This window comes from Streptomyces sp. NBC_00341 (assembly GCF_041435055.1).
Taxonomy (GTDB): Bacteria; Actinomycetota; Actinomycetes; order Streptomycetales; family Streptomycetaceae; genus Streptomyces.
Genome location: NZ_CP108002.1, coordinates 5246373 through 5304043 on the forward strand (window position 1 = coordinate 5246373; position 57671 = coordinate 5304043).

Genomic DNA, 57671 nt, shown 5'->3' on the forward strand with positions numbered 1-57671 from the left:
GCGGGAGCCCGCGCCCTGGAGGTCGACGTACAGCTGGCCGTCCGGGAAGTGCGGGCGGGCCTGGTGGGCGACGTGCACGGCCAGGGTCGTCTTGCCGACGCCGCCGATGCCCGCGAGGGCGGAGACGGCCATCACGGAGCCCTCCGCGGTGGCGAGCCGGTCGCCCAGTTCGCGGACGAAGGAGGCGCGGCCGGTGAAGTCCGGCACGGTGGCCGGGAGCTGGGCCGGGCGGACCGGGGCGGCGGCCTGGACCGGCTCGTCGGCCGGGCGGGCCAGCTCCTCGTCGGCCTGGAGGATGCGCTGCTGGAGCTGGGCCAGCTCGGGGCGCGGGTCCACGCCCAGTTCCTCGGCGAGCAGCCGGCGGGTGTCCGCGTACACCGCGAGGGCCTCGGCCTGCCGCCCGCTGCGGTACAGGGCCACCATCAGCAGCTCGCGCAGCCGTTCGCGCAGTGGGTGCGCGGCGGTGAGCGCGGTCAGTTCGGAGACCGCCTCCGCGTGGCAGCCGACCTCCAGGTCCAGATCCAGCCGGGTCTCGGTCAGCTGGAGGCGCCACTCCTCCAGCCTGGTGCGCTGGTTCTCCGCGTACGGTCCGGGCACCGAGGCCAGCGCCTCGCCGTCCCACAGGGCGAGCGCCTTGTTCAGCAGCACCCTGGCCCGGGGACGGTCACCCGCGGCGCGGGCCTTGTCCGCTCCGGCGGCCAGTTCCTCGGCCACGGTCACATCGAGCGCGTCGGGCCCGGTGCGCATCGCGTACCCGCCGGAGTCGCTCGCCAGGGTCTGCGGACCCAGGACCTTGCGGAGCCGGGAGGCGTACGTGCGTACGGCGGCCAGCGCCTGGGAGGGCGGCTCGTCGCCCCAGATGGCGTCGATGAGTTCACCGGCCGTCGCGGTGTGGCCGCCCCGCAGCAGCAGGGCCGACAGCAGGGCGCGCTGTTGCGGCGAACCGGACGGCAGCGTCTCGTCACCCCGCCGGGCCCGTACCGGTCCGAGCACGGAGAAGCGCAGCTCTGTACCGTCCGTCGGCTGCCGCTCCGGAGCTCGTTGTTCCGGAACACGCACCCGTGACCCGTCGTCACGGCCCATTGCCGCCTCCTGTCCTGCTCTCTGCGCACTGCCCAGTGCCGCACCGAACATGTCGGGACACCGCCGAGGAGATCCGGATTGCTCCATACCGTTCGTATCGCCGTCAACAGTCTGCCTTGTGAAGGGCGGACACGTCAGCAGTGGGTGACTGTCTGCACGAGCCCTCGACAACGATTGTGGAACGGAGCCTCGCACAGATTGCTGACGGTTCGTCAGATCAGCGCTACCGTGGAACGCATGGAGACCTTCCCGAAGATCATCTCGGTGGACGACCACACGGTGGAGCCCCCTCATGTCTGGCGGGACCGGCTCCCGTCCAAGTACGCGGACTCCGGTCCGCGCATCGTCCGGGCGCCGCTCAAGGAAATGACGTTCATGGGCGGAAAGTTCGCGCCCGTGATGGGTGCGAAGGGCGACGACGGCCCGATCGGTGACTGGTGGGTGTACGAGGACCTGCACCGCCCGCTCACCCGCCTCGACACCTCCGTCGGCTACGACAGGGACGAGATAAAGCTCGAAGTAATCACGTACGAGCAGATGCGCCCCGGTTCGTTCTCGGTGCCGGAGCGGCTCGCCGACATGGACGTCAACCACGTGCAGTCCGCCCTCTGCTTCCCGACCTTCCCCCGCTTCTGCGGCCAGACCTTCACCGAAGCGAAGGACCGCGAACTCGGCCTGCTCGGTGTGCGCGCGTACAACGACTGGATGGTCGACGAGTGGTGCGGCCCGGACGCGCACGGCCGGCTCATCCCGCTCACCCTGGTCCCGCTCTGGGACGCGCAGTTGGCCGCGGAGGAGGTCAGGCGCAACGCGGCGCGCGGGGTGCGTGCGGTGGCGTTCTCCGAAATACCTCCACATCTCGGACTGCCGTCCATTCATACGGACGAGTGGGATCCGTTCCTGCGGGCCTGCGACGAGACGGGGACGGTGATCGCCATGCACATCGGCTCGTCCTCGAAGATGCCGTCCACCTCGGCCGACGCCCCGCCCGCCGTCGGTTCCACCATCACCTTCGCCAACTGCTGCTTCTCGATGGTCGACTGGCTGATGAGCGGCAAGTTCGAGCGCTTCCCGAACCTGCGGATCATGTACGCGGAGGGGCAGATCGGCTGGATTCCGTACATCCTGGAACGCGCCGACGTGGTCTGGGAGGAGAACCGGGGCTGGGGCGGGGTCGCGGACAAGGTCCACCGGCCGCCGTCGGAGCTGTTCACCGAGCACGTCTACGGCTGCTTCTTCGACGACGCCTTCGGGCTGAAGAACCTGGACGCGATCGGCGTCGCCAACGTGCTGTACGAGACGGACTACCCGCACTCCGACTCGACCTGGCCCAAGTCCCGCGAGGTCGGGGAGGAGCAGATGGGGCACCTGGACGCGGACGTGGTGGACCGCATCGTGCGCCGCAACGCGATCGATCTGCTCGGGCTCACTGCCGACGGGCTGTGGGCGGGACCCGGGGCGTAGGGGCGGCGGGACCCGGCGCGCAGGAGGGGTGGGGCCGCCCGTATGAAGGGCGGCCCCACCCTCAGGGCGTCAGGCTCCCCCGACGACCGGCTCCTGGAGCTCCGTCACCCACTGCGACTCGTCCTGCGGGCACTCCAGGGTGACCTCGCGGGCGTACCCCGCCGACCGGTAGCCGGAGCCGTCGATCCAGCGGGCCAGGGTCTGGGACGTCGGCAGCACGCCGTCCATCGCGCCCCGGTGGATGACGGTCGCCGCCTCGAACGGGGGCAGCTCGACCACCGTGATCCCGGTGTCACCCAGCGGCCCCGGCGGCGCGGAGACCGTCACCCCGGCATGGACGACGACCGCGCCGCCGCCCTCCGGGGCGTCCTCGTAGCGCGCGATGCCGGGGCCCGCCGGGGAGACCCCGGCCCGCTCCAGCAGCGGGAACAGCTGCTCGTACAGGGGGCGGATCACCGGAGTGATGTCCTGCGGTCCGTAGCCCGCGGCCACCCCGGTCAGCTCCGCGACCCGTACCGCCGCGATGTTCCTGACCACCACATCGTCCACTGGCATGTGTCCCTCGCTCTCGATCGACCGGAGCCTCGCCTCGACCTGGGCCAGCCGTGCCGCCGCCGCGGCCACCGCCTCCGACAGTTCCGAGCGCCGCAGCCGGAGCATCCCGCGCAGCTCCTTTGGACCCACCTCCTCGTCGAGGACGGCCCGCACCTGCTGGAGCGTGAAGCCGAGATCCTTGAGGGCGATGATCCGGTTGAGCCGGGCGAGCTGGCCGCCGCCGTAGTAGCGGTAGCCGGTGTCGGGGTCGGTACTGTCGGGGGGCAGCAGCCCGATCGCGTCGTAATGACGCAGCATCCGGGCCGACACCCGCCCGTGGCGGGCGAAGTCTCCGATGGTGAACATGATGTCTCCCAGTGCACGGCCTCACACGGTGTCAAGGTCAAGCATCGCGTGGCCCCGGCACGGGTGTGACGCAGGCCACCGGAACCTGCCGCCCGCCGGGGGCAGGACATGACGTGGAGCATTCCCTGAGAGCCCGGATACGGGCAGGCGACCCGGACGCGTTCGGCGGCCTCTTCGACGACCACGCGCAGACGGTGTTCCGGTACGCGGTCCGCTCGACCGGCGACCGGGCCGGCGCAGAGGACATCGTGTCGCTCACCTTCCTGGAGGACGGCGAGCTGGGCAAGAAGGGCACCGTCACCGAGATGCAGGCCGTGCTCGACCGAGGAGTCGTGGACAGCCGCGACGAGACGCCCAAGAAGTAGACCTCAAGGAGCAGGGCACACAGGCAGGAGCCCCGTTCCTCCGCCGAGGCGGGGGAGCGGGGCTCCTTGGGTACTGCGTTACCGGCCGCGATCGGCCGACCCGGGCAACTAGGCCGGGGTGACGTTCTCAGCCTGCGGACCCTTGGGTCCCTGAGTGACGTCGAAGTTCACGACCTGGTTCTCCTCGAGGGAGCGGAACCCGGACGCGTTGATCGCGGAGTAATGGACGAAGACATCCGGGCCGCCGCCGTCCTGGGCGATGAAGCCGAAGCCCTTTTCAGCGTTGAACCACTTGACGGTTCCGGTAGCCATAAGCCCTCCTTGGGCCAAAGGGTTGCCCTGCTCCAGAACCTGCAAAGAAGTCTGAAAACTACAAAAGCCTGCGGGTTACATGCTCCGCAGGCTCTGTACTGCAAGGGAAACCAAACTGCAACTTGGCGTTGAGCCTAGCACGCAGGATGTGCGGAAGGGTAGAGGGAAAGATCACGTGACTCGAATGTTTGATTGCCGTGCGCACGAGCGGTCCGGGACCCTCTTCGAGCAGGGCCGGGAGCCCTTGGGAGAGCACTCTTCGGAGCCCTCTCCGACGCCCTCTCCGACTGGGTCGAAGGACGGGTTCGACACCATTCCGGCACCCCCCGGGAGAGGGATCGCGCGGCGCCGCGCGCCCCCGGTGGGGCTGTCGGGGACCGACAGGTCTAGCCTCGCGATGTGGACAATTCAACCGTCTCAACCGTCGCAGGCGACGACCGTCGCAACCGGCCGCGCGTCGGCCACATCCAGTTCCTCAACTGCCTTCCCCTCTACTGGGGGCTGGCACGGACCGGGACCCTGCTCGACCTGGAGCTCTCGAAGGACACCCCGGAGAAGCTCAGCGAGCAGCTGATCAGGGGCGATCTGGACATCGGCCCCATCACCCTCGTGGAGTTCCTCCGCAACGCCGACGACCTGGTCGCCTTCCCCGACATCGCGGTCGGCTGCGACGGGCCCGTCATGTCGTGCGTGATCGTGTCGCAGCGCCCCCTGGAGGACCTCGACCGGGCCCGGGTGGCGCTCGGCTCGACCTCCCGCACCTCCGTACGGCTGGCGCAGCTGCTGCTCGCCGAGCGGTACGGGGTGACCCCGGACTACTACACCTGCCCGCCCGACCTCGGCGTGATGATGCAGGAGGCGGACGCCGCCGTCCTCATCGGTGACGCCGCGCTGCGTGCCAACCTGCACGACGCCCCCCGCCTCGGCCTCCAGGTCCACGACCTGGGCGCGATGTGGAAGGAGTGGACGGGGCTGCCGTTCGTCTTCGCCGTATGGGCCGCCCGCAAGGACTACCTGGCGGCCGAGCCCACCGCGGTGCGGAAGGTCCACGAGGCGTTCCTGGCCTCGCGGGACGTCTCCCTGGAGGAGGTCACCAAGGTCGCGGAGCAGGCCGCACGCTGGGAGGCCTTCGACGCGGAGGTCCTGGAGCGCTACTTCACGACCCTCGACTTCCGCTTCGGCTCCGCGCAGCTGGCCGGCGTCCAGGAGTTCGCCCGCCGGACCGGCCCGACGACCGGCTTCGCCGCGGACGTGAACGTGGAGCTGCTCGGCGGCTGAGCGCACGCGAGGGCGGTACGCGACTACTGCACGCGACGGGTAGGTGGAATGCATCATTCCACCTACCCGTCGTCCTTTCCGTGTTCCCGCCTTCCCGCCTCCTGCCTTCCCGCCCTTCCTGCGGGATGTTCCCGAGGGATATCGATTCGAGTGAATACGCGTTGAATGGCCGATTAGTGGGAAGCGTCGGGAGTGCGCCCCGGTGGCTTCCGTCAATCGGTCCCTCACCCGGGAACGACACATTCGCTCTCTTTTCTTGTGATGAATGGCGCCGTTCGTTCCCTCGGGGGCGATATCGGCGGATGGTTTGCCTGGGACCGCATGACCTTCGGCTCTAGGCTTCGGTCGGAGGTCCGGGCCGGTGTCCACAGGGGGAGTCCGCATATGCAGCCGCTGGAAGCCGGCGAACCGCTGAGCATCGGTGCCTACCGGCTGATCGGCAGACTCGGTGCCGGCGGCATGGGGCGCGTCTACCTGGGACGCAGCGCCGGCGGCCGCACCGTCGCGGTCAAGGTGGTCCATCCGCACTTCGCGCTCGACGAGCAGTTCCGCGCCCGGTTCCGGCGCGAGGTGGACGCGGCGCGGCGGATCGGCGCCCAGTGGACCGCGCCCGTCCTGGACGCCGATCCCGACGCCCCCGTCCCGTGGGTGGCGACCGGTTACGTGGCCGGGCCCCCGCTCTCCGCCGCGGTCACCGAGCACGGCCCGCTGCCCGAACAGGCGGTACGCACCCTGGGCGCGGGGCTGGCCGAGGCGCTCGGCGCGGTCCATGAACAGGGCCTGATTCACCGGGACGTGAAGCCCTCCAACGTGCTGCTCGCCCTCGACGGTCCCCGGCTGATCGACTTCGGCATCGCCAGGGCCATCGACGCCACCGCCTCGCTCACCTCCACCGGGGTCTCGGTCGGCTCGCCCGGCTACATGGCGCCGGAGCAGATCAGGGGCCAGGAGATCTCGGGCGCCGCCGACGTCTTCTCACTGGGTGCGGTGCTCGCGTACGCGGCCACCGGTGCCGCGCCCTTCCTCGGCGACTCGTCCGCCGTACTGCTCTACAAGGTGGTGCACGAGGAGCCGGAGCTGGGCGATCTGGAGGGCGAGCTGCGCGAGGTCGTCGCCTCCTGCCTGGCGAAGGACCCGGCGCACCGGCCCAGCCCGGCCCGGCTCGCGGACCGGCTGGCCCCCGGCGGCGCGGCGGCCCGGGTGGCGGCGGGCTGGCTGCCCGGCCCCCTGGTGCGCGAGGTCAGCCGCTCCGCGGTCGCGCTGCTGGACCTGGAACCGCAGGACGCCCCGGTGCAGTCGGGGCCGGTGCCGTTCACCAACGCCTCGCACGGGTTCGACGGGGGCCCCGCCCTCGGGGTGTTCGGCCCGCCCGTCGAACCGGCGGCCCACCTGACCGGACCGGGTACGAGCCCTCCGCCGTACCCGCCCGCCCCGGGGACGGACGGGGTGCCGGGGCAGCGCGCGCCCGACCCCCGGTTCACCGTCAGCGTGAGCGCCGATTCCCGGCCGGACGAGCAGCGCCGGGGGCGCAGGCTGAGCTGCACCGTCGCGCTCGCGGTGGCCGGTGCGCTCGCCGCGGTGACCGTGGGCAGCGCCTACGTCTTCGACCTGATGCCGGGCGGTGGCGGCCGCGACACCGCGGAGCACGGAGGCACCGGCCGCACCCCGGGCGCCACCGCCTCGCCCGGACCGACCCGCCCCGGGGACAGTGCGGCGACCCCGGGCGGCCAGGTCGGTGAGGTGCCGAAGAGCTTCATCGGCACCTGGGAGGGACCGCTCACCGAGAAGACGACCGGTCAGCCGCACGGCAGGCTCAGTGTGGTGATCAGGAAGGGGAAGAAGGGCGCCGACGTGGTCCGCACGAGCACGACGCTCTCCGCCCTCGGCGTCCAGGTCAGCTGTCACAGCATCGCGTCCTTCACCTCCGGCACCGACAAGGAGCTGACGTTCCGGGAGCGAGCCGATCCGGCACGCCCCGGCACGGCGGGCCTGTGCACGACCACGACCACGGACATCCACTTCACCCGTGTCGGCGACGACACCCTCCGCTTCCGGTCCGACGAGCGGGGCGCCGGGCTCCCCTACGGCACGCTCAACCGGTCCGGCGGCTGACCTGCGCCGGGGCTGGCGTACGCTGAACCGGTCCGTAGATCCGTTGAAAAACCGCCGAAAGGTGACAGCCCGGTGACCGAGAAGGCCGACCTCCAGCCCATCCTCGACCGAGCCGCCGAAGGCGGGCGGATCACTCCGGCGGAGGCACTCGACCTCTACCGCTCCGCCCCGCTGCACGCGCTGGGCGCGGCCGCCGACGCCGTACGCCGACGCCGTTACGCCGGTACGGAGCACATCGCGACGTACATCATCGAGCGCAACATCAACTACACGAACGTGTGCGTGACGGCGTGCAAGTTCTGCGCGTTCTACGCCGCGCCCAAGGACACCGCCAAGGGCTGGTCCCGCGACCTCGACGACATCCTGCGCCGGTGCGCGGAGACCGTGGAGCTGGGCGGCACCCAGATCATGTTCCAGGGCGGGCACCACCCGGACTACGGCGTGGAGTACTACGAGGAGCACTTCTCCGCGATCAAGAAGGCGTTCCCGCAGCTGGTCATCCACTCGCTCGGCGCCTCCGAGATCGAGCACATGGCCCGGATCTCGAAGGTCTCCGCGGAAGAGGCCATCAGCCGCATCCACGCAGCCGGTCTCGACTCCTTCGCGGGCGCGGGCGCCGAGCTGCTGCCGGCCCGTCCGCGTACCGCGATCGCCCCGCTCAAGGAGTCCGGCGAGCGCTGGCTGGAGATCATGGAGATCGCCCACGGCCTCGGGGTCGAGTCGACCTCCACCATGCTGATGGGCACGGGCGAGACCAACGCCGAGCGCATCGAGCACCTGAGCATGATCCGCGACGTACAGGACCGCACCGGCGGCTTCCGCGCCTTCATCCCGTACACGTACCAGCCGGAGAACAACAAGCTGAAGGGCCAGACGCAGGCCACGCTCTTCGAGTACCTGCGGATCATCGCCATCGCCCGGCTCTTCCTGGACAACGTCGCGCACATCCAGGGCTCCTGGCTGACCACCGGCAAGGAGGTCGGCCAGCTGTCGCTGCACTACGGCGCGGACGACCTCGGCTCGATCATGCTGGAGGAGAACGTCGTCTCCTCCGCCGGAGCCAAGCACCGCTCCAACCGGCTGGAGATCATCGACCTGATCCGCAAGGCGGACCGGGTCCCGGCCCAGCGCGCCACCACGTACGAGCACCTCGTCGTCCACGACGACCCGGCGAACGACCCGGTCGACGAGCGCGTCGTCTCGCACATCTCGTCCACCGCGATCGAGGGCGGCACCGCCCACCCGGAGCTCAAGCTCCTGAACGCCAACTGACGCCGTCGTGCTGACCGTCCACGCCGCGCCGCTGGTCCTCCCGGTCGGCGCGGGCCCCGTCGAGCGGGGCGCGGTGGCGGTGGACGGGGACCGGATCGTCGCCCTCGGTCCGTACGAGGCGGTGGCCGCCGCTCATCCGGCGGCGCGCGTCCGGCAGTGGCCGGGCGTCATCGCCCCGGGCCTTCGGCAGCGGCACGCGGAGTGGCTGCTGACCCGCTGCTACCACCCCGACCCGCGCGAGGCGGACGAACTCGGCGTCGAACCGCTGTCGGGCGAGGCGTTCGCACGGCTGGCGCGGGAGCTGGACGCGACCCGGTGGGCGGGCAGCGTACGCCGGGGTCTCCAGCAGATGCTGCGGTACGGGACGACGCACCTCACCGGCCCGTTCCGCGACCCGGCCGTGCGGACCGCCGTGTCCCGTTCCGGTCTGGTGGAGGTCCTGGGGGGCGTCTCTCCGGTCGGGGTTCCGGGGGGCGTTTCTGAGAACGTTCCTCAGAGCGTTTCGGGGAGCGTTTCGGGGAGTGTTTCCATGGGCGGGGCGGCGGATCTCGATCCGCTCGCCGGGGGGCGTGACCTGCCGGGCGCCGTGCACGCCCCGCTCGTCACCGGCGCCCGCGCCGACTTCGCGGTGTTCGACGTACCGGACGAGGCCACGCTCCTCGCGGCGGGGGCGGGGTCCTGCGTGGTCACCGTTCTGGGCGGGCGGCTGGTGTACCGGCGGCGCTGAGCGCGTCGAGTGTGCGGCAGGAGTCTCACGCCACGGAGGGGCCACCCAGGTACTGGCCCTTGGCGTCATAGGGCCAGGCGTTGGCGACGCACCCCTTGAGTCCGTAGATCTGCTGCATCATGGCGGGGGCGGGGCGGCCCTTGCCGGGGCAGGTTTCGTGGCCGTGGCCGAGCCAGTGGCCGACTTCGTGGTTGATGATGAGGGCGCGGTACTCGGCCAGGGGCCCGTTGAACTCGGGTGAACCGGTCTGCCAGCGCTTGAGGTTGACCATGACGTCCACGCCGACGCGGCAGTTGACCTCGCCGTGCGTGTCCAGACCGCTCTTCCCGCAGATCCGGTCCGTGGTCCGGGGCGAGGCGATCCGTATGACCAGCCCCGCAGGGCCCTCGGCGACCTGGCGGAAGGTGTTCTCGCCGTGGTGCGACCAGCCCCGGGGCGCGGCCAGGATGCGGGCGACCACTGCGGCAGCCTTGTCCGGGTCCAGACCGGAGCCGTCCTCCACCTCGACCCGGTAGGCGTGGCCCCTGCCGGTGGTCGACGCGGCCGCGCGGGCGACGGTGAAGGAGGCGGCGGAGCCCGAGTCGCCGGGACCGCCCGCGCGCTCGTTCTTCCACCGGAGCCCCGCCACGGCGGCCGCCACCAGCAGGACCGGGACGACGCCCATGACGAGCAGCCGTTTCCGGCCACGCCCCCGCTGACCCTGCCGACGCACGTCCGATCCGGACATCCGCGCCCCTCCCCAGTGTTCCGGTGCTCGTACTCCCCTCTGTAATGACCGCTGATGGCGCGAATTGGTTCAGTCCACTCGCTTACGAAGCGGACAGGGCGGGTGGGTTGGGTGCCTCAGGAGTCACAGGCGCCACGCGTCACGCGTCACAGAAGACTCACGGCACGGAGGGTCCGCCCAGGTACTGGCCGTTGGTGTCGTAGGGCCAGGGGTTGGCGACACAGCCTTTGAGTCCGTAGATCTGCTGCATCATGGCGGGGGCGGGTCGGCCTTTGCCGGGGCAGGTTTCGTGGCCGTGGCCGAGCCAGTGGCCGACTTCGTGGTTGATGATGAGGGCGCGGTATTCGGCCAGGGGTCCGTTGAATTCGGGTGAACCGGTCTGCCAGCGCTTGAGGTTGACCATGACATCGACACCGACGCGGCAGTTGACCTCACCATGGGTGTTGAGCCCGCTGTTCCCGCAGATCCTGTCGACGGTCGCCGCCGTGGCGATCCGGACGACCAGCCCCGCAGGGCCCTTCGTGACCTGGTGGAACGTATGCTCTCCGCCGTGCGCCCAGCCACGTGGCGCGGCGAGGAACCCGGCGATCTGGGTGGCGGCCGCGTCCGGGTCGACGCCGGTGCCGTCCTCCACCTCGACCCGGTAGGCGTTGCCACCGCCCGAGGTCGCGCCCGCCCGCGCGACCGTGAAGGTGCCGGGGCCGTGGGAGGGGATGGCGGGATGGTCACCGCCCTTGGTGCCGGATTTGGATGTGGAGTCGGTGTCGGAGCTCGGCTTTGTCTTCGGGCTCACCTTCGGCTTGGCACGCGCCTTCGGTCTGGTGCTCGCCCCGCCCTTCGAACCGGAACCGGTCGGGGCGTCATCGGCATACGACTTATCGCCGGAACCGGAACCGGAACCGGAATTGGCTGATGCGGACGCGGCTGCGGCAGCCGACGGATCGTCCCCGCCGGACCACAGCGGCGAGGCGGCCACCGCGATGCAGATCACGGCCGTCGGCACGAGGACCGCGACCAGCAGCCGTATCCGGCTGCGGCGGCGACGGTCCTGCCGTGAGCGCCGCCGGGCCCCCCGGCCGCCCCGTCGCTGTCCCTGCTGTCTCCGTACCTCAGCCGACACGATCCGCGTACTCCTTCGATTCCATGGGGTGTGCCGCCGCGTACTTCACGAGCTCCAGGAACCGGGAGTCCCCCGCGACGGCGAGCAGTTGATCGGCGGTGACGGGTGACGGCCCCCCTGTGCCGTCGTCACCGCCGACCGAGAGGACGACCGCGCTGTCGCCGTACGTGAAGCGGACGAGGGTGCTCGCGGCGGCCGGTGACCCGTCCGGGCCGGCGGCCGACGTCACGGCCTGGGCCTCGATCCCGCCGGGAAGCATCGCCCGCTTGCAGCGCAGCAGGCCGCCCGGGTACTGGCGGCAGGGCGCTTCCTGCGGAGCGACACTCCGGTCGCTCCCGGGGCGCACCGAGAGGACGACCGGGTAGATCTCGCTGCCGACCCCGGCCTGGTACTGGCTGACGGCGAGGTCCACCGGGTGGACCGGGCCCACCTTCCGCGGCAGCAACTCCCCGAGCACCAGAGCGGCAAGCCGCTGGAACCTCTGCTGCCGTTTCCGTTCCGCGGCCGGCAGATCGGCCATGGACGACTGGCCGGGGGAAGGCTGGATGTGGACGGTGGACGGTTCCGGCGCAACCGTGGACACGGGCGGCGCCGGGGCCGACGCCGCCCCTGAGGGCGCGTCCGACGACACGGGCGACGGCACGTCCGTCGGGGCGTTCGTCGGGACGTTCTCCGGGGCCGGCGTCGGCGCGATGCCCGTGGGCCGCGAGGCGGCGGACCACGTCCGGGCGGGTTCCGTACCGCCGCTGCCGTTCCCGTTCCACAGGGGCAGGACGGCGCCGAGTGCGCCGAGCGCCACCACACCCGTCACCACCGCCCCGATGGTCGCGCGGGCCCGGGTGCGGCGCCGGTGGCCCTGGACCAGGGCGGCGGGCACCAGGTCCGGCAGGGTCGGCGCACCGTCGGTCGCCTGCTCCATGGCCGCCCTGATCAACAGGGTCTCGGCCACCTCTGCCTCCGGGGCGGCCTCGGCCCCCTCCTCCGCGGCCCGGCCGGGAAAGCGGTCAGAAGACATGTCCACGACGGTTCTCCTCAGCTTCGGGTGGTGTAGAGGTGTGCGTCGCCCAGCCGCGTACGCAGGGTGGCGAGCGCGCGCGAGCACTGGCTCTTCACGGTGGACGGGCTGCACCGCAGCAGTTCGGCCACGGTCTCCACGCTCAGGTCCTCCCAGTAGCGCAGCACGACCATCGCCCGTGCGCGGGGCGGCAGTTCGGACAGCGCGGCCAGCAGCGTGACCGTCAGTTCGGGACCGACCGCCGGTGCGTGCGCGGCGATCGGCGTATGGGCACGGAAGTCGCGCAGCCGCCGGCGGCGCTCGGCGATGTAGGTGCGGGTCAGCACGGTCCTGGCGTAGGCGTCCGGGTGGTGGGCGGCGCTCACCCGGTGCCAGTGCTGGAACAGCTTGGCCAGCGTCGTCTGAGTCAGATCACGGGCCGCCTCCGCGTCGCCGCACAGCAGGTACGCGGTGCGGTACAGCCGGCGCTGGCTCGCCCGCGCGAACTCCTCGAAGCTGTTGTCGGCGTCCCGGCCGGTCCCCGCGCTCATCCGGCCCCCTTCACGGTCCGTCGGTGGTCTCTCCTCCTGTTACTGAGAGCGCACGGGCCGGAAAGGTTGAAGCCAAATTCAAACCCGCGTCCGAATCCGGGGCAGGACGGGGCGAAGCGGGGCGAGGCCTCAGCAGGCCGGTTACGGGACGCCCGCCGTGCTGGACACCGCGTCGCCGCCCCCGCGCCCCGGCCCCGACGGCGGGCCCGCCCCCTCGCTCCCCGGGCGGACTGCTTGAATGGGAGGCGTGACCCGAGCCTCCCTGGACAAGCAGCCGCACGAAGTCGCCTCGATGTTCGACGACGTGGCGGCGAACTACGACCTGACCAATGACGTGCTCTCGCTCGGCCAGGCCCGGCTGTGGCGCAAGGAGGTCGCCAAGGCGGTCCACGCCCGCCCCGCGGAGAAGGTCCTCGACCTGGCCGCCGGGACCGCGACGTCCTCGCTGCCGTTCGCCGCGACCGGGGCGTACGTCGTGCCGTGCGACTTCTCCATCGGCATGCTCCAGGAAGGCAAGAAGCGCAACTCCTGGCTGCCGTTCACGGCGGGCGACGCGACGCGGCTGCCGTTCCGGGACGAGACGTTCGACGCGGTCACCATCTCCTTCGGGCTGCGCAACGTCCAGGACACGGACGCGGCGCTGAGCGAGCTGTACCGGGTGACCAAGCCGGGCGGCCGGGTCGTCATCTGCGAGTTCTCCCAGCCGGTCTGGACACCGTTCCGGACCGTCTACACCGAGTACCTGATGCGGGCGCTGCCACCGGTCGCGCGCGCGGTGTCGTCCAACCCCGACGCGTACGTCTACCTCGCCGAGTCGATCCGCGCCTGGCCCGACCAGGCAGGGCTCGCGGCGAAGCTCCAGCGGGCCGGCTGGTCGGACGTCGCCTGGCGCAACCTCACCGGCGGCGTGGTCGCGCTGCACCGGGGCGTCCGCGCCTGAGCGCCGCACCGGGCGCGGCCGACATGGGGGAGCCCTTCGGGAGGTTGATCAGCGGGCCCCCATAGACTGCACGGGCCATGTGCCGCGCGGCACGCGATTTCGAGTCTTCGGGAGATCCGACCGTGACCGAGCCCCTGTCCGAACACAGCGCGGATGTGATCGTCGTCGGGGCAGGCCCAGCCGGCTCCACGACCGCGTACTACCTCGCCAAGGCGGGCCTGGACGTCCTCCTCCTGGAGAAGACCGCCTTCCCCCGCGAGAAGGTCTGCGGCGACGGCCTCACCCCGCGCGCCACCAAGCAGCTCGTCTCCATGGGCATCGACATCTCCGAAGAGGCCGGCTGGCTCCGGAACAAGGGCCTGCGCATCATCGGCGGCGGCGTCCGGCTCCAGCTGGACTGGCCGGATCTCGCCTCCTACCCGGACTACGGGCTGGTCCGCAAGCGCGACGACTTCGACGAGCAGCTGGCCCGCCAGGCGCAGAAGGGCGGCGCCCGGCTGTACGAGCGCTGCAACGTCGGCGCCCCGATCACCGACCCCCGCACCGGCCGGATCACCGGCGTGCACGCGAAGCTCGGCGAGGAGAAGACCCCGGTCACCTTCCACGCCCCGCTCGTCGTCGCCGCCGACGGCAACTCCACCCGGCTCTCACTCGCGATGGGCCTGCACCGCCGCGAGGACCGCCCGATGGGCGTCGCGGTCCGTACGTACTTCACCTCGCCCCGTCACGACGACGACTACCTGGAGTCCTGGCTGGAACTCTGGGACCGCCGGGGCACGGAGGACCGCCTGCTGCCCGGCTACGGCTGGATCTTCGGCATGGGCGACGGCACCTCCAACGTCGGCCTCGGCATCCTCAACTCCTCGGCCGCCTTCAAGGAGCTGGACTGGCGCGAGGTCCTCAAGGCGTGGTGCGCGTCGATGCCGGAGGACTGGGGCTACACCCCGGACAACATGACGATGCCGATCCGCGGCGCCGCCCTCCCGATGGCGTTCAACCGCCAGCCGCACTACACCAAGGGCCTGCTGCTCGTCGGTGACGCGGGCGGCATGGTCAACCCGTTCAACGGCGAAGGCATCGCGTACGCCATGGAGTCGGGCCAGATCGCGGCGGACGTCATCGTGCAGGCCCATGCCCGCGCGACCCCGGCCCAGCGCGAACTGGCCCTGAACAACTACCCGAAGGTGCTCAAGGAGACCTACGGCGGCTACTACACGATGGGCCGCGCCTTCGTGAAGCTGATCGGCAACCCGAAGGTCATGAAGGTCGCCACCCAGCGCGGCCTGACGCACCCGCTGCTGATGAAGTTCACCCTCAAGATGCTCGCCAACCTCACCGACCCGACGGGCGGCGACGCGATGGACCGCATCATCAACGGCCTGACGAAGGTGGCGCCGCGTTCGTGACCGGGGGCTTCACGGATCCCGCGGCGTCGTCAGGAAGCTGCCTCCGCTTCCTCCACGGGTTCCTCCTCGGACCGGGCGGCGCCCTTGCGGACGGTGCAGTGGAGCGAGTTGTCCCGCACATCGGCGACGATCGTGTCGCCGGGGTCGCTCTCGCCGCTCAGCAGCAGTGAGGCGATGCGGTTGTCGAGCTCCGTCTGGATGGTGCGGCGCAGCGGGCGGGCACCGAACTCCGGCTGGTAGCCATGGGAGACCAGCAACTTCTTCGCCGCTTCGGTCACCTCCAGCGTCATGCCCTGCGCGTGGACGCGGTGCTTGCTCCGGTCCAGGAGGTGTTCGACGATCTCCGAGAGGTCTTCCTCGGTGAGGCTGTGGAAGATGATGATGTCGTCGATCCGGTTGAGGAACTCGGGCAGGAACCGTCCCCGCAGGTCGTCCATCAGCTCGTCCTTGAGTTCGGCGGCATCGCCCTTGTGGGCGAGGATGCGATGGGCGCCGATGTTGGACGTCATGATGACCACGCAGTGGCGGAAGTCGACCGTGCGCCCCTGGGCGTCCGTCAGTCGGCCGTCGTCCAGGATCTGCAGCAGCGTGTTGAACACGTCGGGGTGTGCCTTCTCCACCTCGTCGAACAGCACCACGCTGTACGGCTTGCGGCGAACCTTCTCGGTGAGCTGACCTGCCTCGTCGTAGCCGACGTACCCGGGAGGCGCGCCGACGAGCCGGGCAACGGTGTGCTTCTCCTGGAACTCGCTCATGTCGAACCGGATCATCCGGTCCGCGTCGCCGAAGAGCAGTTCGGCGAGCGTCTTGGCGAGTTCGGTCTTGCCCACGCCGGTGGGGCCCAGGAAGAGGAACGAGCCCACGGGCCGGTTCGGGTCGCCCATGCCCGCGCGATTGCGGCGCACGGCTTCGGAGACCGCGGTGACCGCCTCGTTCTGGCCGACGATCCTCTCGTGCATCTCCTCCTCCAGCCCGAGGAGCTTCTCCTTCTCGCTGGCGGTGAGCTGGGAGACCGGAATCCCCGTGCGGCGGGAGACGATATCCGCGATGTCGGAGGCGGTGACGGAGACGACGCCTTCGCGGCGCTCCTCGACGCCCGCGAGCTCGCCCTCCACCTCGGCGATCTGCCGCTTCAGGTCAGAGGCCCTGTCGAACTCCTCGCCGGCGACGGCCTGGTCCTTCTCGCGTCGCAGCTTCGCGAGGCGGTCCTCCCGGCTGACGACCTCGGTGGAACGGCCTGCGCTGCGCAGCCGTACCCGGGCACCCGCCTGGTCCATCAGGTCGATCGCCTTGTCCGGCAGGAACCGGTCGCTGATGTAGCGGTCGGACAGTTCCGCTGCCGCGGTCAGGGCTCCGTCGGCGAAGCGGACCTGGTGGTGCGCCTCGTACGCGTCGCGCAGCCCTTCGAGGATCTGCACCGTCTCCTCGACACTCGGTTCGGGGATGAGGACGGGCTGGAAGCGGCGTTCGAGAGCGGCGTCCTTCTCGATGTGCTTGCGGTACTCGTCGATCGTCGTCGCTCCCACCACGTGGAGCTCGCCGCGTGCGAGCGCGGGCTTGAGCATGTTGCCCGCGTCCATCGCCCCCTCGCCCGTCGCGCCCGCGCCGACGACCGTGTGCAGTTCGTCGATGAAGAGGATGATGTCGCCGCCGGCCTCCTGGACGTCCTCGATGACCTTCTTCAGCCGCTCCTCGAACTGGCCCCGGTACTGCGCACCGGCCACCATGCCGGACATGTCGAGGGAGACGACCCTCTTGCCCTTCAGGGACTCGGGCACTTCGCCGGCCACGATGCTCTGGGCCAGCCCCTCCACGATGGCGGTCTTCCCGACTCCGGGCTCACCGATGAGCACCGGGTTGTTCTTGGAGCGCCGCGAGAGGATCTCGATGGTCTGCTCGATCTCCTCGGCCCGGCCGACGACAGGGTCGAGCCGCCCCGCCTTCGCCTCCTCCGTGAGGTCCCGGCCGAATTCGTCCAGGGTCGTCGCGGGCTGCTTCCCGGCAGCGGGGGAACCGTCCGCCCGGTCCGCGTGACCCCGCAGCTTCTGGGTGTCCAGGTCCTGTGCGCGCAGGAACCGGTTGGCACCCGAGTCCGGGTCCTCCAGGAGTGCGGCGAGGATGTGCTCGGGGCCGATGTAGGACACGTCCGCCGCCTGCGAGCCGGCGTAGGCGGCCGCGAGCGTACGCTTCGCCGCCGGTGTGAGCCCGGGGGTCGCGGACGGTTCGCCCGCCTCCCGGGGCAACACCTCGGCGATCCGGGCCGCGAGCGCGTCGACGTCGACACCGGCCTGGGCGAGGAGGCTCCGCGCGGGGTCGACCTGAGTGGCCGCCCACAGGAGGTGTTCCGTGTCGAGGTCGGACGTCCCGTTCTCGGCCGCCTTCTGCGTGGCCAGGCCGAGAAGTTCGTGCGACGACTCCGTGAGGAGGCGGCCGATGGGCACCCGCTGCACAGCCGGTGGCGACGAGGCCGGTGACGTGCCGAAGAAGCGGTCGAGCATCTCACTGAAAGGGTCGGACGACCCGAAAGGTGAACCGAACGCCATCGACATGGCAACTCCTCGCGCGGTGAGAGCCCCTCCCACTCAAACCCGGTGCCCCGCCCTCCGCAACCTGAGGAAACGCCCGACTGAGGGAGCACAGCCAGGGACTGCCTCCTGGGTCTCCGTGAGATCGTCGCCGGCGGGCGGCGTCACGGCGGTCGGCGTCACGGCGGTCGGCGTGCGGGATGACGTGACCCGGGTGAGGCTGGGGGTCTGTGCCGCCCGCGGACCGTAGGAGCGCCCCGATGCCCGACCTCGGCCACGACCTCCTCTTCGGCTGTTTCGCGCCGCCCGAGGCGGCCCGCCGTAGTGCCTTCGTACGACTGGCCCAAGAGGCGGACCAGGCCGGACTCGACCTCCTCGGGGTGCAGGACCATCCGTACCAGCCGGCCTTCCTGGACACCTGGACGCTGCTGTCGCACCTGTCGTCGGTGACCCGCCGCATCAAGCTGGTCCCCGCGGTTGCGAATCTTCCGCTACGGCCCCCGGCCATGCTGGCCAGGAGCGTGGCGACACTGGACCTCCTCAGCGGCGGCCGGGTGGAACTGGGCCTGGGAGCAGGCGCGTTCTGGGACGCCATCGAGGCGATGGGTGGCACGCGCCGTACGCCCGGGGAGTCCGTGGCAGCGTTGGAGGAAGCCATCGGCGTGCTGCGCGCCTTGTGGACGGACGGCCCCGGCGTACGCCTGGAGGGCACCCACTACCGGCTCGCGGGCGCTCAACCCGGACCGCTGCCCGCCCACCCGGTCGGCATCTGGCTCGGCGTCTACGGTCCGCGCATGCTGCGGCTGACCGGGCGGCTCGCGGACGGCTGGCTCGGCAGCGCCTCCTACGCCCCGCCCGAGAAGCTCGCCGGTCTGATGCGCACCGTGGACGAGGGTGCGCGGGCGGCGGGACGGGAGCCGTCCGCCGTGCGCCGCGTCTACGTCGTCGACCCCTCGTTCACCACAGAGCAGCTGACGGAACTCGCTCTCACCCACGGCCTCAGCGGCTTCCTCCTGAACGTGAACGCGGACGGCACCGGCCCCCTGATGCGCTTCGCCGCGGAGGTGGCCCCAGCCGTACGCGAAGCGGTCGCCCAGGAACGCGGCACGACCGCCCCCGCCGCACTCCCGGACGACGCCCGGATCGAGCACCGACGGCTCGACCCCTCAGCACGCCCCGTCGCACCACCGCCGCACCCGGACCGCCCCGCCGCCGGCGCCGCCGGTGAGCGCGCCGCCCAGACCCTGGTACTGGTCCACGACAGCCTCCGCGAAGAACTGGCCCAGCTCCAGCACGCGGTCGGCGAGGTCCTGGCCGGGCGCGACAGCCCGGCCGCCGCCCGCTCGTTCCTCAACGCCATGACCATGCGCCAGAACTACTGGTCGCTGGGCGCCTTCTGCGCCTCGTACTGCCGGATCGTCACCCAGCACCACCTGCTGGAGGACGAGGTGATGTTCGGCAAGCTGCGCGATGCCCAGGAAGACCTCACGCCGGTGCTGACCCGCCTGGAAGAGGAACACGAGCTGATCGCCTCGTTGATCGCGCGCCTGGACGAGGTGCTGGTCGCGATGGTCCAGGACGCGTCCCGCCTGGAAGAGGTCCGCACCGTCCTCGACAGGCTCGCCGACTGCCTCCTCTCCCACCTCGCCTACGAGGAGGAACAGCTCCTGGACCCGATCGCCCGCCACAACGTCGTCGTTTGAACTCCCGCACGCGATGGCGATCCGGCGGCGCGCGTCGGGGCCGCTGCGCCCGCCTCTTTGCCTGGCACGAACCAGACAGGGCTGCGGGCCGCACCGGGATGGCGCGGCCCGCAGCCCGTCACGAGGCTGGTTCCGGCTCAGACCGGATCAGCTCAGTGCTGGTTCAGCTCAGTGCTTGGAAGTTGAGCCAGCCAGTGGTGCCGACCACGGTGGGTGTGCCGATGCCGGTGGAAGTGATGGAGGGGTAGAAGTAGAGGCCCTTGTCGGTGTCGTGGCTGGTGGTGAAGAGGTCGGGTTTGCCGTCCCCGTTGCTGTCACCCTCTGAAGTGATCAACGGGTGCGTCTTGGTGTCCCAGCCGCTGGCCTTGAGGTCGACGGTCGTGTGGCCGAGTCCCTCTCCGGCCGGCCCGGTGCCGGTGTAGAGGCGGAGCCGGCCGTCTGATTTCTGTCTGGCGACCATGTCGACCTTGCCGTCGCCGTTGACGTCGCCGGGAGCGACCATCTCGTAGTTGGCCCAGGCGCCGTCACCGATGAGGACGGGTTCGGTGACGTCATCGAGATAGAAACTGTCCGAGCCGTAGTAGAGCCACAGGTGGTCGCCTTCCTTGACCAGGATGTCGGTGTGGCCGGGCACGTCGGGCGTGCCGTCGGCGTCGACGTCGAGCGGACCGTCGACATCACCGATGGCCAGGATCTGGTCAGCGTTCTTCCAGTGGTTGTTCTCAGGGCTGTATACGTCGAGGGGCACCCGGTCGAAGCTGCATTCCCGGGAAGCGCCGTCGGCCTCCTCACCTCGTGCGGTGCACGCGTAGCCGAGGCCGTTGTTGGGGTAGACGTACAGGTTTTTCGTGCCGTCCGCACCGGGCTGGGCGGCGATGAGGTCTTCGTAGCCGTCGTCGGTCCAGTCCCCGCGATGGGTGATGGAGGCGCCGTTGAAGCTCGTGTCACTGGCCTCGGTGTAGGGGGCGTACTGGCCGTTGCCCTGGCCCGGGTAGAACCACAGAGTCCCGTCGGCGCGGATGCCGTACATGTCGGTGTTGCCGTCCCCGTTGAGGTCACCGGGTTTGTCGGTGATGCCGGGGCTGTTGGCATAGAAGATGTACGCGCTTCGGTCGGAGACGTTGCCGGCTCTGTCGATGCTGTTCACGTAGAGCGTGTGGTTGCCGGCCGCGAGTGGGCGGAGCTTGACGTTGACGGACCCGCCCTGCACCGAGGGGCTGACGGTGACCTTCTTGCTGTTCCAGTCGGTCCAGTACTCGTACTTGGTGACGTCGGCGACCCCGCCGCTGCTGAGGGTAAACGTGCCCTCGACGCGGGCATTTCCGGTGACGGCGGGCCAGCCGTCCGAGCCGTCGGGGAACTGCACGGATTTCACGCCGGGTGGGGTGGATGGCCGGGTGGGGTCGAAGACGAAGCGGCAGCCGGGTTTGCCGGTGGCCGGCACCCAGGCGGAGGACAGTGAGGCGTCCTCGGTCTGCGCCTTCCAGGAAAAGTTTCCGTTGGCCTTGGACAGATAGGGCGTGAGCTGGGCCTTCGTGACCTTGAGTTTGGCGACGGTTCCGGAGGTGGTGGAGACCGTCTTGTTCACGATGAGCACCCCCTTCGGGTCATCGACGGGGTGGTGGCCGGTGGCCCACAGATTGAACCGGACTTTGACCGTCCCGCCGTTCGGGTCCGACCCCTTGGCCGTGAGGTACAGGTCGGTGTTGCCGATCAGCCCGTAGGGGGCGCTGTTGCCGCAGCCGGCGCTGTTCTTGGTGGACGGAATGGTGTCCAAGCCGCTGGGAACGTTCGGGCGGGTGTTGTACGTGGTCGAGAGCAGAGCCGACTTGGCGTCGAACTTCTTCCAACCGAAGACGTCTGTCTCGCTACCTGCCTTGAGAGCAAGAGTGATGGTGTTCCAGTGCCCCTTGGCGGCGTCCTTGGCGGCGGGGGTGGTGTCGAAAGCGAGCTTGCCAGCAGGGCAGTCGGACCCCCAGCCCTTCGAGTCCGTGACCGTGTCCAGGGTGCGGATCTTCGTGGGCTGGTGGTTCCATGTGGTGGCCGAGCTCATGTACTCGGTGTGCCACAGCTCGATCGGCTTCTTGGTGCACGACCAGGACCAGGTGTTCTTGATGGTGAACTTGGAGCTGGAGATCACCTTGTCGGTGGACCACAGGTTGCCTGTATTCATGCGGAAGTAAGAGCGGGCCAGGCCGTTTGTCTTGTTTTCGTAGCCGGCCCGGGCAGTCGTAGTGCCGCCGCCGAAGTTCGCTCCGTTGTAGTAGGAACTCGTGGGGTTCGTCTTGTAGGCGATGGTCCAGGCATACCGGGAACCGGAGACCGAAGGGTCCAGCAGGACGGGGTACTGAGTGTCCTCACCCGTCAGCAAATCCTGATTCGGCGTGAGGGTCAGCTTTCCATCTGCCACTGCCGCTTCCATGGAGGCTTGCTGGGCCCCATGGCCCGGCTCGAACTCGTCCGTCGGCGGCGGGGGGCCCACGTCCTCACTGGTAGCTGCCGTTCGTGCCTGGGGCGCGTCGGAGGTTCCGCTGTCCCACATCAGCGGGCTGGGTGCGGTGAAGACCTCTTGACCGGCCGGGTTCACAGCGGTGAGGTTGCCGTACTCATCCGTGCTCGCTTCCACCCCGTCAGTGTCCAGGCCGAAGTGGATCTGTTTCAGTGCCGGATCAGCCGCAGCCTGGGGCGTCTTGACGACGAGCAGGCTGGTGAATCCGGCGGGCCCGGCGCGGAGCTTGAGGTCCACATCCGTCAGAACGTTTGCGAAGGTCACGGTGTCCCCGTCGACCTGTGCACTGGGCAACGGCTGGGGCCAGCTCCACGACATGCTGCGGCCGTCGCGCACGATTGTCGCCAGAGGGCCGTCCCCACCGCTGGAGAACCGTACGGCTGTCTCGGTGGCCTTGGGGGACAGCGTCCCGTCAGGGTTGGCCTCCAAGTGCGTGTCGATCGGTACGAGCTTGTTGTCCTGCCTGGCGAACTGGGGCAATACGTAAGCGTCCTGAGTAAATGACCCATCCGGGTTGGCGAACACCTGCGACGTCTCGGTGCGTCGCGAAAGCACCTCGGCGGGCTGGCCGGTATCGACTGCCGCAGCCAGGGCGCTGTCGTCGGCCCCCAGTTGCCGTGCCGACTGTCCGGCGGATCGGCTGTCGTTTGCTGTTGCAGCGGCCGACGCTGTCTGTTGCGGCAGGAACACCGCGATCGCCGCTACCGCTGCTGTAGCGGCGATCGCACCTCTTGACGCCATTCGTTTGGGCTTTTGTCCGCAAAGTTCCATTAAAGAAGTCCCCTCCCAGGTCTGATCGATTCGCACACTAGAGCGTGATCGGCTGGTGAAGGGTGTGGTTTTTTGATGAGCTATGGCGGAGAGTCACGGCAGTGCCAAATTTGGCTTAATCAAGGCTTATGAAATCGGGCAATTAGTTCTATGTTGCATCGAAATGAGCTCCACGGACTCTCAAGATCGGCTTGAATCAACCAGAGATGTGCAGACATTGAGTGAGTTACGTGTGTGCGGACTGCTACCTTCCGTGCCCAACTGTGTTTCTTACATCGAACAGTTGGGGGAGTTCAGCGCATGTACTTGGGTGGGGGCGTCGACACGAGACGCATGGGGCGGCGGGTGCGGCTGATAGCCGTCGCGCTGATCGCGTTCCTCTTTGCGAGTTTGCTGGCCGGACCTGTTGTGGCCGCCGCCGAGCTGCAGCTGCTGAAGTTGCCGAAGTCCGACCCCGTACCCACGTCCGAAGTGAAGAAACAGCCGGATCCGAAGCCCGACCGGGCGCTCCAGCATCCTTGGAAGCAGCCTCGGGTCACGTGGCCGAAGGCGGGCACCGCCACTGCAGAGCTTCGCCGGACCGGTCCCCTCAAGGCAGGTTCCCTGCCCGTACGTGTGGGCCCAGCTGCAGGCGCTGCCGGTAAGGCCAACGCGACGACGAAGCCGACGGGACCCGAGCGGGTCCAGGTGCAGGTACTCGACCGCGCCGCCACCCAGAAGCTGGGCGTCGACGGGGTCGTGCTCGCGCTGAGGCCCACGGATGGGGCCCAGGGCGTGGTGGACGTCCAGGTCGACTATTCCGGTTTCCGCAATGCCTACGGTGGCGACTGGGCCTCCCGCCTGACCCTGCGGAAGCTGCCTGACTGCGCTGCGAAGACCCCGGGCCAGAAGGGCTGTGCTGTTGGCCGGACGCTGCCCACGAGCAACGACACCAAGGCCGGCTCCCTGACGACGCGGCTGACTCTCCCCACGGCCGCACCCATGCTCGCCGCTGCGGACAATGCATCGATTCCGGCGCCCGTCACCACGCACGGCCAGGAACTCTCGCTGGCCGAGGGGACGGTTCTCCTCGCTGCGACGGCGGCCGAGTCGGGACCGTCCGGCAGCTTCAAGGCGACGTCCCTCGCCCCGTCCGCCTCGTGGGCTGCCGGGGGTTCGAACGGCGCGTTCTCGTGGAACTACCCGATCGGTGTCCCTGATGTGCCTGGCGAGACGGCGCCGGACCTGAAGCTGAGCTACTCCTCGCAGTCGGTTGACGGGCGCACCGCGTCGACGAACAACCAGGCCAACAGCATCGGCGACGGCTGGTCGATGGAGCCGGGCTACATCGAGCGTCAGTACATCTCGTGCGCGGACGACACCAAGAACAGCAACACCACCGCCAAGGTCGGTGACCTGTGCTGGAAGAAGGACAACGCCGTCATCAACCTCGGCGGCCAGTCCAACAGCCTCATCAAGGACACGGTTTCGGGCGAGTGGCACCTGGAGAGCGACGACGGCACCAAGGCCGTCAAGCTGACCGACACGGCCCTAGCCAACGGGGACAACGACGGCGAGCACTGGCGCGTCACCACCCCTGACGGAACCATCTACTACTTCGGCTACAACCGGCCCGAGGGCTGGGCCACGGGGAAGGCCGAGACCAACTCGACCTGGACCGTTCCGGTCTACGGCAACCAGACTGGAGAGCCGTGCCACGCCACGGCGTTCAAGGACTCCTGGTGCCAGCAGGCGTGGCGCTGGAACCTGGACGCGGTTGTCGACCCGCACGGCGATGCCATGACGTATTACTGGGACAAGGAAACCAACTACTACGGTCGCAACGTCAACCCGTCCACCGGTGACTCCACTGCCACCGTCTACGACCGCGGTGGTTCCCTCAAGCGCATCGAGTACGGCCTGCGCTCCACCAATTTCTACGAGAAGCCGGCGGCCAAGGTCGACTTCACGACCTCCGAGCGTTGCCTGAGCGACTGCGGAACCTTCGACAAGGCTCACGCGAAGAACTGGCCGGACGTTCCCTTCGACCGCTACTGCGCCTCGGGCACCCAGTGCAAGGACCGGTACTCCCCGTCCTTCTGGAGCCGTAAGCGCATCACCAAGATCGATACCTCGGTGCGGGTCGGCAGCGCGTACAAGCCGGTCGACACCTGGGCCCTGACTCAGGAGTTCCCGAGCACCGGCGATGGCAGTGACCCCGCCCTGTGGCTTGCGTCCCTCACGCGTACCGGGCACACCGGCACCGGCGACGTCACCCTGCCGGCCGTCGGCTTCAAGGGCCTGACGCTCCCCAACCGCGTCGAGGGCGCGACCACCGGCGGTGATCCGGACCCTGTCCCGGCGATGTGGCGGTACCGCGTCTACGGCATCACCACGGAGACCGGGGGAACCCTCGGCATCACGTATTCACCGGCCGACTGCAAGGCCGGCGACGTGCCGTCCCCGACGTCCAACACGCGACGCTGCTACCCCGTGAAGTGGTCGCCGCCCGACGCGCCCGCCGCGAACTACGAGCCGTATCTGGACTGGTTCCACTCCTATGTCGTCACCCAGATCCTGGAGACGGACAACACCGGTGGCGCTCCGGCCAAGCAGACGGACTACAGCTACCTGGACGGTATGGGCTGGGCCAAGTCCAAGGACGACGAGTTCACCACCGCCAAGCATCTGACCTACAGCGACCGCAAGGGCTACGGGCGGGTTCAGGTACGCACCGGCGCGGCCCCCGACCAGCGGACACTGAAGGAATACCGCTACTTCAGGGGCATCGACGGCGCAGCCGTCAAGGACCACGAGGGCGTCGCTGTCACCGACAAGGAGGCCTTCGCGGGGATGACCCGCGAAGAGGCCACCTACAACGGTGACGGTGGCAAGCTGGAGACGGCAACGAGCTTCGAGCCATGGCTGTCCGCCGCCACGGCCACGGAGACCCGGGCCGAGGGCCTCCCCGCGCTCAAGGCGTATGCCACCGGTGGGGGAAGCGAGCAGACGCGCACGGCTGTAGGGGCCGGATGGCGCACCACTCAGGTCCAGCGGACCTTCGACGCCGTGGGCCAGATCCTCACGGAGTCGGAACTCGGGGACACCGCGAAGACGGGCGACGAGCAATGCACCACCACGACCTACGCCCGCAACGCAACGGCCAACATCCTCACGCTCGTCTCCGAAGCCAAGACCGTGGCCCGCGCGTGCGGTACCACCCCCACCCTGCCCAATGACCTGATCTCGGCACAGCGGAACTACTACGACGGTGCGACCAGCCTCACCACCGCACCCGTCAAGGGCGATGTGACCCGCCTGGACGAACAGGACGCCAAGGGCACCGGCTATCTCACCACTGCCACGCACACCTACGACCAGCACGGCCGCGAGAAGACCGCGACCGACGCGCTGAAGAACACCACCACCACCGCATACACCCCGGCCACCACCGAAGCCCCCACTTCGATCAAGGTGACCAACGCGTTGAAGCACGAATCCACCACGACCTACGAGCCGGCCCGCGGCGTCGCCACCGCGGAGGTGGATGCCAACGGGAAGCGCACCGAGGCGGTCCATGACGGCCTCGGCCGCGTGCTGAAGGTGTGGGAGCCGGGATGGGCCAAGGCCGATCACGCCGACAAGCCCTCCGCCCAGTACAGCTACACGATCTCCAAGACCGCTGCCAACGCCGTCGCCACCAGCACGTTGAAGCAGAACGGCGACTACCGCACCACCTACGCGCTGTTCGACGGGCTGCTGCGCGAACGCCAGACGCAGGCACCGGCCAGCGGTACCCAGGACCGCATCATGACCGAGACGATGTACGACACCCGTGGCTGGGCCTGGCAGTCGTACGCCGCCTATTACACGACCGGGCTTCCCTCGGCGAAGCTTGCGTCCACCACGGTGAACAAGGTCCCGGCCGCGACACAGAACCTGTTCGATGGCACAGGACGGATCACCGACTCGCTGTCGGTCAAGTACGGAGACGAGCAGTGGCGCACCAAGACGGCCTTCGGCGGTGACCGGACCACGGTGATCCCGCCGAAGGGCGGAACCGCTTCAACCACGGTGACCGACGCCCGTGGCCGCACGACCGAACTCCTCCAGTACACCGACGCAGCACGGACGTCCTCACAGAAGACCACGTACACGTACGGGAAGTACGACGAACCGAAGTCGGTCAGCGACCCCGACGGCAATGTCTGGAGCTACACCTTCGACAGCCGTGGCCAGAAGACCGTGGTCGACGACCCGGACCAGGGCGAGGTCCACAACACGTACGACGCCGCCGGTCGCGTCACGGCTGTGTCCAACGACCGTCACATCACTCTGACCACGGAGTACGACAAGCTCGGACGCAAGACCGGCGTCAAGCAGGGCGACACCGCACTGTCGAAGTGGACGTACGACACGCTGGCCAAGGGGCAGCTCACCAGTAGCACGCGCTACGTGGACGGCGCGGCGTACACCACCGCGATCGGAGCCTTCGACGACCGCTACCAGCCCACGTCCACCACCACCACGGTTCCCTCCGCGGCCGGGGGACTGGCGGGCACGTACACCTGGACCTACGGCTACAAGCCCGAGACCGGCGCTTTGCTCTGGACGTTGAACCCCGCTGTCGGGAACATTCCCGCCGACCGCGTCACCACCAACTACAACAGCGACGACCTGCCCTTCCGGGTCAGTGGCGGACTTGGCGTCCTGGTCTCCAACACGACCTACGACGCGTTCTCCCGCTCCCAGCGACTTGAGTACGGAGCCACGCTGGGCAAGAAGGTCTACAAGTCCCAGATCTACGACGAGCACACCGGCCGCGTGACGCGGCAGATCACCGACCGGGACATCGCACCACAGCGCGTGGACGACACCTCGTACTCCTACGACCCCGCCGGTAACGTCACAGGAGTGACATCGGTCAGCGGTCAGGACGCGCAGAAGTCCACCGATACCCAGTGCTTCAAGAACGATCCCCTGGGCCGGCTGACCGAGGCATGGACCGCGAAGACGGACTGCACCACCACCCCCTCGAAGTCCACGGTCGGAGGCCCGGACGCCTACTGGCAGAGCTACGGCTACGACGCGCTGGGCAACCGCACCGAGCAGACCGAACACGCCGCCACGACCACCGGCACGGACGCGACCACCACCTACACCCACCCCGCGCCCGGTACGGGCCTGCCCCACGGTGTGCAGCAGGCCACGGTCAACGGCGGCCCGGACAACGGCCGCACCAGCACCTTCGAGTACGACGAGACGGGCAACACCACCAAGCGCACCGTCGGCACCACCACCCAGAACCTGACCTGGGACCCGGAGGGCCACCTCGCCACGCTCACCGAGGCCGGCAAGACCAGCAGTTACCTCTACGACGCCGACGGCAACCGGCTCATCACCAAGAACGCCGACGGCTCCAGCACCCTCACCCTGCCCGACGGCGACCAGCTCGACCTGGCCGCGAACGGCACCAAAACCGGTACCCGCTACTACACGCACAACGGAGAAACAGTCGCGGTCCGCACCGGCGGAACCATCTCCTACCTCATCAGCGACCACCAAGGCACGGCGATGAGCGCCATCGCTGTCGGCACCCTCGCCATCACCCGAAGAAAACAACTCCCCTTCGGTCAGCTCAGATCCGCACAGTCAACGGCCTTCGGAACCCGCGGCTTCGTCGGCGGAACCAACGACCCCACCGGCCTCACCCACCTCGGCGCCCGCGAATACGACCCCACCCTCGGCCGCTTCCTCAGCGTCGACCCCATCATCGACACCGCTGACCCGGCCCAGATGAACGCGTACAGCTACGCCCACAACAGCCCCCTCACAAAGTCCGACCCGGACGGCCTCCGCCCGGACGGCCCGGCCGGCGGCGCTTCATACAACGACGACCGCTGGGCGGCCGACCGCGGAATGAACGCGGGGTACACCTACAAGAGCGGAAAGTGGGTCTGGCACCAGACACCCAAGTCCTGGTTCGATCCCCGCTACCAGGCGTACGTAGCAAACCCGAGCAGCTACAAGGTCTACCACTACAACGCGGCCGCAGTGGTTGCTGCCAGAGCCGCACAAGCGGCAGCGTCGGCTGTCGCCAGAGCCAAGGCACAAGCAGCAGCGCAGGCCAGAGCCGAGGCCGAACGTCGCAAGAGGGATGGTGTCCTTGTGAGCGTCCTCAAGGGAAACTACGGAACGGCGTGGAGCAAGTCCAAGCCAGCCGTGCATGGCGCCATAGGGAAGATCAACAACCTGCAGAGTCATCTGGCTGGTGCCACCTACGAGACTCTGGCACGCGTGTCTGGGGCCAAATGTTTTGAGAAGCAGGGCCTGACGGTGTGCCAGACAGCGCAACCCTTGTACGGACGTGGAGGGACGAACGTCGGAGGCACTTACGTCACAGGATTTGAAAAAGCGTACGTCGAAGATGATCGGCTGGATCACGAAAGCGTGCACACGAAGCAGTGGGAAAAATCGGGATTCCTCTTCATGCCGAAATACTTCATGGCTGGAACTGACCCCTGCCACAACAGGTATGAGATCGATGCCGGTCTAGGGAAGGGCGGGTACCTCCCATGCTGAGAAGGTCAGGAAGAGCGTCAATCGCGACACTGCTTCTCCTCGCCGCTGGCCTAGCCTCTTGCAAGGGGCCCTCTCCAAGCTCCCTGAGGTTCGGGTACCGATGGGACGATCACGGGAACGTCGTGATCGCCTACCCCATCTGCCCAGTGAGCAAGGTGTCCAGGGCCAAGGCCTACGTCCATGTGGAGCATGGGGAAAAGGTCAGCTCGAGGACGTTGTGGAGCGCCGAAGGGGCAAATTCCAAAAAGGTGGAACAAGGTCTTTTTACCGTAGGATCACCAGATGGCTTCCGTCGCGAAGAGAGACCGCTCATGAATAAGCTCCCCGGAGGGTTCTATGTAAATGTGAAGGAAGTCAAGCGGGACGGGTATCGTGAATCCTCCAGAGGAGACTGGATAGATCAGTCAGTCCGTCCTTCGTCCCCGTTGAAGCCTGGCGAATACGTGACCTCGGGCGGCAAGATCGTCAGCCGAAAATGGGTGAACGATCAGATGAGGTGCGACGAGGCGTCCTGAGTCCGGCGCAAAGGACTCCCACGGTGCCGGGCAGGATATAACGCCAGCCCGGCGCCGCAGTCGTGCTTCCCGTAACGGTCGCTGTCGACCCCTGTACCACCAGCCGACTGGAACACTTAGTGTCCTGAGTCGGTAGTTCGCTTGAGTTTATAGGGTGGGGCGATGTCTGGCGGACCGGCCACGCTCGGGGCGCAGCGGAGGATCGCGGACGAATAGGTCGAAGCCCTGGTCGCCAGGACGCTTGGCCAAACACTACCGACCGGTGATTCGCACTGGTCGATGCGTTCGATGGCCGAGGCGGAGAGCATGTCACAGTCGGCCGTCTCACGGATCTGGCGGGCGTTCGGCCTCAAGCCCCACATCGTGGAGACCTGAGCCAGCTGTGGTGCCTGGTCGAGGATGCTGCCCACTTTCCAAAATCGGTACCCGCTACTACACGCACAACGCGGAACAACTCCCTTTCGGACGGCTCAGATCCCTGCAGTCAACAGCCTTCGCGCAGGAGTGGGAAAATGGATCTGACACCGGACAAGCCAGTCCTGGTTCGATCGCCGTTGCCAGGCGTGCAGCGCAAACCCGAGCAGCTATAAGGTGCACCACTACAACGCCGTTCAAGTTGCCGCTGACAGGGATCAAGCACCGATCAGGGGCCGTCGCGGGAGGGGCCGTCATGAGGGAGTTGCGAGGCAGCTACAGGGTGCACTTCGGGCTGGCGTTGGTGCTCTGCGGGATCGACCTGCTTTGTATGGCCTCGACTTGGCTACCCGGTGAATACATTGTGCCCAAGTGGCTCGTAGTGGGCTTGTTCCTTTCGTCTTTCCCGGTCTTCGCCGTTGCCCTCGCCCGTACCTTCACCAGCGGAGCCTCGTCCCAGTTGATGGGGCGACGAAATGCCGACCGGTTGATTAGCTATGTTCTGCTGCTGCCGCCCACCCTCAAGCTCGCGTACGCGTTCATCATCTGCCTGGCCGTGCTTGGCTTTGCAACCGGTGCCGGAACGGCTGAGGACGTACACGCAGACGCGTCAGGCTATTACTACACCTACTGGGACAAGACCGATAATCCACAGCACAGTGCCAGGGCCGAGCTCACCGAGTCCGAGTACTACGAGGCGCTGAAGAGCCAACTCCGGATTTTCTGCGCCGGCCCGGCTATTTTCCAGGCGTTTGGCAGCTTCTTCGTCCTCGCCTCCGCGTCAGCGGCCGCCGGTCGCACCCTGACGGCTCCGGAGCGTTCGGACGGTCCTGCGGAGGGATCCCGGTGGCCTTGACGGCCGGAGGCGCTCTCGTGGGTGAGGTGAATGCGTTGACGGTGGCTGTCGGGGCACACCCGCTGGCCGATTCGGGGCCGCCACCCCGCACTCTTCGCACGCCACGGGCGACCGTGCCGGATGGCCCCACCGCCCGCCGACCACGTTCCGTACAGCTCTGCCCGATGCCCTCAACCCGCTTGCCGCATCGCTGAGATGGACCCCAGGGCCTGACGCCCCCCGCCCCGGACCGAGGTCTATCGTGGGCGCTGTGCCCGCCTCTGAACTGAATCTGATCCGCATCGTTTCCCGCGATTCGCCCATGGCCCTCGCCCAGGTGGAGCGCGTCCGCGCGCTGCTGGCCGCCCGCTACCCGGACACCGTCACCGAGGTCGTCCCGGTCAGGACGACCGGCGACAAGTGGATGGGCGACCTCGCGGCGGTCGAGGGGAAGGGTGCGTTCACGAAGGAGGTCGACCAGGCGCTCCTCGCGGGCGAGGCGGATCTCGCGGTGCACTGCGTGAAGGACATCCCCGCCGACCGGCCGCTGCCCGCCGGTACCACCTTCGCCGCGTTCCTCGCCCGCGACGACATCCGGGACGCGCTCATCCACCCGGAGGGCCTCCGCCTCGACGAGCTCCCGGCCGGCGCCCGCGTCGGCACCTCGTCGGTCCGGCGCGTCGCCCAGCTGGCCGCCTCGCATCCCCACCTGGACTGCGTGCCGATGCGGGGCAACGCCAACCGCCGCCTGGAGAAGCTCGCCGCCGGGGAGGCCGATGCGCTGCTGCTGGCTCTCTCCGGGCTCGAACGCATCGGCCGTACCGACGTGATCACCGAGGTGCTGTCGCCCGAGCTGATGTGCCCGCCGATCGGCGCGGGAGTCCTCGCTCTGCAGTGCCGCGAGGACGACACCGCGTTGATCGACGTGATCAGCGAGCTGGGTGATGCGGTCACCCACCGCGAGACGACCGCCGAGCGGATGCTTCTGCACGTCCTGCAAGGCCACTGCAACAGCCCGATCGCCGGATACGCCCAGGTCGAAGGCAGCGGCGAACTCTCGCTCCGAGCGAAGGTGTTCACCCCTGACGGCAAGACCGTCCTCAACGCCCACGAGTGGGCGGGGCCCCTCGACCCGGCCACCCTCGGCACGTCCGTCGCCGTCAGCCTGCTGCGTCAGGGTGCGCGTGAGCTGATCGACGGCATCGCGCACTGAGTGGTGGCGCCGAGGGCGTGAGCGTCAGGTGGAACAGGGGGCTTACGTGCCACTCGATTTGGCGCCCCCTGCGGGGCAGCAGCGTGAACCCCCGCAGGGCTCGTCCCCGTACGTGGCTCGCGTCGGTCTTCCTCGGCGCCGTCGCGTCGGCCGGATGGCAGTGGCCACGCATCACCAGGACAGCTGGGCGGTGCCGACGCCGTCCTCCTCGGTGTGGCGTCGGTTCAGGCGGGCGTAGATGGTTTTGCCCTGACCAGGGCCGGGGGCAGTGGTCACGGAGTCGGTGAGACGGCGGATCATGTGCCAGCCGAAGCCGCCCGTGCCATCGCTCAGGTCCGGGTCGCGTTCACACGGTGGTGAGGCGCTGGGGTCGCTGACCGCCACGTGCACCGACTCGGCGGTGGCGTCGAGTCGGAGGGTGTAGCTGCCGCCCCCGTGGCGCAACGCGTTGGTGGCGAGTTCGGACACCACCAGGATGAGAGTCTCCGCCGCTTCGGCTTCCAGCGCCGGGTCAAGACCGCGCGCGAAGGTGCGGGTGGCGTCGCGGGCGCGAGCCACGCCGGACAGGCTGTCGTCCTCGATGACCAGGGCTGCGGGCACTGCCGCGCCGGTCGTCGCTGTGCCGTTCATACGCGATCACCCCACTGCGTCGGTTTTACCGCTAAGAGGTGCCCGTGCCCGGCCCATCGGACTTCACACTCACAGTGGAGCAATTTCCCTCACATGGGCACAGCAAGAAGATGCAGACTGCGCAACGAAGAAAAACTGTCATGGCGGGAGTAGACATCTGGGTTGTGCCGTGAGTAGTGTTTTCCTCGTAACCAGGACGGCAAAGACGGCACGGCAGACACGAACTGCCGTGTGCAGGACCGCAACAGGGTGCGGAACGGCGGTGGAGTGGCGGAGCCGGAAGCGGTGGGCTCCCTCGCTGGCAGCCGGGCCGAGCGGCCCCAGGGGTCGCGAGCAGCACCCGCAGTATCCGCAGGAACGACCGATGTTCGTACGAGGTAAGGAGCCGACGCCATCAGGATCGCCCGGGTGAGAAGAAGCGCCGCTCGGGTACCGCAGACCCCGGAACGGAAGGTGGTCCCCGGTCACGCATATGCGATCTCCGCACCTCTGCCCTCCCAGGCGGACAAGCGGAACAAGAAAGCCGGCGCAGTCAGCCGGTAGATGGTGTTGAAAGCTCGGGGCCCGGGTGCCGCAAGGCGTTCGGGCCCCTCGACCATGTCCCCGAAAGATGAGGTGCTATGCCCCCTCGCAGTCCCCGTCCCACCGACATCCTCGACGATGACGACTACCCCGCCTACACCATGGGCCGAGCCGCAGAGATGCTCGGCGCCACCCCCGCCTTCCTCCGTAGCCTCGGCGAGAACCGGCTGATCATCCCCCTGCGGTCGGACGGCGGCCACCGCCGGTACTCCCGCTACCAGCTGCGCATCGCCGCCCGGGCCCGTGAACTCGTCGACCAGGGCACGAAGATCGAAGACGCCTGCCGCATCGTGATCCTCGAAGACCAGCTCGAAGAAGCCCGGCGCATCAACGCCGAATACCGCCGCGCGACCGAACAGGGAAATCCGCAGGCAACGGAAGCTTCCCGCTGACGCGTGCCGCGGAAGGGCTTTGAAGTGGGGAGCTCTCCCGCGAGCCTGGCTGACCCCGAATCAGTGGGCCCTCGGCGGAGGCGTCGGGGGCGTGAGCGTCAGGTGGAGCAGGGGGCGTACGTGCCACTCGATGTGGCGCCCCTCGCGGAGCAGCAGCGTGAACCCGCACGGCTCGCCGCGGTGCAGCGCCCCGAGCGCTTGTACCCAGCCGCCCTGGTCCGCCCAGTAGAGCGCCCGCGCCGCCTCGCGCGGGTTCAGCCCCAGTACGTGGCTCGCGCGGAGCTGGACGCGGATGACACGGATCGCCTCGCGGGGGCCGGGCAGGACGCGCAGGTCGACCGGTTCCGGGACGAAGTTGGTGGCGGGGGAGTACCGGAGCACCTCGAACCGGAAGCCGCGCTCGACGCGGGCCTCTGCGGGGGCGGCTTGGGGTGACGTACGCATGGTCGACCGTCCGATCACAGCGTGTGGGTGTGCGTGGCCATCAACGGGTCCGAATGCAGGGGGAGTTGCGGCGTCACCGGGTGCGGTTGAGTGGCACGCCCAGCCGGGGTGGCGACGTACGGTGACCGTAGCGTCACCGATACGCGGGGCGCAACAGTGGGACGTCCCAAAGTTGTGCCGGGCCACGTGAAGCGCCCTCCGCCTGTCGTTCAGGCGGAGGGCGCTCGGCCGAGTTGGTCAGATCAGGTGGTCGAACTCGCCGGCCTTGACGCCCAGGACGAAGGCGCGGAGCTTGGCGACGCTCGTCGTGACGACCAGGTCGGGGTCATCGCTCTCGCGCATCTTGATCGCGCCGTCCACGGGCGCCAGCTCGATGCAGCTCTGGTTGTCGTCCGGTCCCGAGAATGAGGATTTCTGCCAGTTGATTGCCTCTGTCATGCCCGTTGGCTCACATTTCCTTTGCGCCGCGTTGGATGAATTGGTCTGATTCTTTCGGGCCGAGGGCGATCGACTCGACGGATTCGAGCAGTGCGCGGTACTTGGCGACTTGGGCCTCGGCGTCCAGGAAGCCCGAGTTGAACGAGCTGTCGATCTGGACTGTGTCGAGTGCCGGAATAGTGGCTCCGGCATACAGCACCGAGTGCACCGAACTGGTGATCTGCGCGGAGAACGGGATGATGCGGACGGTCACGGATGGCCAAGTGGAAACCGTGCGCAGAAACTCCAGCTGCTCGCGCATCGTGTCGGCGTCGCAGTACCGCATGCGAAGTGCGGCCTCGTGGATGAACGCTTCGAACGGGGTGGGCTGGGGGCGGTCGAAGATCTCGCGTCGCCTGGTGCGGTGCTCAACGCGCGTGTTCAGTTCCGAGGCCGGGAGATCGGCAAGACCGCCCTGAATGAGTGCTCTCGCGTATGCCTCCGTCTGGAACACGCCGGGTACATAGAGCATCTGAATAGTGCGGATGTATATGGCGTGATGCTCCAGCTCGGCCAGGTCCAGGAATCCGGGTGAAAGTATGCCCCGGTACTCCTCCCACCAGCCCTTGGTGCGCTCCTCGGCCATACTCGCGAGTGCGTCCACCAGATGTTTCGTACCGGCCGAGTAATGAGCGGCGAGGCGACGGACGCGCTGGTCGCTCACGCCGTAGCGACCGGATTCGATGTGGCTGATCTGCGCGCGTTCGCCGCCCAGGAACGCGGCGGCCTCGCTCCCGGACATTCCGGCGCGCTCGCGCAGCTTGCGAAGCTCCGCGCCCAATCGCTTCTGCCTGGCGGTCGGGTAGCTCCTTGGTGGCATCGGCCCTCCCCTTCGTGCGGATAAGAGTGTGCCGCGCCACTGTGCCGCTGGTCCACTCGTATGGGTGTTACGACCGTCCCACTGTTGCGCCGTCCCAATGTTGCGCCCTAATGTCCTGGCGTATCGACCGGAAACGGTTCGGCGCTCCGAAGTGCAGCCACCCGTAGGCGAGTTCACCTTGCCCGGGATGCGGCCGATGCCACGGTTCACCGGAACGGTCCGGCGACGTACCGGAGACCCGCACCCGTAGGGAGACCGCGCCATGACCCCCGTAACCGTTCCGCCCCCGCCCGCCCCGTACCTCCCGCAGCGCGGCGAGCGATACCGGCTCGTCGCGCCGAACAGCCCCACCGCACCCCGGGTCGCGCGGGACTTCGTGGGCACGCTGCTGCGGGCCACCGAGCACCCAAGGCTGGTCGACGACGCCCGGTTGTGCGTGAGCGAGGTGGTGTCCAACGCGCACTGCCATACGCGGTCCGCCCGCATCCGGGTCGATGTGACGGTGAACCGGCGTCAGGTCATGGTCTACGTGACCGACGGCGAGCCCGGCCGGCTGCCGAGGCCGGGCGCCGCGCCGCACGCGGAGAGCGGGCGCGGGCTCGTCATCGTGGAGAGCCTGACGGACCGGTGGGGGACCACGACGCGCGGCGGGCGGGTACGGAACGCCAAGACGGTCTGGTTCGTCCTCGTTGAACCGGCTGGGGCCCCGGGGCCATCGCGATTCGCTGGCTGAGACCGGACCGGTCAGAGCAGATGCAAGCGGTTCCCGATGGGAATGTTCGCAGTGGTGGGCTAAGAACGGTATCGGCAGGGACAACCTGAAATGGCGTGGGGTGGGGCTATGACGAGTGGGGCAGCGGGAGCGAGGTCGGCGCTGCGGCGTGCCCGCTTAGCTCGCAATCTGACGTTGGAGGAGGCGGCGGAGCAGCTCAACGCGGTCACAGGCGGTGCAACCGATGCGAGTCTGCTCAGTGCCTGGGAGTCGGGCCGAAGGCGCACCGGGATCAAGAACCGGGCGGGATTGTGCGAGTTGTACGGCCAGTCGTCGGAGGTTCTCTTCACTCATCAGGACGGTCTCGGCAGCATCAGTGTTCTGGAGGCGTCGGGTACCGATGTCGTCGTCCGAGTGCTGACCAGATACACCGATCTCATCGCGGCCATGGTCGATGTGGTGGCTGGAGCGCGGGAGAGGCTCGTGGTGACGGGCAGTCGCAGCCGGGAGGGGGCGTATTTGGCGGCTATCGAGAGGGTGGTGGCCGAGCAGGCCGATCTGGTGCATTACCGGGTGCTCTACGGTCCGCCGCGTCATCGGGCTCTTTCCGAGCACTTGGTGCGGTTGTTGGAGCTGCGTGATCCGTTGGAGCGCCGTAACGGAGTCAAGACGCTGCATATCGGTCTGGTGGAGCCGCTGTCGGCGATGGAACGCTTTTTCGTGGCCTCCGAGAGCGAGGCCGTAGTGCCGCTGCCGAGCTTCCATGGTGCTGAAGGCTTCGACTGCGGGGTCCTGCTGGGCCGCGAGGCGGCGGTGGGGTTGGTCCAGCATGCCCGAGAGGCCTGCGCGTCTGCCCGGCTGGTGGAGACGATGGAGGCTGTGCGAGCACTGCCTTTGCGGCAGGCCGAATGCTGAGGCGAGGAGAAGTATGAGGAACAACTTGGTCGCCGAAGCTGCTGAACAGGCTTCTTCGGTCGTCGACTTGGCCCAGGAGTTGATTCGGCGGCCGAGCCGTGGCGGCATCGACGATTACGCTCCCGTCCTGGCCGTTCTGGAGTCCTGGCTGACGGGGCGTTCGCTGCCGCACCGGCGCCTGCACGACGAGCACGGTCAGCTCGTCGGCCTGCTCGTGGAGATCGCCGGTGGCCGGTCCGGCCGGTGGTGGGCCCTGGACGCCTGCGTCGACACCGCGCCGTTCGGAGATGAGGGCGCGTGGTCGTTCCCGCCCACGATCGGTGACGTAGCCGGCCAGTGGTTGAGGGGCAGAGGGGCGGCCGACTCGAAGCTGGCTGCCTCCGCGTTCTGTCACATCGCCGCCGACCTGCATCGCGATGCCAGCAGGTTGAAGGGGGGCCTGGCGGTGCTGCTCGATGTCGATGAGCACACGGGTGGCTTCGGCGGTGCTCGCGCTTACCTCGCCGATCCCAGCGCTGAGCGCCCGGCCGGGGTGATGATCGGCTACCCCGGCTTGGACGAGGTCGTCGTCGGCGGGCGCGGGCTATGGCGGGCGGTGATCGCAGTGCACGCCCCCGCCGGGCACTCCGGGTCCAGACGCCTGGTGGTCAGTGCGATCTCTCGCGCCGCCCGCCTGGTTCAGCTGCTGGAGGAGGCAGACCTACCGGCCGCCCCGGGCGACGGGTCGGGTTTTCCGTTGTCGGCCAAGCTGAGCGTGACCGCTATCCGGGGTGGTGAGGGCTTCTCCGTCACCGCGGACCGGTGTGAGCTGAACGTGGACGTGCGTACGACTCCCGGTTTCGATGCCGAGGCCGCTGAGACGCTGGTCCGCAAGGCCGCCGCCGGACTTGATGCCGAGTTCCCCGGGCCGGCGCCCACTGTGGTGACGCCGGTGGCCTGCTGGCCTCCCTTCCAGCTGCAGCCCGACGAGCAGCCCGTTGCCGCGTTGATGGCTGCGGCGAACGTGATGGGGCTGGCGGTGCGGGCGAAGGTCGCCGGCCCCTCGAACATTGGCAACCTGCTGGCCGGGCATGGTGACGGGATCCCGGCCACCGCCGGTTTCGGCGTGCCCTACGAGGGCCTGCACGGCATCGACGAACGAGCCAGCCTTGCCGAACTGCCCCAGGTGTACGCGGTCTACCGCCAAGCCGTCCTCGATCTCCTGGGTGCCCCCTGAGCTGCCTGGACACCAGCAGAGTTCCAGTTCGGTCCCACCCTTGAGTTCTACGAAGTCCCCAACTGCAGATCTGTCGGCCCGTGCAGGCGGGCGGTGTCATAGAAGTAGTCCAGCAGCCGCCCAGGCGCCAGTGCCCAGGTGGCAGAGACACCTGCCGAGAAGGGGAATCCGATGGACGGACTGTTCAGCACCGACCTGGCCACAGCCGAGGAACCGCTGGTCGTGGAGATCGGCGACGCCGCGACCTTGACCGAGGGACAGGGCCAGGGCAGCAGCGAGGACAAGCGTCGCGCATACAACTGATGCGCCATGCGGGGGTGGTGAGCCCGGTCGCGGGCGGCGCCACCCCCTGTTCCCGTCCTTGTCTGTCCGCTTCGCCCGGAGGATGCCGTGATCTTCGGAGGATTCAGCACACCGATTGGCACCGGCCCGCTGCCGACCGGGTCCCAGCCCGTATCCGCCGGCGTGAGGACCTGGTGCGTACAGGGTCTCGGTGTCTCCGCCCGCGTGGTCGGCGCCACGACAGGGCGCCGGCGCATCATCGTCCTCGGCCTTTGCGGCGCCTCGCGCGCAGACCTGGACGGCCTCCTCGACCATCCCCTTCCCGACGACGTGGCCTGGCGTTGGCCCGGGGCCTACGCGGTCGTCGAAGAACGTGAGGACGCCGTCCTGATCCACACCGACCCGGCCTCGGCGTATCCCGTATACGCCATTCGTTTTCACGAGGGCTGGGCGTGGTGTACCTCAAGCCGCCTTCTCGCAGCATTGCAAGGAGCGGGTGTCGACCCGAGGCGGCTGGTGTCCTCGATCCTGCTGCCCTCGGTGCCCGCCCTGGCCGGGGAGCACACCTTCTTCAGTGGCGTGAAGCAGTTGCCGCCGGGCAGCCGGATCAAACTGCCGGCTGATATGCGGCCGTTCGGCTGCACCGTGACCTGGCATCCGGCTCCGGTGTCCGGGCTGCCCGCACCGCATCGGCTGCGTGAGGTCCTGGCTGCCGCCGTGTCGCTGCGCGTAACGGCCGACCCGGATCTGTCCTGCGATCTGTCCGGCGGTCTCGATTCCACCTCGATCGCCGTCCTGGCCGCGCAGGCCCTGCCGGTCGGCAAGCAGCTTCCTGCTGTCACAATCCATCCGGACGGCGACCTTGAGGGTGCCGATCTGCGCTATGCGCGTCTGACCGCCGTGGCCAACGAGGACCGTATGGTTCACTTCCAACTGCCGCTGGGGACCGAGCATCTTCCCTACACCGCGATCACTGCGGTGCCGGCCACCGACGAGCCGGTGCCGTCCACTCTGACCAGGGCCCGGCTCATCGGCCAGATGCGGTGGATGCGTACGCATCTGGGCGCGCGTACGCACCTGACCGGTGACGGCGGCGACAGCGTCCTGTTCCAGCCGCCGCTCCACCTTGCCGACCTGATCCGTCACCGCCGATGGCGGCAGGCGGCCGGCGAGGCCTTCGGCTGGGCGCGGCTGAGGCACGACACTCCGCTCTCGCTGTTGCGTGACGCCCACCGGGCGGCCTGTCTCACCCGGCATGAAGCCCTGCGGCAGCTAGCCCAGGATGTTGGATCACCTGACCGGCACGACCAAGGTCAAGCGTGCTGGTTCCCGCTCGTCCCGTTTCCCTCCTGGGCCACCTCAGCCGCGCGGAATCTCCTGGCTGACGCAGCCGACGAGGCGGCCCGAGCGGAGGACCTGCTGCCGGGACTGGACAGCTCCATCCGCGCCCTGGCGGACGAGGTCCGTGAGATCGCTCGTAGTGCTACCGCCGACGCTGCCCTGGCCGCATCCTGCGGCGTCAGTCTGCATAACCCCTTCCTCGACCCACAGGTGGTGACCGCGATGCTGACGGTGCCGCTGGAACAGCGTCCCGCCATCCATTCCTACAAGCCGGTACTTCGCGCCGCGATGACGGGCCTGCTCCCCGACACGGTTGCGGCGCGCGACACCAAGGGCACCTTCGAAGCCGACCATTTCACCGGGATGCGCGCCAACCTCCCTGATCTCCTGGACCTGGCGGACGGCCACCTCGCCGAGCTCGGCCTCATCGACCCAGGCCGCTTCCGCACCAAACTCCGAGAGGCCGCCGCCGGCATCCCGGCACCGCTGGCATCGATCGAGCAGGCACTGACTGCCGAGGCATGGCTCCGCGCACACCACCGGACCCCCCTCTCCGCCTGGGACCACTCCGTCAAGGCGCACCATGACTGACATCCCGCTGTTCGCCGCAGCCCGCAGCACAGCCCGGTCCGTCGACTTCGGGCACGTCATGGTCCTCATCGACTACTGCGACGGACGGGTTCGGTGCCTGCTGCCCTCCGCCGCAGCCCACTGGGCAAACGCCGCGCGGACCGGACGGCTCGACACGATGCCCGTGGCCCTGGCCCGTGCCTTGATCACCGGTGGACTGCTGACTCCCGCCATGGTTCCTGTGCCCTGGAGGAAGGTGGTGGCGGCCAGTACGCCCAGAGCGAGCTGGGGCGGCATCGAGCACCAGGCCGGTCTGCAGCGCCCACAGCGCACCTCGCTGCCCGCAACACTTGCGGCAGGTGCTGCCCTGGCTCTCGTGTTCGCGGTCAAGCATGCCGGAGCGGCCGGCAAGGCCATGCTCCGTATCGTCCGGCTCGTCGCCGTCGTGGCGTCAACCTCTCGCCGGCCCGCCACACCCTCAGCAGCCCTCGCCGCAGTCCACGCGGTCAGGGCAGCGGCATGGTGGTCACCGGGGCGAACGGCCTGCCTGGAGGAGTCCGCTGCCGTCGTGGTGCTGCTGGCGGCACGCCGTCTCCAGGTCACCTGGTGCCACGGCGTCGCCGCTGACCCGGTCCGGCTGCACGCCTGGGTGCAGACTGTTGACGAACGCCCCGTTGCCGAACCGCCGTCCACCCGGGCATACACACCCGTCCTCACCCTCGGAGCCCGCCATCAGCGCCCCTGAGCCGATCCTGTGGATCACCACCGAGACCTGCGCCCTCGGCCCCTACCGGCCCGACCTCGTGGAGACCTACTGGCGCTGGGAGCAGGACCCCGGACTCCTGGTCGGCTACGGACGCCAAAGCCCCCAGTCCCTACAAGCGCGGACCGAGGGCATGGCCGCCCAGCTCAGCGGCAGCAACATCCGCTTCACCGTCTACGACACCGCCAAGGAGACCCCTATCCCGGTCGGCGTCACCACCCTGCTGCCGGACGACTCCGTGCGCACCGCCGAGTACATCGTCATGCTCGGCCCTGAGGCACGCGGCCGTGGCCTGGGCAGCCAGGCCACCAGACTGACCCTCGACTACGCCTTTCACATCACCAACCTGCGCATGGTCTGGCTCAAAGTCCTCGCCCCCAACGCCGCCGGCATTCACGCTTACGAACGAGCCGGATTCAAGCGCGCCGGCACCCTGAGACAGGCCGGGTACTGGCTCGGTGAAGTGTGCGACGAGGTACTCATGGACGCACTCGCCACCGACTTCACCGGCCCATCAGCGATCAAGAACCTGCTACGCGGATAGGCCAAGGTCATAGAGCCCGTGCCCGGAAGCGGCGGCCCTCGGCCGTGCCGGGGAGTTCGTCCTGGGGGGCCGCCGCCGTTACGGCCACCACCAGCCCCGCCACCCCCGCCCCGCACCACATGACCGCCCGGAGCGAGGTGTGGTCGACGATCGCGCCGCCGGTGAGCGCGCCGGCGGCCAGCGTTGCCTGGAAGGACGCGGTGAACAGGACCGTGGCGGCCTCGGGTGCCTGTGGAGCCGCTCGGGCGAACCAGGTCTGGGAGCAGACCGGGACCGCGCCGTAGCCGAGTCCCCAGATGACGAGCAGGGCGAGGGCGCCCGCGTCGGTGCGGCCCAGGACGGGCAGCAGGGCGGTCGCGGCGGCGATCGTGGCGGCGGCCGTTCCGAAGGCGAGGCGGGGCGCGCGCGTGACCAGTGCGCCGCCGATGAAGTTGCCGGCCACCCCGGCGGCGCCGTGGATCAGCAAGTACCCGGTGATCTGGCCCGGATCGGTGCCGGTGACCTGCCGGAGAAAGGAGGTTACGTAGGTGTACGTGGCGAAATGTGCGATGACGATGAGGAACGTCATCAGCAGCGCGTACCGGGTGCCCGTGCCGCGCAGCAGGGCGCGGAGCACCGAGGGGCGGGTGACCGCGGCCGGGGGCAGGGCGGTGAGCGTCAGGAGCAGCAGGGCCAGTGCGCAGGTGCTCAGCAGCCCCATCGCCACGAACGCCGCGCGCCAGCCCGCCAGATCACCGATGAACGTGCCGGCGGGGACGCCGAGGACCGAACCGAGGGGTACGGCCGCGAAGACGACCGCCGTTGCCCGCCCGGCCGACGCGGGGCGGACCAGCCGGCCCGCCAGCCCGACGCCGATCGACCAGAAGCCGCCGATGGTGATGCCGACGAGCACCCGGGCGACCAGCACCAGCCAGTAGGCCGTCGCGGCGGCGGTGAGGAAGTCGGCCGCCGCGAGCAGCAGGACCAGGGCGCAGAGCATCAGCCTGCGGTCGACGCGGGCCGTCGCGAGGGTCACCGTAGGGGCGGCGACGGCGGCGAGGAGGCCGGGCATCGTCATCATCAGGCCCGCCGCGCCGTCCGGGACGCCGAACTCGGCCCCGATCGGGGTGAGGAGGCCGATCGGGAGGATCTCGGTGGTGACGATGGCGAAGAGGGCCAGCGTCACGGCGGACACGGCCCACCAGCCGCGTAAAGACGTGTGGCGGGGGGTGCTGCTGGTGGGGGTGGTGAGTTCGGTGGGCACGACGGGGCCGTCCTGTGCTCGGTGGAGCGGGGCTGTTCGCTCCAGTTCACAAGCGCACGCGGCCGGAGTCCGGCAGGTTCGCGACGTCAACGGTGACCGCCGGGGGTGATGTCGGGTTCCCGCCGGAGCCGGCGCCCGGAAACGCCGAATGGCCGTGCTCCCGAGCGGGGGAGCGACGGCCATCCGATGTGCGCCGAGGCGCTTGTGAATCCGTGAACTCAGGTGACCTGACTCAGGTGACGTGAATCAGAGGACGCGGACCGCGCCCGACGGCGGGTCGTAGTCCAGGGACTTCTGCACCACGCCGGTCGAGGAGTTCTGCGCGCCGACGAACTGGCCGCCGCCCACGTAGACCCCGACGTGGTACGCGCTGCCCGCGCCGCCCCAGTACAGGATGTCGCCCGGCTGGAGGTTGCCGAGCCCGACCTGGGTGCCCGCGGTCGACTGGCTCTGCGAGACGCGCGGCAGGTCGACGCCCACCGTGCGGAACGCGGCCTGGACGAGGCCGGAGCAGTCCCACGAGTTGGGGCCGGTGCCGCCGGAGACGTACGCGTCGCCCACCTGCATCTGCACGAACGAGACGACCGAGGCCGCGGAGCCCGATGCGGAGGAGGAGGCCGGCGCGGAGGCGGTCGACACCGAGGAGCCGGACGAGGAGGAGCCGGAGGGGGCGCTGAGCGTCGTGCGCTCGGCGGAGCGGGAGGCGCGCTCGGCGGCCTCCGCCTTGGCCTCTGCCTTGGCCTTCGCGGCGGCCTCGGCCTTCTTCTTGGCCTCTGCCTTGCGGACGGCCTCTGCCTTGGCCTTCTTGGCGGCCTTGGCGGCGGTGGCGGCTGCCGCGTCCTCGTTGGCCTGCGTCTCCAGGTCCAGAGCGACCTGCTGCGTGGCCTCCGCGGACGCCGCGACGGTGGTGGAGAGGCCGGCCGTGATGGTGGGCATCTCGATGGTCTGGGTCACCGGCTCGGCCTGGGCCGGACCGGCAGCGCCTGCGACCGCGATGGTGCTGAGGACGCCACCGGCAACTCCGGCCCGCAGCGCCGTCTTCGAGGCGCTTTGGCGGGGCTTCCGGTGGCTGGGTATGAGAGCGGTGTGGGACATGGGTACTAGCGCTATCAGGGCCCCAGGGGTCCCATCAAGAAACGTGTGTTGCGACACAGTTACGTCCGGAATCTGTGAATCCGCTTTCCCGGGGCCTTTATTGACGCCGTAACGGGCAAATCGGGCAGACGCAATCACGGCTGTGATCACGGGTTTTCGGTAATACGCCCGAATTGCCCGTCACTTACCATCCGTTCACACCGTTGGCCAAGCCCGCTTATATGACGGCGACGGTTGAGTGACGCAGGTCACAGCATGGTCTCAGCGTGACGGGCATACGAGCGCCTCGCGCGAGAGGTGTGGTGCGGGCGTCGAACTGGCCATGCGTGATGGCCCATTCGTCCGGAAGAAGATTGATGTCCGGATGCTGGCACTTCGTCCATCGCGTCTCCTCGGGTTGGGCCCCGGTCATCTCCTCGGTGCCCCCCGGCGGTCCCCACTGACCCGCCCCGCCCCCAGAGTGGGGCAGATCCCTATATCACCGCATCGCGTCCATCGCCAATTTGGCTGTAGGTGCCATCGCTTGATAGGGCAACACCTCTTTGACCAGCCATGACAGCACCGGATGTCACGTCTCGTGATCACTCGGCCGCTTCGTGTGTGAAGATCACCGCTCATCCGACTTCATGATCGTTCGTCAGGTGGTGGAGATCACAAAGGCGTTGTCGTACCCCGTGTCGCAGATCACAGGATGGCGGGCATAGGATGCGGGGCAGTCGGGCTTGTGAACTGCCTCACATGTGCACGATCTTGGTGAGGTGGCGAGCCAGATCGCCCGATGCGGTCCAACGGTCAAGGACGACTGGAAGGAGCGAGGAGCGTGAATGCCTACGCGCCCATCCTCGTGCTCGGCGCCCTCGGGGCGGGGTTTGCGATCTTCTCCGTGGTCAGCGCCACGCTTATCGGCCCCAAGCGGTACAACCGGGCAAAGCAGGAAGCGTACGAGTGCGGTATCGAACCCACCCCCACTCCAGCCGGAGGCGGCCGTTTCCCGATCAAGTACTACCTGACGGCGATGCTCTTCATCGTCTTCGACATCGAGATCGTCTTCCTCTATCCCTGGGCGGTCACCTTCGACGCCCTGGGGATCTTCGGGCTCGTCGAGATGCTGCTCTTCGTGCTCACCGTCTTCGTCGCCTACGCGTATGTGTGGCGTCGCGGCGGTCTGGAATGGGACTGAGGGGCTGAGGGGCACACCATGGGACTCGAAGAGAAGCTGCCCAGCGGCTTCGTGCTGACCACTGTCGAGCAGGCCGCCGGCTGGGTACGGAAGTCCTCCGTATTCCCGGCCACCTTCGGCCTCGCCTGCTGCGCCATCGAGATGATGACGACCGGGGCCGGTCGCTACGACCTGGCCCGGTTCGGGATGGAGGTCTTCCGCGGATCGCCGCGGCAGGCGGACCTGATGATCGTGGCGGGACGGGTCAGTCAGAAGATGGCGCCCGTCCTGCGGCAGGTCTACGACCAGATGCCGAATCCCAAGTGGGTCATCTCCATGGGGGTTTGCGCGTCATCGGGCGGGATGTTCAATAATTACGCCATTGTTCAGGGTGTTGATCATATTGTGCCGGTTGATATCTATTTGCCGGGTTGCCCGCCGCGTCCCGAGATGCTGATCGACGCGATCCTCAAGCTCCACCAGAAGATCCAGGGCTCCAAGCTCGGGGTCAACGCGGAGGAGGCCGCCCGCGAGGCGGAGGAAGCGGCGCTCAACGCACTGCCCCTGATCGAGATGAAGGGGCTGCTGCGATGAGCGACCAGGAGCCCGGCGCCAACGGCGTCCCCTCCCCGCGCGACGAGACCGGCGAGGTCATCGGCGTACGCAAGGGCATGTTCGGCGCCAACAACGGCGGCGACACCTCCGGCTACGGCGGGCTCGTCCGTACCGTCACGCTGCCGGGCGCCACCTCGCGCCCGTACGGCGGCTGGTTCGACGAGGTGGCCGACGAGCTCGAAGGCGCCCTGGAGGAACAGGGCCTCCTCCCGGACAACGCCATCGAGAAGACCGTCGTGGACCGCGACGAGCTCACCTTCCACATCGCCCGCGAGCACCTGCCCACCGTCGCGAAGACCTTGCGCGACGACCCGGCACTGCGCTTCGAGCTCTGTACGGGGGTGAGCGGCGTCCACTTCCTCGGTGACAAGGGACGCGAGCTGCACGCCGTCTACCACCTGCGCTCGCTCACCCACGGCCGGCTCATCCGGCTGGAGGTGTCCGCGCCGGACAGCGATCCGCACATCCCGTCCCTCGTCGCGGTCTACCCGACCAACGACTGGCACGAGCGCGAGACGTACGACTTCTTCGGGCTCGTCTTCGACGGGCATCCCGCCCTCACCCGGATCATGATGCCGGACGACTGGCAGGGCTTCCCGCAGCGCAAGGACTACCCGCTCGGCGGCATCGCCATCGAGTACAAGGGCGCCCAGATCCCGGCTCCGGACCAGCGGAGGTCGTACTCCTGATGACCACTCCCCACGCGACACCCCGCGCGACCACCGAGGGGACTGTATATACAGTCACCGGCGGCGACTGGGACGAGGTCGTCCAGTCGGCGGCCGCCTCGGACGACGAGCGCATCATCGTCAACATGGGCCCCCAGCACCCGTCCACCCACGGTGTGCTCCGGCTGATCCTGGAGATCGACGGCGAGACCGTCACCGAGGCCCGCTGCGGCATCGGCTACCTCCACACCGGCATCGAGAAGAACCTCGAATTCCGGAACTGGACGCAGGGCACCACCTTCGTCACGCGCATGGACTACCTCACGCCGTTCTTCAACGAGACGGCGTACTGCCTGGGGGTGGAGAAGCTCCTCGGCATCGAGGACCAGATCCCCGACCGGGCGACCGTCCTGCGCGTGCTGCTGATGGAGCTCAACCGGATCTCCTCGCACCTGGTGTGCATCGCCACCGGCGGCATGGAGCTCGGCGCCACGACGATCATGATCTACGGCTTCCGCGATCGTGAACTCGTTCTCGACCTCTTCGAGCTGATCACCGGACTGCGGATGAACCACGCGTTCGTCCGGCCCGGCGGGCTCGCCCAGGACCTGCCGCCGGGCGCGGTCGACCAGCTGCGCGAGTTCGTGAAGACCATGAAGAAGAACCTGCCGGAGTACGACAAGCTCGCCACCGGCAACCCCATCTTCAAGGCCCGTATGCAGGACGTCGGCTACCTCGACCTGACCGGCTGCATGGCGCTCGGCGCCACCGGTCCCGTCCTGCGCTCCGCCGGACTCCCGCACGACCTGCGCAAGACCGATCCCTACTGCGGGTACGAGGACTACGAGTTCGACGTCCCCACGGCCGACAGCTGCGACTCCTACGGCCGCTTCCTCATCCGCCTGGAAGAGATGCGCCAGTCGCTGCGGATCGTCGAGCAGTGCATCGACCGGCTCGCCCCCGGGCCGGTCATGGTCGCCGACAAGAAGATCGCCTGGCCCGCGCAGCTCGCGCTCGGACCGGACGGGCTCGGCAACTCGCTCGACCACATCAGGAAGATCATGGGCACCTCCATGGAGGCCCTGATCCACCACTTCAAGCTGGTGACCGAGGGCTTCCGGGTCCCCGCCGGGCAGGCGTACACCGCCGTCGAGTCGCCCAAGGGCGAACTCGGCGTGCACGTCGTCTCGGACGGCGGCACCCGCCCCTACCGGGTCCACTTCCGCGACCCGTCCTTCACCAACCTCCAGGCCATGGCGGCGATGTGCGAGGGCGGCCAGGTCGCTGACGTCATCGTCGCCGTCGCGTCCATCGACCCCGTGATGGGAGGCGTCGACCGGTGACCGAAGCACGCAGCGAAGTCAGTCTGGGGATGCCGCAGCTCCCCGCCCCCGCCTACCCGGCCGAGGTGCGCGCCAGGCTCGAAGCGGACGCGAAGGAGGTGATCGCCCGCTACCCCGGCAGCCGCTCCGCGCTGCTGCCGCTGCTGCACCTGGTGCAGTCGGAGGAGGGGTTCGTCTCCCGTACGGGCATGACGTTCTGCGCCGAGCTGCTCGGCCTCACCACCGCGGAGGTCACCGCGGTCGCCACCTTCTACTCGATGTACCGGCGCAAGCCCAGTGGCGACTACCAGGTCGGCGTCTGCACCAACACGCTCTGCGCGGTGATGGGCGGCGACGCGATCTTCGACACGCTCAAGGAGCACCTCGGCGTCGGCAACGACGAGACGACGGAGGACGGCAAGGTCACCCTCGAACACATCGAGTGCAACGCGGCCTGCGACTTCGCGCCCGTCGTGATGGTGAACTGGGAGTTCTTCGACAACCAGACGCCCGAGAGCGCGACGCGGCTCGTCGACGACCTGATCGCCGGACGCACCGTCGAGCCCACCCGCGGCGCCCCGCTGTGCTCGTACAAGGACACCGCCCGGATCCTGGCCGGTTTCCCCGACGAGCGCCCCGGCGCGGTCGAGGCGACCGGCGGCGCCGGACCCGCCTCGCTGATCGGCCTGAAGCTGGCCAAGGGCGAGGCCACCCCGCAGCCCCGCGTGGTGAGCCCGCGCGGCGAAGCACCGCGTGATGAAGCACCGCGTGACGAACCGCAGAAGGGTGCCGAACACCTCAGCTCCCACGACGCACCACAAGAGACCTCGGCATCCGACCCGGACCACCCGGCCGGTCCCGCCGCCGAGGAGGGGGAGTGATGACGTTGGCCGCCGAAATCGACAAGAACGGGACCAGCCCCGAGAAGCTTCTGGCACCGGTCCTGTCCGCCTTCTGGGACGAGCCCGAGTCCTGGACCCTGGAGACGTACCGCCGCCACGAGGGGTACGAGGGACTGCGCAAGGCCCTCGCCATGCCCCCGGACGACCTCATCGCGTACGTCAAGGACTCCGGTCTGCGCGGCCGGGGCGGCGCGGGCTTCCCCACCGGGATGAAGTGGCAGTTCATCCCGCAGGGCGACGGCAAACCGCACTACCTGGTGGTCAACGCCGACGAGTCGGAGCCGGGGACCTGCAAGGACATCCCGCTCCTCTTCGCCAACCCGCACAGCCTCATCGAAGGCATCGTGATCGCCTGCTACGCGATCCGCTCCTCGCACGCCTTCATCTACCTGCGCGGCGAGGTCGTCCCCGTACTGCGGCGGCTGCACGAGGCCGTGCGCGAGGCGTACGAGGCGGGCTATCTCGGCAAGGACATCCTGGGCTCCGGTCTCGATCTGGAACTCACCGTGCACGCGGGTGCCGGCGCCTACATCTGCGGTGAGGAGACGGCGCTGCTCGACTCCCTCGAAGGACGGCGCGGCCAGCCCCGGCTCCGGCCGCCCTTCCCCGCGGTCGCCGGTCTGTACGCCTGCCCCACTGTGGTGAACAACGTCGAGTCCATCGCCTCGGTTCCCGCGATCCTGAACAAGGGCAAGGACTGGTTCAAGTCGATGGGCAGCGAGAAGTCCCCGGGCTTCACGCTCTACTCGCTCAGCGGACACGTCGCGGGACCCGGCCAGTACGAGGCCCCGCTCGGCGTCACCCTGCGCCAGCTCCTCGACATCAGCGGCGGCATGCGCCCCGGCCACCGGCTCAAGTTCTGGACCCCGGGCGGCTCCTCCACCCCGATGTTCACCGAGGAGCACCTCGACGTGCCCCTCGACTACGAGGGCGTCGGCGCCGCCGGATCCATGCTCGGCACCAAGGCGCTCCAGTGCTTCGACGAGACGACCTGCGTCGTGCGCGCCGTCACCCGCTGGACCGAGTTCTACGCCCACGAGTCCTGCGGCAAGTGCACGCCCTGCCGCGAAGGCACCTACTGGCTCGTCCAGTTGCTCCGCGACATCGAGGCCGGCAAGGGGCAGATGTCCGACCTGGACAAGCTGAACGACATCGCCGACAACATCAACGGCAAGTCGTTCTGCGCCCTCGGTGACGGCGCGGCCTCACCGATCTTCTCCTCGCTCAAGTACTTCCGCGAGGAGTACGAGCAGCACATCACGGGCCAGGGCTGCCCCTTCGATCCCGCCAAGTCGACCGTCTGGGCCGACGACAAGAACGCTCACCGGGGGGTGAACGCATGACAGTCACCACGAGTGCGCCCTCCGGGGGCGGCGAGGCGGCTCTCCCGCCCGAGGACCTCGTCACGCTGACCATCGACGGCATCGAGATCAGCGTGCCCAAGGGCACCCTGGTCATCCGGGCCGCCGAACTCCTCGGCATCGAGATCCCGCGCTTCTGCGACCACCCGCTCCTCGACCCGGCCGGCGCCTGCCGCCAGTGCATCGTCGAGGTCGAGGGCCAGCGCAAGCCGATGGCGTCCTGCACCATCACCTGCACCGACGGCATGGTCGTCAAGTCGCAGATCACCTCGCCCGTCGCGGAGAAGGCCCAGAAGGGGGTGATGGAGCTCCTGCTCATCAACCACCCGCTGGACTGCCCGGTCTGCGACAAGGGCGGCGAGTGCCCCCTGCAGAACCAGGCGATGTCGCACGGCGGCGCCGACTCCCGCTTCGACGGGAAGAAGCGCACCTTCGAGAAGCCCGTCCCGATCTCCGCCCAGGTGCTGCTGGACCGTGAGCGGTGCGTGCTCTGCGCGCGCTGCACCCGGTTCTCCAACCAGGTGGCGGGCGACCCGATGATCGAGCTGATCGAGCGCGGCGCGCTCCAGCAGGTCGGCACCGGCGAGGGCGACCCGTTCGAGTCGTACTTCTCCGGCAACACCATCCAGATCTGCCCGGTGGGCGCGCTGACCTCGGCGGCCTACCGGTTCCGCTCCCGCCCCTTCGACCTGGTGTCCTCGCCCTCGGTGTGCGAGCACTGCGCCGGCGGCTGCGCGACGCGCACCGACCACCGGCGCGGCAAGGTCATGCGGCGGCTGGCCTCCAACGACCCCGAGGTCAACGAGGAGTGGCTCTGCGACAAGGGCCGCTTCGGCTTCCGCTACGCCCAGCAGCGCGACCGGCTCACCACCCCGCTGGTGCGGGGCGAGTCCGGCGAGCTGGAGCCGGCGAGCTGGCCGGAGGCGCTGGCAGCGGCAGCCGCCGGGCTCGCCGCCGCACGCGGCAGGGCCGGCGTCCTCACGGGCGGCCGGCTGACCGTCGAGGACGCGTACGCCTACAGCAAGTTCGCCCGGATCGCCCTGGACACCAACGACATCGACTTCCGGGCCCGGGTGCACAGCAGCGAGGAGGGCGACTTCCTGGCCGCCCGCGTCGCCGGGCGCGGCCGCGACCTGGACGGCGGCGGGGTCACGTACACCTCGCTGGAGAAGGCCCCGGCCGTGCTGCTGGTCGGCTTCGAGTCCGAGGAGGAGGCGCCCGGCGTCTTCCTGCGGCTGCGCAAGGCCAACCGCAAGAGCGGCCAGCGGACCTTCGGGATCGCCTCGCACGCCACCCGCGGGCTCACCAAGGCGGGCGGCACCCTGCTGCCGGCCGCCCCCGGTACCGAGACGGAGTGGCTGGACGCGATCGCGGGCGGCGTCGGCCTGGACGGCGACGGAGCCGCCGCGGCCGAGGCGCTGCGCGGCGACGGCGCCCTGATCGTGGTGGGGGAGCGGCTGGCCGGAGTGCCGGGCGGGCTGAGCACCGCGGTACGGGCCGCCACCGCGACCGGCGCCACCCTGGTGTGGATTCCCCGCCGGGCCGGCGAGCGCGGTGCGGTGGAGGCGGGCGCGCTCCCGTCGCTGCTGCCCGGCGGCCGCCCGGCCACAGACCCGCGGGCCCGGGACGAGGTGGCGGCCCTCTGGGGCGTCGCCGAACTCCCGTCCCGGTTCGGCCGCGACACCGGCCAGATCATCGAGGCCGCGGCCTCCGGCGAACTGGGCGCGCTGCTCGTCGCCGGGGTCGAGATCGCGGACCTGCCCGATCCGGAGCGGGCCCTGGAGGCCCTGGACCGGGTCGGCTTCCTGGTCTCGCTGGAGCTGCGCCCCAGCGAGGTCACGGACCGCGCCGACGTGGTGTTCCCGGTGGCCGCGGTCGCGGAGAAGTCCGGCACCTTCCTCAACTGGGAGGGCCGGGCGCGGATGTTCGAGGCCGCGCTGAAGCCGGAGCAGATGACCCGGACCCTCGCGCCGGGCGACGCCCGGGTGCTGCACATGCTGGCCGACGCGCTCGACGTCCACTTCGCGCTGCCGGACCTGAAGTCGGTCCGCCGCGAGCTGGACCGGCTCGGCGGCTGGCAGGGCACGCACGCGGAGGACCCGCGCGAACCGGCCCAGCCGCTGCCCCGGCCCGGTGACGGCGAGGCGGTCCTGGCGGGCCACCGGATGCTGCTGGACCTGGGCCGGCTCCAGGAGGGCGACACGGCGCTGGCCGGGACGCGGCACGCCGCGGTCGCCCGGCTCTCCGCCGTCACCGCCGCGGAGACCGGCGTCAAGGACGGCGATCTGCTGGCCGTCAGCGGCCCGGCCGGGAGCGTCGAACTCCCGCTCCGGGTCACCGACATGCCGGACCGGGTGGTCTGGGTGCCGCTGAACTCCACCGGACGGGGCGTGCCGGCCACAACCGGCGCCCAGCCCGGCGGTCTGGTGCGGATCGGTCCCGCCGCACCGGGTACTCCCGACGAGACACCGGAGGTGCGAGCGTGACTGCCCTCGCTCAACTGGCCGCGGCCCCGCACGGCGCGGTGCTCGCCGCAGAGGACCTGTCGATGTTCGGCACCGATCCCTGGTGGCTCGTCGTCGTCAAGGCGGTCTTCTGCTTCGCGTTCCTGATGCTGACCGTGCTCTTCTCCATCGTGTGGGAGCGCAAGGTCGTCGCCTGGATGCAGCTGCGCATCGGTCCCAACCGGCACGGCCCCTGGGGCATGCTCCAGTCGCTGGCCGACGGCATCAAGCTGATGCTGAAGGAGGACCTGGTCGTCAAGCGGGCGGACAAGGTCGTCTACATCCTCGCCCCGATCGTCGCCGCCGTACCGGCGTTCATGGCGATCGCGGTGATCCCGTTCGGCCCGTCCGGCAACGAGGTCTCGATCTTCGGCCACCGTACGGCGATGCAGCTCACCGACCTGCCGATCGCGATGCTCTACATCCTCGCGGTCGCCTCGGTCGGGATCTACGGCATCGTGCTGGCGGGCTGGTCCTCCGGATCGACGTACCCGCTGCTCGGCGGTCTGCGCTCGTGCGCGCAGATGATCAGCTACGAGATCGCGATGGGCGCCGCGTTCGCCTCGGTGTTCCTCTACTCCGGTTCGATGTCGACCTCGAAGATCGTGGAGGCGCAGCAGGACCGCTGGTTCGTCCTGCTGCTGCCGGTCTCGTTCATCATCTACATCATCACGATGGTCGGCGAGACCAACCGCGCCCCGTTCGACATGCCCGAGTCCGAGGGCGACCTGGTCGGCGGCTTCAACACCGAGTACTCGTCCATCAAGTTCGCGATGTTCATGCTCGCCGAGTACGTCAACATGGTCACCGTCTCCGCGGTCTCCATCACCCTGTTCCTGGGCGGCTGGCGGGCCCCGTGGCCGATCAGCACCTTCTGGGAGGGCGCGAACCACGGCTGGTGGCCGATGCTCTGGTTCGTCCTCAAGGTCCAGCTGCTGCTGTTCTTCTTCATCTGGCTGCGCGGCACGCTGCCCCGCGTCCGCTACGACCAGCTGATGAAGCTGGGCTGGAAGGTCCTGATCCCGGTCTCCGTGGTCTGGCTGATGCTGGTCGCCACGGTGCGGGCGCTGCGCAACGAGGGCTACGACTACTCGAAGATCCTGCTCTACGTGGCCGGGGCCGTGATCGCGATCCTGCTGATCTCCTTCGTCGTCGACATGTTCCGCGACAAGAAGGGCCGGGACGCCGAGGCGGAACGGGAGCCGGAGCCGGCGTTCGACCCGATGGCGGGCGGATTCCCGGTGCCACCGCTGCCCGGACAGAGCCTGCCGCCGGTGCCGCGGCGCGTACCGCGCCGCGAACGCGAGCTCGTTGTCAGTGGCGGCGTGGATACTCAGAGTGACGGAAATCCGAGTGACGGAAAGGAGGCCGACCATGTCTGAACTGCCTGAGTCGCGGGGGTCCCAGGGGCCGCCGAAGGCCACCGGGCCGACGGGGTCGAGTGTGGCTTCCGGGGGCTCGGGGGCCGGCGGGTCCGCCCAGTCCCCGCAGTCCTCGGACGACAAGTTCCAGAATCCGGTGGCCGGCTTCGGCGTGACCTTCAAGGCCATGTTCAAGAAGCGGCTGACCGAGCAGTATCCGGAGACGCCGAAGGTGACGGCGCCGCGCTTCCACGGCCGGCACCAGCTCAACCGCCATCCGGACGGCCTGGAGAAGTGCATCGGCTGCGAGCTGTGCGCCTGGGCCTGTCCGGCGGACGCGATCTACGTCGAGGGCGCGGACAACACCGAGGAGGAGCGCTACTCCCCGGGGGAGCGCTACGGCCGCGTCTACCAGATCAACTACGCGCGCTGCATCCTGTGCGGACTGTGCATCGAGGCCTGCCCGACCCGGGCGCTGACGATGACCAACGACTTCGAGCTCGCCAACACCACCCGCGAGAGCCTCATCTACACCAAGGACGAGCTGCTCGCGGGCCTGGAGGAAGGCATGGTCGAGAGCCCGCACGCGATCTTCCCCGGCACGGACGAACAGGACTACTACCGGGGCCTGGTCACCGAGGCCGCCCCCGGCACGGAACGCCAGACCGCCGTCTCCAAGGGCGAGAAGCCGTCCGACAGCGACGGCGACAGCGAGAGCAACGGCTCGGCGCAGGAGGTGGACGCATGACCGGCCTGGCCGCCGCGGCCTCCCAGACGTCCACGGGCGAGGCCGTCCAGTTCTGGGTGCTCGGCATCGTCGCCGTGATCGGCGCGCTGTCCACCGTACTGATGAAGAGGGCCGTGCACAGTGCGCTGAGCCTCGCCGGGACCATGATCATCCTGGCGGTCTTCTACCTCGCCAACGGGGCGTACTTCCTGGGCATCGTCCAGGTCGTCGTCTATACCGGCGCGATCATGATGCTGTTCCTCTTCGTGGTCATGCTCGTCGGTGTCACGGCGGCGGACTCACTGAAGGAGACCCTCAAGGGCCAGCGCTGGCTGGCCATCGGCTGCGGCCTCGGCTTCGGTGTCCTCCTGATCGCCGGCATCGGCAACGCCTCGCTGAACAGCTTCAACGGGCTCGGCACCGCCAACGCGGAGCACGGCGGAAACGTGGAGGGGCTCGCCAGCCTCATCTTCACCAAGTACGTCTTCGCCTTCGAGATCACCGGCGCGCTGCTGATCACCGCGACGGTCGGCGCGATGGTGCTCACCCACCGCGAGCGCACCGAACGGGCCAAGACCCAGCGCGAGATGTCCGAGGACCGCGTACGCAGCAGCCACCTGCCGCCGCTGCCCGCCCCCGGTGTCTACGCCCGGCACAACGCCGTGGACATCGCCGGTCTGCTCCCCGACGGCACACCGTCCGAACTCACCGTGATGCAGACGCTGCGCAAGCGCGGCCAGATGCGCGATGTGTCCACCGAGTCGCTGGCCGAACTCAAGGCGCTGGAGCAGCGCTCCGGCGAACGGCTCGGCCGGGACGCCGCCGATGAAGAGGAGGTCGCCAAGTGAATCCGGTCAACTACCTCTATCTCGCCGCACTGCTGTTCACCATCGGCGCGTCCGGAGTACTGATCAGGCGGAACGCGATCGTGGTGTTCATGTGCGTGGAGCTGATGCTCAACGCCTGCAACCTCGCGTTCGTCACCTTCTCCCGCATGCACGGCAACCTCGACGGCCAGATCATCGCGTTCTTCACGATGGTCGTCGCCGCCGCGGAGGTCGTCGTCGGGCTCGCGATCATCGTGTCGCTGTTCCGTTCCCGCCACTCGGCCTCGGTGGACGACGCCAGCCTGATGAAGCTGTAAGGGGAGCTTGGAACCGTGGAGAACCTGATTGCGCTGCTTGTCGCGGCGCCCCTGCTCGGAGCGGCGGTCCTGCTGTGCGGCGGCCGACGCCTTGACCGCGTGGGCCACTATCTCGGCACCCTGCTCGCCGGCGCCTCCTTCGTCATCGGCGTGGTGCTCTTCCTCGACATGCTGGGGAAGGGCGCCGACGACCGGGCGCTGCACCAGAAGCTGTTCAGCTGGATTCCGGTCGAGGGCTTCCAGGCCGATGTGGCCTTCCAGCTCGACCAGCTGTCGATGACGTTCGTCCTGCTGATCACGGGTGTGGGCACGCTGATCCACATCTACTCGATCGGCTACATGGCGCACGACGAGCGCCGGCGCCGCTTCTTCGGCTATCTGAACCTCTTCCTCGCGGCGATGCTGATCCTGGTCATCGCCGACAATTACCTGCTGCTGTACGTCGGGTGGGAGGGCGTCGGCCTGGCGTCCTACCTGCTCATCGGCTTCTGGCAGCACAAGCCCAGCGCGGCCACCGCCGCGAAGAAGGCCTTCCTGGTCAACCGGGTCGGTGACATGGGCCTGTCGATCGCGATCATGCTGATGTTCACCACCTTCGGCACCTTCGCCTTCGGCCCCGTTCTGGCGGCCACCGACGGGGCGAGCGAGGGCAAGCTGACGGCGATCGGCCTGATGCTGCTGCTCGCCGCGTGCGGCAAGTCCGCCCAGGTGCCGCTGCAGTCCTGGCTCGGTGACGCGATGGAGGGCCCGACCCCGGTCTCGGCCCTGATCCACGCCGCCACCATGGTGACCGCGGGCGTCTACCTCATCGTCCGGTCCGGCGCGATCTTCAACGCCGCCCCGGACGCCCAGTTGGTCGTCGTGGTCGTCGGCGCGGTCACCCTGATCTTCGGGGCGATCGTCGGTTGCGCGAAGGACGACATCAAGAAGGCCCTCGCCGGTTCGACGATGTCGCAGATCGGCTACATGATCCTGGCCGCCGGGCTCGGCCCGATCGGCTACGTCTTCGCGATCATGCACCTGGTGACGCACGGCTTCTTCAAGGCCGGGCTCTTCCTCGGCGCCGGTTCGGTCATGCACGGCATGAACGACGAGGTCGACATGAGGAAGTTCGGCGGCCTGCGGAAGTACATGCCCGTCACCTTCGTCACCTTCGGCCTCGGCTACCTCGCAATCATCGGCTTCCCCGGACTGTCCGGCTTCTTCTCCAAGGACAAGATCATCGAGGCGGCCTTCGCCAAGGGCGGCACCGAGGGCTGGATCCTCGGCGCGGTCACCCTGCTGGGCGCCGCGATCACCGCGTTCTACATGACGCGCGTGATGCTGCTGACGTTCTTCGGCGAGAAGCGCTGGGTCCCGGACGCGGAGGGCCACGAGCCGCATCCGCACGAGTCCCCGAAGTCCATGACGATCCCCATGATCGTGCTGGCCTTCGGCTCGGTCTTCGCCGGTGGCTTCTTCTCCATCGGGGACCGCTTCCTGCACTGGCTGGAGCCCGTCACCGGCCACAGCCACGGAGACGCCCCGGTCAGCGCGACCACCGTCACCGCCGCCACCATGGTGGTGCTGGTGATCGGAGTCGGCG

The 57671-nt window shown here is 68.9% G+C and carries 47 protein-coding genes (2 of these 47 cut by a window edge); 32 read left to right on the top strand and 15 right to left on the bottom strand.

Annotated features, from left to right (window positions below):
* Positions 1-1083, bottom strand: partial view of a BTAD domain-containing putative transcriptional regulator gene (locus OG892_RS23680; protein ID WP_371630230.1) — the beginning only. Its footprint begins 1884 nt before the window's first position; the window shows 1083 of its 2967 coding nt (coding positions 1-1083); it begins with the start codon at positions 1081-1083; its stop codon lies beyond the left edge, outside the window.
* 237 nt (positions 1084-1320) lie between these two features.
* Here OG892_RS23680 and OG892_RS23685 point away from each other — a divergent pair, with 237 nt between their 5' ends.
* Entirely contained in the window at positions 1321-2547 is a 1227-nt protein-coding gene (locus OG892_RS23685) for an amidohydrolase family protein (RefSeq protein ID WP_328865844.1), read from the top strand.
* Between the two features lie 69 nt (positions 2548-2616).
* Here the strand turns inward: OG892_RS23685 and OG892_RS23690 are convergent, their stop codons facing one another.
* Positions 2617-3447: a MerR family transcriptional regulator gene (locus tag OG892_RS23690; protein WP_328865843.1), complete on the bottom strand. Its 831-nt coding sequence runs from the start codon at positions 3445-3447 to the stop codon at positions 2617-2619.
* Between the two features lie 113 nt (positions 3448-3560).
* On the opposite strand from OG892_RS23690, the gene OG892_RS23695 reads away from it, so the two are divergent.
* The gene (locus tag OG892_RS23695; RefSeq protein ID WP_371630231.1) at positions 3561-3812 is read left to right on the top strand and encodes an RNA polymerase sigma factor; all 252 of its coding nucleotides are present in this window, start codon (positions 3561-3563) and stop codon (positions 3810-3812) included.
* Positions 3813-3920: 108 nt separating this feature from the next.
* On the opposite strand, the gene OG892_RS23700 is transcribed toward OG892_RS23695, so the two are convergent.
* Positions 3921-4124, bottom strand: coding sequence for a cold-shock protein (locus OG892_RS23700; protein WP_003967102.1), 204 nt, complete (start codon positions 4122-4124; stop codon positions 3921-3923).
* A 399-nt stretch (positions 4125-4523) separates the two neighbouring features.
* Here OG892_RS23700 and OG892_RS23705 point away from each other — a divergent pair, with 399 nt between their 5' ends.
* The 4 genes from OG892_RS23705 to OG892_RS23720 all read left to right on the top strand — a co-directional run bounded on the left by OG892_RS23705 (position 4524) and on the right by OG892_RS23720 (position 9513).
* Positions 4524-5402 carry a menaquinone biosynthetic enzyme MqnA/MqnD family protein gene (locus OG892_RS23705; protein WP_073732772.1) on the top strand — a complete coding sequence of 293 codons (879 nt, stop codon included), beginning with the start codon at positions 4524-4526 and terminating at the stop codon, positions 5400-5402.
* Positions 5403-5786: 384 nt separating this feature from the next.
* A complete protein-coding gene (locus OG892_RS23710) occupies positions 5787-7514 on the top strand; it encodes a serine/threonine-protein kinase (RefSeq protein WP_371630232.1) in 1728 nt (575 codons plus the stop codon).
* Between the two features lie 72 nt (positions 7515-7586).
* Positions 7587-8786, top strand: a complete 1200-nt coding sequence (gene mqnC / locus OG892_RS23715; RefSeq protein WP_073732770.1) for a cyclic dehypoxanthinyl futalosine synthase — start codon at positions 7587-7589, stop codon at positions 8784-8786.
* A 7-nt stretch (positions 8787-8793) separates the two neighbouring features.
* On the top strand, positions 8794-9513 hold the full coding sequence (locus OG892_RS23720; RefSeq protein ID WP_371630233.1) for a hypothetical protein: 720 nt from the start codon (positions 8794-8796) through the stop codon (positions 9511-9513).
* 25 nt (positions 9514-9538) lie between these two features.
* On the opposite strand, the gene OG892_RS23725 is transcribed toward OG892_RS23720, so the two are convergent.
* The 4 genes from OG892_RS23725 to OG892_RS23740 form a co-directional block, all read right to left on the bottom strand.
* Positions 9539-10240, bottom strand: a complete 702-nt coding sequence (locus OG892_RS23725) for a DUF3152 domain-containing protein (protein ID WP_107421654.1) — start codon at positions 10238-10240, stop codon at positions 9539-9541.
* Positions 10241-10397: 157 nt separating this feature from the next.
* Positions 10398-11261 carry a DUF3152 domain-containing protein gene (locus OG892_RS23730; protein ID WP_371631674.1) on the bottom strand — a complete coding sequence of 288 codons (864 nt, stop codon included), beginning with the start codon at positions 11259-11261 and terminating at the stop codon, positions 10398-10400.
* Between the two features lie 88 nt (positions 11262-11349).
* Positions 11350-12375, bottom strand: a complete 1026-nt coding sequence (locus tag OG892_RS23735; RefSeq protein WP_371631675.1) for a hypothetical protein — start codon at positions 12373-12375, stop codon at positions 11350-11352.
* A 17-nt stretch (positions 12376-12392) separates the two neighbouring features.
* Positions 12393-12905, bottom strand: a complete 513-nt coding sequence (locus OG892_RS23740; protein WP_327338486.1) for a SigE family RNA polymerase sigma factor — start codon at positions 12903-12905, stop codon at positions 12393-12395.
* Between the two features lie 247 nt (positions 12906-13152).
* Here OG892_RS23740 and OG892_RS23745 point away from each other — a divergent pair, with 247 nt between their 5' ends.
* Positions 13153-13845: a demethylmenaquinone methyltransferase gene (locus tag OG892_RS23745; protein WP_073733152.1), complete on the top strand. Its 693-nt coding sequence runs from the start codon at positions 13153-13155 to the stop codon at positions 13843-13845.
* 122 nt (positions 13846-13967) lie between these two features.
* Positions 13968-15251, top strand: coding sequence for a geranylgeranyl reductase family protein (locus tag OG892_RS23750; protein WP_073732767.1), 1284 nt, complete (start codon positions 13968-13970; stop codon positions 15249-15251).
* 29 nt (positions 15252-15280) lie between these two features.
* On the opposite strand, the gene OG892_RS23755 is transcribed toward OG892_RS23750, so the two are convergent.
* Positions 15281-17800, bottom strand: coding sequence for an ATP-dependent Clp protease ATP-binding subunit (locus OG892_RS23755; RefSeq protein WP_371630234.1), 2520 nt, complete (start codon positions 17798-17800; stop codon positions 15281-15283).
* Between the two features lie 236 nt (positions 17801-18036).
* Between OG892_RS23755 and OG892_RS23760 the strand changes: the two genes are divergently transcribed.
* Positions 18037-19479 (top strand): LLM class flavin-dependent oxidoreductase, encoded by a 1443-nt coding sequence (locus OG892_RS23760; RefSeq protein ID WP_371630235.1) that lies wholly within the window; start codon positions 18037-18039, stop codon positions 19477-19479.
* 163 nt (positions 19480-19642) lie between these two features.
* Here OG892_RS23760 and OG892_RS23765 read toward each other — a convergent pair whose 3' ends face one another.
* On the bottom strand, positions 19643-22795 hold the full coding sequence (locus tag OG892_RS23765) for an FG-GAP-like repeat-containing protein (RefSeq protein WP_328865833.1): 3153 nt from the start codon (positions 22793-22795) through the stop codon (positions 19643-19645).
* A 579-nt stretch (positions 22796-23374) separates the two neighbouring features.
* Between OG892_RS23765 and OG892_RS23770 the strand changes: the two genes are divergently transcribed.
* From OG892_RS23770 to hemC, 3 genes are all read left to right on the top strand, one after another.
* Entirely contained in the window at positions 23375-29320 is a 5946-nt protein-coding gene (locus OG892_RS23770) for an RHS repeat-associated core domain-containing protein (RefSeq protein ID WP_328865832.1), read from the top strand.
* Between the two features lie 1185 nt (positions 29321-30505).
* Positions 30506-31105: a hypothetical protein gene (locus tag OG892_RS23775; protein ID WP_328865831.1), complete on the top strand. Its 600-nt coding sequence runs from the start codon at positions 30506-30508 to the stop codon at positions 31103-31105.
* Between the two features lie 241 nt (positions 31106-31346).
* Positions 31347-32297 carry a hydroxymethylbilane synthase gene (gene hemC, locus OG892_RS23780; RefSeq protein WP_371630236.1) on the top strand — a complete coding sequence of 317 codons (951 nt, stop codon included), beginning with the start codon at positions 31347-31349 and terminating at the stop codon, positions 32295-32297.
* A gap of 171 nt (positions 32298-32468) precedes the next feature.
* Here the strand turns inward: hemC and OG892_RS23785 are convergent, their stop codons facing one another.
* Positions 32469-32927, bottom strand: coding sequence for an ATP-binding protein (locus OG892_RS23785; protein ID WP_328865829.1), 459 nt, complete (start codon positions 32925-32927; stop codon positions 32469-32471).
* A 620-nt stretch (positions 32928-33547) separates the two neighbouring features.
* On the opposite strand from OG892_RS23785, the gene OG892_RS23790 reads away from it, so the two are divergent.
* Complete coding sequence (locus OG892_RS23790) at positions 33548-33901, top strand: MerR family transcriptional regulator (protein ID WP_073732759.1); 354 nt, start codon at positions 33548-33550, stop codon at positions 33899-33901.
* 60 nt (positions 33902-33961) lie between these two features.
* On the opposite strand, the gene OG892_RS23795 is transcribed toward OG892_RS23790, so the two are convergent.
* The 3 genes from OG892_RS23795 to OG892_RS23805 all read right to left on the bottom strand — a co-directional run bounded on the left by OG892_RS23795 (position 33962) and on the right by OG892_RS23805 (position 35642).
* A complete protein-coding gene (locus OG892_RS23795; RefSeq protein ID WP_371630237.1) occupies positions 33962-34345 on the bottom strand; it encodes a hypothetical protein in 384 nt (127 codons plus the stop codon).
* A gap of 237 nt (positions 34346-34582) precedes the next feature.
* A complete protein-coding gene (locus OG892_RS23800; RefSeq protein ID WP_311303850.1) occupies positions 34583-34783 on the bottom strand; it encodes a DUF397 domain-containing protein in 201 nt (66 codons plus the stop codon).
* 10 nt (positions 34784-34793) lie between these two features.
* Positions 34794-35642 carry a helix-turn-helix domain-containing protein gene (locus OG892_RS23805; protein ID WP_371630238.1) on the bottom strand — a complete coding sequence of 283 codons (849 nt, stop codon included), beginning with the start codon at positions 35640-35642 and terminating at the stop codon, positions 34794-34796.
* A 262-nt stretch (positions 35643-35904) separates the two neighbouring features.
* On the opposite strand from OG892_RS23805, the gene OG892_RS23810 reads away from it, so the two are divergent.
* From OG892_RS23810 to OG892_RS23840, 7 genes are all read left to right on the top strand, one after another.
* Positions 35905-36375: an ATP-binding protein gene (locus OG892_RS23810; RefSeq protein ID WP_371630239.1), complete on the top strand. Its 471-nt coding sequence runs from the start codon at positions 35905-35907 to the stop codon at positions 36373-36375.
* 174 nt (positions 36376-36549) lie between these two features.
* Positions 36550-37269, top strand: coding sequence for an XRE family transcriptional regulator (locus OG892_RS23815; protein WP_371630240.1), 720 nt, complete (start codon positions 36550-36552; stop codon positions 37267-37269).
* Between the two features lie 13 nt (positions 37270-37282).
* A complete protein-coding gene (locus OG892_RS23820) occupies positions 37283-38485 on the top strand; it encodes a M20 family metallopeptidase (protein WP_371630241.1) in 1203 nt (400 codons plus the stop codon).
* Positions 38486-38623: 138 nt separating this feature from the next.
* Positions 38624-38788, top strand: a complete 165-nt coding sequence (locus tag OG892_RS23825) for an albusnodin family lasso peptide (RefSeq protein ID WP_371630242.1) — start codon at positions 38624-38626, stop codon at positions 38786-38788.
* An 87-nt stretch (positions 38789-38875) separates the two neighbouring features.
* Complete coding sequence (locus OG892_RS23830) at positions 38876-40699, top strand: albusnodin/ikarugamycin family macrolactam cyclase (protein WP_371630243.1); 1824 nt, start codon at positions 38876-38878, stop codon at positions 40697-40699.
* Positions 40692-41423, top strand: coding sequence for a lasso peptide biosynthesis B2 protein (locus OG892_RS23835; RefSeq protein WP_371630244.1), 732 nt, complete (start codon positions 40692-40694; stop codon positions 41421-41423). Before OG892_RS23830 ends, OG892_RS23835 begins: the two co-directional genes overlap by 8 nt.
* A gap of 4 nt (positions 41424-41427) precedes the next feature.
* A complete protein-coding gene (locus OG892_RS23840) occupies positions 41428-41985 on the top strand; it encodes a GNAT family N-acetyltransferase (protein WP_371631676.1) in 558 nt (185 codons plus the stop codon).
* 7 nt (positions 41986-41992) lie between these two features.
* Here the strand turns inward: OG892_RS23840 and OG892_RS23845 are convergent, their stop codons facing one another.
* Together OG892_RS23845 and OG892_RS23850 are read right to left on the bottom strand one after the other, a co-directional pair.
* A complete protein-coding gene (locus tag OG892_RS23845; RefSeq protein ID WP_371630245.1) occupies positions 41993-43228 on the bottom strand; it encodes an MFS transporter in 1236 nt (411 codons plus the stop codon).
* 246 nt (positions 43229-43474) lie between these two features.
* Entirely contained in the window at positions 43475-44323 is an 849-nt protein-coding gene (locus OG892_RS23850) for a C40 family peptidase (RefSeq protein WP_073732754.1), read from the bottom strand.
* 820 nt (positions 44324-45143) lie between these two features.
* Between OG892_RS23850 and OG892_RS23855 the strand changes: the two genes are divergently transcribed.
* The 12 genes in view from OG892_RS23855 to nuoL are tightly spaced (at most 29 nt apart) and all read left to right on the top strand, a layout consistent with a single transcriptional unit that may run on beyond the window.
* A complete protein-coding gene (locus tag OG892_RS23855; RefSeq protein WP_024491741.1) occupies positions 45144-45503 on the top strand; it encodes an NADH-quinone oxidoreductase subunit A in 360 nt (119 codons plus the stop codon).
* Between the two features lie 18 nt (positions 45504-45521).
* Complete coding sequence (locus tag OG892_RS23860; protein ID WP_024491742.1) at positions 45522-46076, top strand: NADH-quinone oxidoreductase subunit B family protein; 555 nt, start codon at positions 45522-45524, stop codon at positions 46074-46076.
* The gene (locus tag OG892_RS23865; protein ID WP_073732753.1) at positions 46073-46786 is read left to right on the top strand and encodes an NADH-quinone oxidoreductase subunit C; all 714 of its coding nucleotides are present in this window, start codon (positions 46073-46075) and stop codon (positions 46784-46786) included. The genes OG892_RS23860 and OG892_RS23865 overlap by 4 nt, the downstream gene beginning before the upstream one ends.
* Positions 46786-48108 carry an NADH-quinone oxidoreductase subunit D gene (locus OG892_RS23870; RefSeq protein ID WP_073732752.1) on the top strand — a complete coding sequence of 441 codons (1323 nt, stop codon included), beginning with the start codon at positions 46786-46788 and terminating at the stop codon, positions 48106-48108. The genes OG892_RS23865 and OG892_RS23870 overlap by 1 nt, the downstream gene beginning before the upstream one ends.
* Positions 48109-48137: 29 nt before the next feature.
* A complete protein-coding gene (gene nuoE, locus OG892_RS23875) occupies positions 48138-48968 on the top strand; it encodes an NADH-quinone oxidoreductase subunit NuoE (RefSeq protein WP_073732751.1) in 831 nt (276 codons plus the stop codon).
* Entirely contained in the window at positions 48965-50332 is a 1368-nt protein-coding gene (nuoF, locus tag OG892_RS23880) for an NADH-quinone oxidoreductase subunit NuoF (RefSeq protein WP_327338500.1), read from the top strand. Before nuoE ends, nuoF begins: the two co-directional genes overlap by 4 nt.
* Positions 50329-52836: an NADH-quinone oxidoreductase subunit G gene (locus OG892_RS23885; RefSeq protein WP_371630246.1), complete on the top strand. Its 2508-nt coding sequence runs from the start codon at positions 50329-50331 to the stop codon at positions 52834-52836. Before nuoF ends, OG892_RS23885 begins: the two co-directional genes overlap by 4 nt.
* Positions 52833-54236, top strand: a complete 1404-nt coding sequence (nuoH, locus tag OG892_RS23890) for an NADH-quinone oxidoreductase subunit NuoH (RefSeq protein ID WP_371630247.1) — start codon at positions 52833-52835, stop codon at positions 54234-54236. The genes OG892_RS23885 and nuoH overlap by 4 nt, the downstream gene beginning before the upstream one ends.
* Positions 54229-54963, top strand: a complete 735-nt coding sequence (nuoI, locus tag OG892_RS23895; protein WP_371630248.1) for an NADH-quinone oxidoreductase subunit NuoI — start codon at positions 54229-54231, stop codon at positions 54961-54963. Before nuoH ends, nuoI begins: the two co-directional genes overlap by 8 nt.
* Entirely contained in the window at positions 54960-55790 is an 831-nt protein-coding gene (locus tag OG892_RS23900; RefSeq protein ID WP_073732747.1) for an NADH-quinone oxidoreductase subunit J, read from the top strand. Before nuoI ends, OG892_RS23900 begins: the two co-directional genes overlap by 4 nt.
* Positions 55787-56086 carry an NADH-quinone oxidoreductase subunit NuoK gene (nuoK, locus tag OG892_RS23905; protein WP_024493678.1) on the top strand — a complete coding sequence of 100 codons (300 nt, stop codon included), beginning with the start codon at positions 55787-55789 and terminating at the stop codon, positions 56084-56086. Before OG892_RS23900 ends, nuoK begins: the two co-directional genes overlap by 4 nt.
* A gap of 15 nt (positions 56087-56101) precedes the next feature.
* Positions 56102-57671: the 5' portion of an NADH-quinone oxidoreductase subunit L gene (gene nuoL / locus OG892_RS23910; protein ID WP_328865822.1), read on the top strand. The gene runs 326 nt beyond the window's last position; 1570 of the gene's 1896 nt are visible here — the first part of the coding sequence; it begins with the start codon at positions 56102-56104; the stop codon falls past the right edge of the window.

Excerpts from the sequence above, each read along its gene's own strand:
- OG892_RS23685 (WP_328865844.1), top strand. The coding sequence starts at position 1,321 with ATGGAGACCTTCCCGAAGATCATCTCGGTGGACGACCACACGGTGGAG.
- OG892_RS23690 (WP_328865843.1), bottom strand. The coding sequence starts at position 3,447 with ATGTTCACCATCGGAGACTTCGCCCGCCACGGGCGGGTGTCGGCCCGG.
- OG892_RS23700 (WP_003967102.1), bottom strand. The coding sequence starts at position 4,124 with ATGGCTACCGGAACCGTCAAGTGGTTCAACGCTGAAAAGGGCTTCGGC.
- OG892_RS23710 (WP_371630232.1), top strand. The coding sequence starts at position 5,787 with ATGCAGCCGCTGGAAGCCGGCGAACCGCTGAGCATCGGTGCCTACCGG.
- OG892_RS23725 (WP_107421654.1), bottom strand. The coding sequence starts at position 10,240 with ATGTCCGGATCGGACGTGCGTCGGCAGGGTCAGCGGGGGCGTGGCCGG.
- OG892_RS23735 (WP_371631675.1), bottom strand. The coding sequence starts at position 12,375 with ATGTCTTCTGACCGCTTTCCCGGCCGGGCCGCGGAGGAGGGGGCCGAG.
- OG892_RS23740 (WP_327338486.1), bottom strand. The coding sequence starts at position 12,905 with ATGAGCGCGGGGACCGGCCGGGACGCCGACAACAGCTTCGAGGAGTTC.
- OG892_RS23755 (WP_371630234.1), bottom strand. The coding sequence starts at position 17,800 with ATGTCGATGGCGTTCGGTTCACCTTTCGGGTCGTCCGACCCTTTCAGT.
- OG892_RS23760 (WP_371630235.1), top strand. The coding sequence starts at position 18,037 with ATGCCCGACCTCGGCCACGACCTCCTCTTCGGCTGTTTCGCGCCGCCC.
- OG892_RS23775 (WP_328865831.1), top strand. The coding sequence starts at position 30,506 with ATGAGGGAGTTGCGAGGCAGCTACAGGGTGCACTTCGGGCTGGCGTTG.
- OG892_RS23785 (WP_328865829.1), bottom strand. The coding sequence starts at position 32,927 with ATGAACGGCACAGCGACGACCGGCGCGGCAGTGCCCGCAGCCCTGGTC.
- OG892_RS23790 (WP_073732759.1), top strand. The coding sequence starts at position 33,548 with ATGCCCCCTCGCAGTCCCCGTCCCACCGACATCCTCGACGATGACGAC.
- OG892_RS23795 (WP_371630237.1), bottom strand. The coding sequence starts at position 34,345 with ATGCGTACGTCACCCCAAGCCGCCCCCGCAGAGGCCCGCGTCGAGCGC.
- OG892_RS23800 (WP_311303850.1), bottom strand. The coding sequence starts at position 34,783 with ATGACAGAGGCAATCAACTGGCAGAAATCCTCATTCTCGGGACCGGAC.
- OG892_RS23805 (WP_371630238.1), bottom strand. The coding sequence starts at position 35,642 with ATGCCACCAAGGAGCTACCCGACCGCCAGGCAGAAGCGATTGGGCGCG.
- OG892_RS23810 (WP_371630239.1), top strand. The coding sequence starts at position 35,905 with ATGACCCCCGTAACCGTTCCGCCCCCGCCCGCCCCGTACCTCCCGCAG.
- OG892_RS23820 (WP_371630241.1), top strand. The coding sequence starts at position 37,283 with ATGAGGAACAACTTGGTCGCCGAAGCTGCTGAACAGGCTTCTTCGGTC.
- OG892_RS23835 (WP_371630244.1), top strand. The coding sequence starts at position 40,692 with ATGACTGACATCCCGCTGTTCGCCGCAGCCCGCAGCACAGCCCGGTCC.
- OG892_RS23850 (WP_073732754.1), bottom strand. The coding sequence starts at position 44,323 with ATGTCCCACACCGCTCTCATACCCAGCCACCGGAAGCCCCGCCAAAGC.
- OG892_RS23860 (WP_024491742.1), top strand. The coding sequence starts at position 45,522 with ATGGGACTCGAAGAGAAGCTGCCCAGCGGCTTCGTGCTGACCACTGTC.
- OG892_RS23865 (WP_073732753.1), top strand. The coding sequence starts at position 46,073 with ATGAGCGACCAGGAGCCCGGCGCCAACGGCGTCCCCTCCCCGCGCGAC.
- OG892_RS23870 (WP_073732752.1), top strand. The coding sequence starts at position 46,786 with ATGACCACTCCCCACGCGACACCCCGCGCGACCACCGAGGGGACTGTA.
- nuoE (WP_073732751.1), top strand. The coding sequence starts at position 48,138 with ATGCCGCAGCTCCCCGCCCCCGCCTACCCGGCCGAGGTGCGCGCCAGG.
- OG892_RS23885 (WP_371630246.1), top strand. The coding sequence starts at position 50,329 with ATGACAGTCACCACGAGTGCGCCCTCCGGGGGCGGCGAGGCGGCTCTC.
- nuoI (WP_371630248.1), top strand. The coding sequence starts at position 54,229 with ATGTCTGAACTGCCTGAGTCGCGGGGGTCCCAGGGGCCGCCGAAGGCC.
- OG892_RS23900 (WP_073732747.1), top strand. The coding sequence starts at position 54,960 with ATGACCGGCCTGGCCGCCGCGGCCTCCCAGACGTCCACGGGCGAGGCC.